Annotated in this window: 56 protein-coding genes and 1 tRNA gene (2 of these 57 only partly in view); 46 read left to right on the top strand and 11 right to left on the bottom strand. The window is 37.1% G+C overall.

Annotation, left to right across the window (positions count from 1 at the left end; all coding sequences use genetic code 11):
• From leuB to FIT79_RS03245, 25 genes are all read left to right on the top strand, one after another.
• Nucleotides 1-1,013, top strand: partial view of a 3-isopropylmalate dehydrogenase gene (gene leuB / locus FIT79_RS03125; protein WP_139874480.1) — the 3' portion only. 46 nt of this gene lie to the left of the window's left edge; the window shows 1,013 of its 1,059 coding nt (coding positions 47-1,059); the start codon falls outside the window, past its left edge; it ends in the stop codon at nucleotides 1,011-1,013.
• 19 nt (nucleotides 1,014-1,032) lie between these two features.
• Nucleotides 1,033-2,148: an aspartate-semialdehyde dehydrogenase gene (gene asd / locus FIT79_RS03130; RefSeq protein WP_139875577.1), complete on the top strand. Its 1,116-nt coding sequence runs from the start codon at nucleotides 1,033-1,035 to the stop codon at nucleotides 2,146-2,148.
• A 9-nt stretch (nucleotides 2,149-2,157) separates the two neighbouring features.
• On the top strand, nucleotides 2,158-3,786 hold the full coding sequence (locus FIT79_RS03135) for a type IV pilus assembly protein FimV (protein ID WP_139875578.1): 1,629 nt from the start codon (nucleotides 2,158-2,160) through the stop codon (nucleotides 3,784-3,786).
• Nucleotides 3,787-4,078: 292 nt separating this feature from the next.
• On the top strand, nucleotides 4,079-4,432 hold the full coding sequence (locus tag FIT79_RS03140; RefSeq protein WP_139875579.1) for a hypothetical protein: 354 nt from the start codon (nucleotides 4,079-4,081) through the stop codon (nucleotides 4,430-4,432).
• 6 nt (nucleotides 4,433-4,438) lie between these two features.
• A complete protein-coding gene (gene truA / locus FIT79_RS03145) occupies nucleotides 4,439-5,233 on the top strand; it encodes a tRNA pseudouridine(38-40) synthase TruA (protein WP_139875580.1) in 795 nt (264 codons plus the stop codon).
• 52 nt (nucleotides 5,234-5,285) lie between these two features.
• A complete protein-coding gene (locus FIT79_RS03150) occupies nucleotides 5,286-5,909 on the top strand; it encodes a phosphoribosylanthranilate isomerase (RefSeq protein ID WP_139875581.1) in 624 nt (207 codons plus the stop codon).
• Complete coding sequence (trpB, locus tag FIT79_RS03155; RefSeq protein WP_139875582.1) at nucleotides 5,896-7,098, top strand: tryptophan synthase subunit beta; 1,203 nt, start codon at nucleotides 5,896-5,898, stop codon at nucleotides 7,096-7,098. The genes FIT79_RS03150 and trpB overlap by 14 nt, the downstream gene beginning before the upstream one ends.
• Before the next feature lie 7 nt (nucleotides 7,099-7,105).
• Entirely contained in the window at nucleotides 7,106-7,900 is a 795-nt protein-coding gene (trpA, locus tag FIT79_RS03160; protein WP_139875583.1) for a tryptophan synthase subunit alpha, read from the top strand.
• Nucleotides 7,901-7,916: 16 nt separating this feature from the next.
• Nucleotides 7,917-8,774: an acetyl-CoA carboxylase, carboxyltransferase subunit beta gene (gene accD / locus FIT79_RS03165; RefSeq protein ID WP_139875584.1), complete on the top strand. Its 858-nt coding sequence runs from the start codon at nucleotides 7,917-7,919 to the stop codon at nucleotides 8,772-8,774.
• A gap of 34 nt (nucleotides 8,775-8,808) precedes the next feature.
• On the top strand, nucleotides 8,809-10,059 hold the full coding sequence (gene folC, locus FIT79_RS03170; protein WP_139875585.1) for a bifunctional tetrahydrofolate synthase/dihydrofolate synthase: 1,251 nt from the start codon (nucleotides 8,809-8,811) through the stop codon (nucleotides 10,057-10,059).
• A 3-nt stretch (nucleotides 10,060-10,062) separates the two neighbouring features.
• Nucleotides 10,063-10,617, top strand: coding sequence for an SPOR domain-containing protein (locus FIT79_RS03175; protein ID WP_139875586.1), 555 nt, complete (start codon nucleotides 10,063-10,065; stop codon nucleotides 10,615-10,617).
• Nucleotides 10,617-11,114 (top strand): CvpA family protein, encoded by a 498-nt coding sequence (locus FIT79_RS03180; protein ID WP_139875587.1) that lies wholly within the window; start codon nucleotides 10,617-10,619, stop codon nucleotides 11,112-11,114. The genes FIT79_RS03175 and FIT79_RS03180 overlap by 1 nt, the downstream gene beginning before the upstream one ends.
• A gap of 15 nt (nucleotides 11,115-11,129) precedes the next feature.
• A complete protein-coding gene (gene purF / locus FIT79_RS03185) occupies nucleotides 11,130-12,659 on the top strand; it encodes an amidophosphoribosyltransferase (protein ID WP_139875588.1) in 1,530 nt (509 codons plus the stop codon).
• A gap of 177 nt (nucleotides 12,660-12,836) precedes the next feature.
• The gene (locus FIT79_RS03190; RefSeq protein ID WP_139875589.1) at nucleotides 12,837-14,009 is read left to right on the top strand and encodes an O-succinylhomoserine sulfhydrylase; all 1,173 of its coding nucleotides are present in this window, start codon (nucleotides 12,837-12,839) and stop codon (nucleotides 14,007-14,009) included.
• An 86-nt stretch (nucleotides 14,010-14,095) separates the two neighbouring features.
• The gene (gene gyrA / locus FIT79_RS03195; protein WP_139875590.1) at nucleotides 14,096-16,645 is read left to right on the top strand and encodes a DNA gyrase subunit A; all 2,550 of its coding nucleotides are present in this window, start codon (nucleotides 14,096-14,098) and stop codon (nucleotides 16,643-16,645) included.
• Between the two features lie 13 nt (nucleotides 16,646-16,658).
• Nucleotides 16,659-17,735: a 3-phosphoserine/phosphohydroxythreonine transaminase gene (gene serC / locus FIT79_RS03200; RefSeq protein WP_139875591.1), complete on the top strand. Its 1,077-nt coding sequence runs from the start codon at nucleotides 16,659-16,661 to the stop codon at nucleotides 17,733-17,735.
• Between the two features lie 3 nt (nucleotides 17,736-17,738).
• On the top strand, nucleotides 17,739-18,809 hold the full coding sequence (pheA, locus tag FIT79_RS03205; protein ID WP_139875592.1) for a prephenate dehydratase: 1,071 nt from the start codon (nucleotides 17,739-17,741) through the stop codon (nucleotides 18,807-18,809).
• Between the two features lie 47 nt (nucleotides 18,810-18,856).
• On the top strand, nucleotides 18,857-19,951 hold the full coding sequence (gene hisC, locus FIT79_RS03210) for a histidinol-phosphate transaminase (protein WP_139875593.1): 1,095 nt from the start codon (nucleotides 18,857-18,859) through the stop codon (nucleotides 19,949-19,951).
• Between the two features lie 12 nt (nucleotides 19,952-19,963).
• Complete coding sequence (gene aroF / locus FIT79_RS03215; RefSeq protein WP_139870288.1) at nucleotides 19,964-20,983, top strand: 3-deoxy-7-phosphoheptulonate synthase; 1,020 nt, start codon at nucleotides 19,964-19,966, stop codon at nucleotides 20,981-20,983.
• A gap of 110 nt (nucleotides 20,984-21,093) precedes the next feature.
• Complete coding sequence (gene pqqB / locus FIT79_RS03220; RefSeq protein WP_139875594.1) at nucleotides 21,094-22,011, top strand: pyrroloquinoline quinone biosynthesis protein PqqB; 918 nt, start codon at nucleotides 21,094-21,096, stop codon at nucleotides 22,009-22,011.
• Nucleotides 22,012-22,026: 15 nt separating this feature from the next.
• Entirely contained in the window at nucleotides 22,027-22,761 is a 735-nt protein-coding gene (gene pqqC / locus FIT79_RS03225; RefSeq protein WP_139867601.1) for a pyrroloquinoline-quinone synthase PqqC, read from the top strand.
• A 2-nt stretch (nucleotides 22,762-22,763) separates the two neighbouring features.
• Nucleotides 22,764-23,042 (top strand): pyrroloquinoline quinone biosynthesis peptide chaperone PqqD, encoded by a 279-nt coding sequence (pqqD, locus tag FIT79_RS03230; protein WP_139867603.1) that lies wholly within the window; start codon nucleotides 22,764-22,766, stop codon nucleotides 23,040-23,042.
• Nucleotides 23,043-23,054: 12 nt separating this feature from the next.
• Complete coding sequence (gene pqqE / locus FIT79_RS03235) at nucleotides 23,055-24,239, top strand: pyrroloquinoline quinone biosynthesis protein PqqE (protein ID WP_139875595.1); 1,185 nt, start codon at nucleotides 23,055-23,057, stop codon at nucleotides 24,237-24,239.
• Between the two features lie 38 nt (nucleotides 24,240-24,277).
• Entirely contained in the window at nucleotides 24,278-25,453 is a 1,176-nt protein-coding gene (locus FIT79_RS03240) for a multidrug effflux MFS transporter (protein WP_223259653.1), read from the top strand.
• Nucleotides 25,454-25,530: 77 nt separating this feature from the next.
• Nucleotides 25,531-27,615 (top strand): TonB-dependent receptor family protein, encoded by a 2,085-nt coding sequence (locus FIT79_RS03245; protein WP_139875596.1) that lies wholly within the window; start codon nucleotides 25,531-25,533, stop codon nucleotides 27,613-27,615.
• A 49-nt stretch (nucleotides 27,616-27,664) separates the two neighbouring features.
• Here the strand turns inward: FIT79_RS03245 and fdxA are convergent, their stop codons facing one another.
• The 7 genes from fdxA to FIT79_RS03280 all read right to left on the bottom strand — a co-directional run bounded on the left by fdxA (nucleotide 27,665) and on the right by FIT79_RS03280 (nucleotide 34,018).
• Complete coding sequence (gene fdxA / locus FIT79_RS03250; protein ID WP_139875597.1) at nucleotides 27,665-27,988, bottom strand: ferredoxin FdxA; 324 nt, start codon at nucleotides 27,986-27,988, stop codon at nucleotides 27,665-27,667.
• A gap of 61 nt (nucleotides 27,989-28,049) precedes the next feature.
• Nucleotides 28,050-29,327: a sulfate adenylyltransferase subunit 1 gene (locus tag FIT79_RS03255; RefSeq protein WP_223259654.1), complete on the bottom strand. Its 1,278-nt coding sequence runs from the start codon at nucleotides 29,325-29,327 to the stop codon at nucleotides 28,050-28,052.
• Nucleotide 29,328: 1 nt separating this feature from the next.
• The gene (gene cysD / locus FIT79_RS03260) at nucleotides 29,329-30,237 is read right to left on the bottom strand and encodes a sulfate adenylyltransferase subunit CysD (RefSeq protein ID WP_139875598.1); all 909 of its coding nucleotides are present in this window, start codon (nucleotides 30,235-30,237) and stop codon (nucleotides 29,329-29,331) included.
• Nucleotide 30,238: 1 nt separating this feature from the next.
• Nucleotides 30,239-30,985, bottom strand: a complete 747-nt coding sequence (locus tag FIT79_RS03265) for a phosphoadenylyl-sulfate reductase (protein ID WP_139875599.1) — start codon at nucleotides 30,983-30,985, stop codon at nucleotides 30,239-30,241.
• The gene (locus FIT79_RS03270) at nucleotides 30,982-31,590 is read right to left on the bottom strand and encodes a DUF934 domain-containing protein (RefSeq protein WP_223259655.1); all 609 of its coding nucleotides are present in this window, start codon (nucleotides 31,588-31,590) and stop codon (nucleotides 30,982-30,984) included. Before FIT79_RS03270 ends, FIT79_RS03265 begins: the two co-directional genes overlap by 4 nt.
• The gene (locus FIT79_RS03275; protein ID WP_139875601.1) at nucleotides 31,583-33,232 is read right to left on the bottom strand and encodes a nitrite/sulfite reductase; all 1,650 of its coding nucleotides are present in this window, start codon (nucleotides 33,230-33,232) and stop codon (nucleotides 31,583-31,585) included. The genes FIT79_RS03270 and FIT79_RS03275 overlap by 8 nt, the downstream gene beginning before the upstream one ends.
• Nucleotides 33,233-33,247: 15 nt before the next feature.
• Nucleotides 33,248-34,018 (bottom strand): sulfite exporter TauE/SafE family protein, encoded by a 771-nt coding sequence (locus tag FIT79_RS03280; RefSeq protein ID WP_139875602.1) that lies wholly within the window; start codon nucleotides 34,016-34,018, stop codon nucleotides 33,248-33,250.
• Nucleotides 34,019-34,143: 125 nt separating this feature from the next.
• Between FIT79_RS03280 and FIT79_RS03285 the strand changes: the two genes are divergently transcribed.
• From FIT79_RS03285 to rlmB, 11 genes are all read left to right on the top strand, one after another.
• Complete coding sequence (locus FIT79_RS03285) at nucleotides 34,144-35,076, top strand: CysB family HTH-type transcriptional regulator (protein WP_139875603.1); 933 nt, start codon at nucleotides 34,144-34,146, stop codon at nucleotides 35,074-35,076.
• Nucleotides 35,077-35,087: 11 nt separating this feature from the next.
• The gene (locus tag FIT79_RS03290) at nucleotides 35,088-36,743 is read left to right on the top strand and encodes a formate--tetrahydrofolate ligase (protein WP_139875604.1); all 1,656 of its coding nucleotides are present in this window, start codon (nucleotides 35,088-35,090) and stop codon (nucleotides 36,741-36,743) included.
• Between the two features lie 4 nt (nucleotides 36,744-36,747).
• Complete coding sequence (locus FIT79_RS03295) at nucleotides 36,748-37,329, top strand: IMPACT family protein (protein ID WP_139875605.1); 582 nt, start codon at nucleotides 36,748-36,750, stop codon at nucleotides 37,327-37,329.
• Nucleotides 37,330-37,379: 50 nt separating this feature from the next.
• Nucleotides 37,380-38,555, top strand: a complete 1,176-nt coding sequence (locus tag FIT79_RS03300) for a DNA recombination protein RmuC (RefSeq protein WP_139875606.1) — start codon at nucleotides 37,380-37,382, stop codon at nucleotides 38,553-38,555.
• Nucleotides 38,545-38,802: a molybdopterin converting factor subunit 1 gene (moaD, locus tag FIT79_RS03305; protein ID WP_139875607.1), complete on the top strand. Its 258-nt coding sequence runs from the start codon at nucleotides 38,545-38,547 to the stop codon at nucleotides 38,800-38,802. Before FIT79_RS03300 ends, moaD begins: the two co-directional genes overlap by 11 nt.
• Complete coding sequence (locus tag FIT79_RS03310; protein WP_139875608.1) at nucleotides 38,803-39,264, top strand: molybdenum cofactor biosynthesis protein MoaE; 462 nt, start codon at nucleotides 38,803-38,805, stop codon at nucleotides 39,262-39,264.
• Between the two features lie 104 nt (nucleotides 39,265-39,368).
• On the top strand, nucleotides 39,369-40,385 hold the full coding sequence (locus FIT79_RS03315; RefSeq protein WP_223259656.1) for an MraY family glycosyltransferase: 1,017 nt from the start codon (nucleotides 39,369-39,371) through the stop codon (nucleotides 40,383-40,385).
• A gap of 7 nt (nucleotides 40,386-40,392) precedes the next feature.
• Nucleotides 40,393-41,259 carry a UTP--glucose-1-phosphate uridylyltransferase GalU gene (galU, locus tag FIT79_RS03320; protein ID WP_139875610.1) on the top strand — a complete coding sequence of 289 codons (867 nt, stop codon included), beginning with the start codon at nucleotides 40,393-40,395 and terminating at the stop codon, nucleotides 41,257-41,259.
• 1 nt (nucleotide 41,260) lies between these two features.
• A complete protein-coding gene (locus FIT79_RS03325; protein ID WP_139875611.1) occupies nucleotides 41,261-41,794 on the top strand; it encodes a hypoxanthine-guanine phosphoribosyltransferase in 534 nt (177 codons plus the stop codon).
• Between the two features lie 44 nt (nucleotides 41,795-41,838).
• Nucleotides 41,839-44,160 carry a ribonuclease R gene (gene rnr, locus FIT79_RS03330; RefSeq protein WP_139875612.1) on the top strand — a complete coding sequence of 774 codons (2,322 nt, stop codon included), beginning with the start codon at nucleotides 41,839-41,841 and terminating at the stop codon, nucleotides 44,158-44,160.
• 1 nt (nucleotide 44,161) lies between these two features.
• The gene (rlmB, locus tag FIT79_RS03335) at nucleotides 44,162-44,908 is read left to right on the top strand and encodes a 23S rRNA (guanosine(2251)-2'-O)-methyltransferase RlmB (protein WP_139875613.1); all 747 of its coding nucleotides are present in this window, start codon (nucleotides 44,162-44,164) and stop codon (nucleotides 44,906-44,908) included.
• Here rlmB and mqo read toward each other — a convergent pair.
• The gene (gene mqo / locus FIT79_RS03340; protein ID WP_139875614.1) at nucleotides 44,898-46,388 is read right to left on the bottom strand and encodes a malate dehydrogenase (quinone); all 1,491 of its coding nucleotides are present in this window, start codon (nucleotides 46,386-46,388) and stop codon (nucleotides 44,898-44,900) included. The two genes, rlmB and mqo, sit on opposite strands and share 11 nt — an antisense overlap.
• A 94-nt stretch (nucleotides 46,389-46,482) precedes the next feature.
• Here mqo and FIT79_RS03345 point away from each other — a divergent pair, with 94 nt between their 5' ends.
• From FIT79_RS03345 to FIT79_RS03370, 6 genes are read left to right on the top strand one after another with little or no spacing between them, the layout of a single operon-like run.
• A complete protein-coding gene (locus FIT79_RS03345; RefSeq protein WP_139875615.1) occupies nucleotides 46,483-47,352 on the top strand; it encodes a glycosyltransferase family protein in 870 nt (289 codons plus the stop codon).
• Complete coding sequence (locus FIT79_RS03350; protein ID WP_139875616.1) at nucleotides 47,345-48,568, top strand: O-antigen ligase family protein; 1,224 nt, start codon at nucleotides 47,345-47,347, stop codon at nucleotides 48,566-48,568. Before FIT79_RS03345 ends, FIT79_RS03350 begins: the two co-directional genes overlap by 8 nt.
• Entirely contained in the window at nucleotides 48,561-49,328 is a 768-nt protein-coding gene (locus tag FIT79_RS03355; RefSeq protein WP_223259657.1) for a glycosyltransferase family 2 protein, read from the top strand. Before FIT79_RS03350 ends, FIT79_RS03355 begins: the two co-directional genes overlap by 8 nt.
• Complete coding sequence (locus FIT79_RS03360) at nucleotides 49,328-50,254, top strand: glycosyltransferase family 2 protein (protein ID WP_139875618.1); 927 nt, start codon at nucleotides 49,328-49,330, stop codon at nucleotides 50,252-50,254. The genes FIT79_RS03355 and FIT79_RS03360 overlap by 1 nt, the downstream gene beginning before the upstream one ends.
• Nucleotides 50,254-51,279 (top strand): glycosyltransferase family 9 protein, encoded by a 1,026-nt coding sequence (locus FIT79_RS03365; protein ID WP_139875619.1) that lies wholly within the window; start codon nucleotides 50,254-50,256, stop codon nucleotides 51,277-51,279. Before FIT79_RS03360 ends, FIT79_RS03365 begins: the two co-directional genes overlap by 1 nt.
• 4 nt (nucleotides 51,280-51,283) lie before the next feature.
• Entirely contained in the window at nucleotides 51,284-52,123 is an 840-nt protein-coding gene (locus tag FIT79_RS03370; RefSeq protein ID WP_139875620.1) for a glycosyltransferase family 2 protein, read from the top strand.
• A gap of 47 nt (nucleotides 52,124-52,170) precedes the next feature.
• Here the strand turns inward: FIT79_RS03370 and FIT79_RS03375 are convergent.
• The 3 genes from FIT79_RS03375 to FIT79_RS03385 all read right to left on the bottom strand — a co-directional run bounded on the left by FIT79_RS03375 (nucleotide 52,171) and on the right by FIT79_RS03385 (nucleotide 54,636).
• Nucleotides 52,171-52,246, bottom strand: a tRNA-Asn gene (locus tag FIT79_RS03375).
• Nucleotides 52,247-52,328: 82 nt separating this feature from the next.
• Nucleotides 52,329-53,534, bottom strand: a complete 1,206-nt coding sequence (locus tag FIT79_RS03380) for a pyridoxal phosphate-dependent aminotransferase (protein ID WP_139875621.1) — start codon at nucleotides 53,532-53,534, stop codon at nucleotides 52,329-52,331.
• Nucleotides 53,535-53,607: 73 nt separating this feature from the next.
• Nucleotides 53,608-54,636, bottom strand: a complete 1,029-nt coding sequence (locus tag FIT79_RS03385; RefSeq protein ID WP_139875622.1) for a trypsin-like peptidase domain-containing protein — start codon at nucleotides 54,634-54,636, stop codon at nucleotides 53,608-53,610.
• 118 nt (nucleotides 54,637-54,754) lie between these two features.
• On the opposite strand from FIT79_RS03385, the gene uvrB reads away from it, so the two are divergent.
• From uvrB to rpsR, 4 genes are all read left to right on the top strand, one after another.
• On the top strand, nucleotides 54,755-56,794 hold the full coding sequence (gene uvrB / locus FIT79_RS03390) for an excinuclease ABC subunit UvrB (protein WP_139870310.1): 2,040 nt from the start codon (nucleotides 54,755-54,757) through the stop codon (nucleotides 56,792-56,794).
• Between the two features lie 103 nt (nucleotides 56,795-56,897).
• Nucleotides 56,898-57,275, top strand: a complete 378-nt coding sequence (gene rpsF, locus FIT79_RS03395; RefSeq protein ID WP_046487989.1) for a 30S ribosomal protein S6 — start codon at nucleotides 56,898-56,900, stop codon at nucleotides 57,273-57,275.
• 42 nt (nucleotides 57,276-57,317) lie between these two features.
• Nucleotides 57,318-57,566, top strand: coding sequence for a primosomal replication protein N (locus FIT79_RS03400; RefSeq protein ID WP_420886484.1), 249 nt, complete (start codon nucleotides 57,318-57,320; stop codon nucleotides 57,564-57,566).
• A 9-nt stretch (nucleotides 57,567-57,575) separates the two neighbouring features.
• Nucleotides 57,576-57,671: the start of a 30S ribosomal protein S18 gene (gene rpsR / locus FIT79_RS03405; protein WP_046487999.1), read on the top strand. The gene runs 132 nt beyond the window's last position; the window shows 96 of its 228 coding nt (coding positions 1-96); its start codon is at nucleotides 57,576-57,578; its stop codon lies beyond the right edge, outside the window.

Below are 57,671 nucleotides of genomic sequence, written 5' to 3' on the forward strand. Positions count from 1 at the left end.
CAAAACAAGCAGTCGATGTTTTAAAAGCGCTTAATCTAGGTGCAGAATTATTAGAGGCAGAAATTGGGGGGGCTGGTTATGATAAGTTCGGCGATCCACTTCCAGACTCAACACTTGATCTAGCCGTCAAATCTGATGCTATTCTTCTTGGTGCAGTAGGTGATTGGAAATATGACGCACTTCCAAGGGATAAGAGACCCGAGCGTGGATTGCTTCGCATTAGAAAAGAACTGAATCTATTTGCTAATTTAAGACCTGCTATTTTATATCCTGAGCTTGTTGGAGCCTCTTCACTTAAAGCTGAAATTGTATCTAACCTCGATATTATGATTGTGAGAGAACTCACAGGTGATATTTACTTTGGTCAGCCTCGCGGTATTCATGTGAATGAAAAAGGTGAGCGTGAAGGTATCAACACAATGCGATATTCAGAATCTGAAATTAAACGCATTGCTCATGTCGCATTTAAGATCGCAATGAAGCGATCGAAAAAATTATGCTCTGTAGATAAAGCTAATGTTTTAGAAGCAACAGAGTTATGGCGTCAAATTATGATCGACATTTCAAAAGAATATCCCGAGGTTGAATTGACTCATATGTATGTTGATAATGCCGCGATGCAACTCATAAAAAATCCAAAACAATTTGACGTATTAGTTACAGGAAATATCTTTGGAGACATTTTATCGGATGAGGCCTCTATGTTAACTGGCTCTATCGGTATGCTCCCATCCGCATCTCTCGATAGCAATAATAAAGGCATGTATGAGCCTAGTCATGGTTCAGCGCCTGATATTGCTGGAAAAAATATTGCAAATCCGCTTGCCACAATTTTATCTTTGGCCATGATGTTTAGATACACATTCAATGATGAAAAAAATGCGAATAAAATTGAATCTGCTGTAAAAAAAGCATTAAGCCGCGGTTTCCGAACAGCAGATATTTATTCTGCTGGTGATAAAAAAGTAAGCTGTAGTGAAATGGGTGAAGCGGTAATTGCATCACTTAACTAATTAAAGAACAGGAAATTTAATGAATCGAGTTGGTTTTGTCGGTTGGAGAGGTATGGTAGGTTCAGTTCTCATGCAACGCATGCAAGAGGAACATGACTTTAAGGAATTTGACTCAACCTTTTTTTCTACTTCTCAAACAGGAAACGTAGCGCCATCTTTCTCTGGAAGTAAAAGTGCTGTGAAAGATGCACATGACATTAAAGAACTAGCAGCCATGAATATTATTCTTTCATGTCAGGGCGGAGACTATACATCTGACGTATACCCTAAATTAAGAGATTCGGGGTGGCAGGGACATTGGATTGATGCGGCTTCTTCATTGAGAATGGAAAAAGACGCAGTAATTATTTTAGATCCCCTAAATAGTGACCTCATTCAAGAAGCATATAAAAAAGGCAATAAAAATTGGATTGGTGGAAATTGTACTGTATCCCTAATGCTTTTAGCGCTTGATGGCTTGTTCAAGAAAGATCTTGTTGAATGGATTTCATCAATGACCTATCAGGCAGCAAGTGGAGCTGGGGCTCAAAATATGAGAGAGCTTATTTCTCAAATGGGAGATGTTTACAACCATGCAAAAGATTTAATCAATGATCCCAAGACATCTATTTTAGATATAGACCGAAATGTTTCGTCTACACTTAAATCTCGAGATTTTCCAATTGATAATTTTGGTGTCCCTTTAGCGGGAAGCTTAATTCCTTGGATTGATAAAGATTTAAATAATGGTCAAAGTAAGGAAGAGTGGAAAGGTTCGGCTGAAACCAACAAAATTCTCGGAAGAGAAAACAATCCAATCGTCATTGAGGGATTGTGTGTGCGCATTGGCGCTATGCGATGCCATAGTCAAGCCCTAACAATTAAATTAAAAAAGAGTATTTCTTTGGAAGAAATTAATCAAACCATAAGTAACGCTAATCCATGGGTGAAGTTAATTCCAAATGAGAGAGAAATTTCAATGAAAGAGTTAAGTCCTGCTGCAGTCTCAGGCAAGCTTTCTATTCCTATAGGCAGAATTCGAAAACTTAATATGGGGCCTGAATATATTTCAGCTTTTACAGTGGGTGATCAATTGCTATGGGGTGCTGCAGAGCCTCTTAGACGTATTTTAAGAATACTTATTAAATCTATTTAAAAGAAATTTATGAGCCAAAAAATTAAAAACTTATTTTTATTTTGCTTACTTTTGCTACCGCTTGTTGGCAATGCGTTGCAGCTGGGTAAAATCGTTGTGACATCATCTCAAGGGCAGCCCCTAAATGCTGAAATTGAAATGATGTTAACGCCAGGTGAAGATTTATCGAAACTTAAGACATCACTGGCAACGAAAGAGAGTTATGAGTCGCAAGGTATAGAGCGTCTTGCTATCCACAATAATATTTCTGTTGAACTACAAAAAAATGAAAAAGGTCAGACCATCCTAAAGCTGAAAAGCACTCAGCCTGTGCCGGATCCATTTTTAGATTTGCTCATTCAAGTCGATTCAGCAAAAGGAAGAAATTACCGTGAATATACCGTACTTCTCGACCCACCAGAGACACCTATTATTCAGCAGGAGAAAATTGTAGCTATTGATAAAGCAGAGCCATTGCCGATGAATGATAAAAAAGAGGTAAAGGAAAGCGTTGATAAAAATAAGATTACTTTTGAAAAAGAAAATAAAAATAATCTTAAACCTTTAGAGAAAAATAAGCCTGCTGATCTATCCTCAAAATCAATAACGGTTAAACCTGCAGATACTATATATAAAATTGCAAGGGAAAATAAAATACCTGGCATTACTACCGAACAAATGGTTGTTGGTATTTTTAATCTTAATGAGCTTGCTTTTACGAATAAAAATATTAACGGTTTAGAAGTTGGACAGAAGATTGCCTTGCCAACAAAAGATGATTTTATGAATTTAACCCATGCAAAAGCTATGGCTGAAATTAAAATTCAATCTTCGCAATGGAATAAATATAGTACAAAAACTGCTGAGGCTGTTGCAAATAGCCCCAAAGTAATTTCGACTACGCCTGAAGTGCCTTTAACGCCTGCAACCATTATTCAAAATCAGCCAGCTTCTTCTGCGCCGCGCATTAAATTAACAGGTGATACGTTAACTAATACTAAAAATAGTAAAGAAATTATTCAAAAAGAAATTAATCAAATTAATGATGATAAGACGGCCTTAGAAAAAAATATCAAAGATGCCGAACAAAAAATTATTCTTTTGGAAAAAGAACTCGCTGATGCAAAAAAAATATTAACCATATCTAATCAAGCCTTATTCGATCTTCAAGAGAAATCAAAGCAAGTTAATCAAACTAAAGATTCAACTACCAAAGCACCCATAGTTGAATCTAAGCCAGAACTTACCTCGCTCATCAGTCAGGCAAGTGAAGCAGATGCGAATAAAAATGATATAGCCGTCCCTGCAGACACATCTTTTAAATCTTCTATTTCTGATACCCCTAGTGAAGAAAAAGCAAATGCACAATTGGCATCTGATAAGGAAGCTTCAAGCGTATCATCGTCTAGTGGCCTATTTATTTTCTTAGGTGTTCTATTGGCTATCTTAATTATGCTTTTTGTTATCAAAATTAAAAGACAGAAAGAGCAAAAAGAACTTATTGATTCAATGAGTGTTGATAAAGATAAATTTTATTCTGAAATAGCTGGTTCTGAAGCGCCACCAATCAAAGAACAAAGCACTATAGAAGATAACGATTTGTCAGGCACTACAAGCAATTTATCGGATAAAGATCAGAAGCCAACTCATTTTGATTAGGCCATTGAACGATTAAACTATCGTGCATGCATTAGTTAAATTGGTAGGTATTTTATGTGCTTTATTGTTAATCAATAAATATAATTTTAGTTTTAATCTTTTTTTGCTTTTTTTTATTTTAGTTTTTTCTTTTTTTATAAAGTTTTCAATACCTAAACTTATTATTAGGTTGAAATTTTTTCTTATCATCACCTTTTTGCTCTATGTTTTTAATACGCCGGGTGAATATGTGTTTCTTTGGCCCTACCTATCCCCATCATACGAAGGTCTTTTATTAGGTTCAACTCAAATTATGCGTCTTATTAATTCAGTTGCTATTATTACGATGATGATTTCATTAATGACTTATCAAACCTTAATCGAGACTTTTTATTTAATTTTTAAGCCATTAAAACGATTTGGTATTGATGCAAAACGCTTTGCCGTTCGTCTTTATTTAACAATGGAATATGTGAAGACTTTTCAATCAAAACGTAAACTTCGTTTTACCCTTAACGATTTGTCTTCGTTACTTCTATATTCAAGCAATAACAATCATATGAATCTTTCACATATTCAAATTAAAGAAGAAAGAGTTAATGGCCCATCTTTACTTTTAATTATCTCAATGATCTTCACTACTCTATTTTTAATTTTTTACTTATAAACTGCTATGAAAATCGCATTGTGTATTGAATATGATGGATCTAATTTCTCTGGATGGCAGAAGCAAAACGATGTGGATTCTATTCAAGGTGAAATTGAAAAAGCACTTGAAAGTATTGCGCTAGAAAAATTGGATACTTACGCTTCGGGTCGAACCGATACTGGTGTTCATGCGCTCGTTCAAATGGTTCATTTCGAAACTAAAATTCTAAGACCTATCACTGCTTGGGTAAGGGGTGTTAATGCCTTTTTACCATCATCTATTCGAGTGTTATGGGCGCAAGAAGTTGATGATACTTTCCATGCGCGGTATTCAGCCTCACAACGTCATTATGAGTATTTAGTTTATAACGCTTCTTTTCCGTCTGCTTTGTGGGCTAATAAGGCAGGATGGATTCATGATGAGCTTGATTTTAAAAAGATGAAAGAAGCCATTCAGTATTTTGAGGGTGAGCATGATTTTAGTGCGTTTCGATCTTCAGAGTGCCAAGCCAAAAGCCCCATAAGAACAATGTCCCGAATATCTCTTATAAACTACCATCCTTTTTATCTATTTAAGTTTTCGGCGAATGGTTTCCTTCACCATCAAATTAGAAACATGATGGGAGCTATTTTGTATATTGGTAAAGGAAATTACCCAAGCGATTATATTGAAGAATTGTTGTTATCTAAAGACAGGACAAAGTCACCCCCTACATTTTCACCTGACGGTCTTTATTTGTCTGGTGTGGATTATGACGTGAGATACGCATTTCCTTTTATGCGCAGAACTGTCAATATTTTTGACAATAATCATTTATGACAAGATCGTTAATCCTTATAATGAATATCTTTCATCTTGAATTGATTTTACATTGAGAACACGCACTAAAATTTGCGGCATTACTCGCTTGGAGGATGCAAAAGCTTCCATCCTTGCAGGTTGTGATGCGCTTGGCTTCGTTTTTTATAAAGAAAGCCCACGTTACATTGCTTTAGATGCTTTTAAAGTTATTGCTAGAGAGTTACCTCCATTTGTGACTAAAGTTGGCCTTTTTGTGAATGCTGATCCTGCTGAAATAGAAGAGGCGATTCGATCTGGATTAATGAATGTTTTACAGTTTCATGGCGATGAAACACCTGATTTTTGCAGACAATTTAAATTTCCTTATATCAAAGCAGTTGCAGTCTCCTCTTCGGTAGATTTGTTACAATATGCCAAGGATTTTTATGATGCAGAAGCTTTATTACTTGATGCGTCTCATGAGCACCTTAAGGGCGGCACAGGCCAAACATTTGATTGGAATTTAATTCCCCATTCGCTCTCTAAACCAATTGTATTGGCGGGCGGACTTAATGTGGACAATGTGAAAGAAGCTATAAACCAAGTGAAACCTTATGCAGTTGATATCAGTGGTGGCGTTGAAGATTCAAAAGGTATTAAAAATTCTCTTAAAATTCAAGCATTTATAAAGGAAACTCAAGATGCAACCGTATGATATGCCAGATGAAAAAGGCCATTTTGGTCAATTTGGCGGCGTATTTGTCGCAGAAACTTTAATTGAAGCGCTTGATGAATTAAGAACGATGTATGAAAAATATCGTCACGATCCTGATTTTCTTGCTGAACTTCAATACGACTTAAAGCATTTTGTAGGTCGTCCAAGCCCAATCTACCATGCTAAAAGGTGGTCTGATCGAGTGGGTGGTGCGCAAATTTACTTGAAGCGGGAAGACTTAAATCATACAGGCGCTCACAAAGTTAACAATACTGTAGGTCAAGCTTTACTCGCGAAACGTATGGGCAAGCCACGCATCATAGCCGAGACGGGGGCAGGGCAGCATGGGGTTGCAACAGCGACTATCTCAGCACGTTTAGGTCTTGAGTGTGTAGTTTATATGGGAGCTGAAGATGTAAAAAGACAGGCGCCTAATGTATACCGCATGAAACTTCTTGGCGCTACGGTTGTTCCTGTAGAAAGCGGGTCTAAAACTCTAAAAGATGCGCTTAATGAAGCGATGAGAGATTGGGTGACTAACATCTCTACTACCTTTTATATCATTGGTACTGTGGCAGGACCTCACCCTTACCCTATGATGGTTCGTGATTTTAATTCTGTCGTAGGTGTTGAATGTAAATTGCAAATGAATGAAATGATTGGTCGGCAACCAGATGCAGTGGTCGCTTGCGTGGGCGGCGGTTCAAATGCGATGGGTATTTTTTATCCCTATATAGATTTGCGCGAAGTTCGATTAATTGGCGTTGAAGCTGCAGGGCATGGTATCGAAACAGGCAAACACGCAGCACCTTTAACTGCCAATAGCCCTATAGGTGTATTGCATGGCAATCGAACATACTTAATGCAGAATGAAGAAGGTCAAATTATTGAAACACATTCAATTTCAGCAGGTCTTGATTATCCAGGTGTTGGCCCTGAACATGCTTGGTTAAAAGATATAAAGCGCGCTGAATATGTTGCTGTTACAGATACAGAGGCTTTAGATGCGTTCCATAGTTTATGTCTTACCGAAGGTATTATTCCAGCGCTTGAAACTAGCCATGCTCTCGCATATGCAGAGAAGCTTGCGAAAACGATGAAGCCTGACCAAGTCATTCTTGTTAATTTATCCGGCCGAGGTGACAAGGATATTAATACTGTGGCTAAAATTTCAAATATCAATCTATAAAGTTTTTATGTCGAGAATTACAAATACATTTAAAACGCTTAAAGAAAAAAATAAAAAAGCTTTAATTCCTTATATTACAGCGGGCGATCCTCATCCTGATCTCACCGTATCAATGATGCATGCTTTGGTAGATTCGGGTGCTGACATGATTGAATTAGGTATTCCTTTTTCAGACCCAATGGCAGATGGTCCCACTATTCAAAGAGCAAGCGAAAGAGCTTTAGCCCATCATGTAGGTTTATCTCATGTATTTAAAATGGTTAAAACTTTTAGAGAAAACGACGATAAAACACCCATCATCTTAATGGGTTATGCAAATCCTATTGAAGCGATTGGTGCTGGGACTTTTGTGGAAAGAGCAAAATCTTCTGATGTGGATGGAATTATTACTGTAGATTACCCTCCTGAAGAGTGCATGGAATTTACAAAACTTCTAAAAGAAAAAAACATTGATAGTATTTTTTTATTGTCGCCAACCTCAGAATTAGACAGAGTAAAATTAATTATCGAGCAAGCTTCTGGATTTTTATATTACGTCTCCTTAAAGGGCGTTACAGGCGCTGCTAATATTGATATTGAGCAGGTGAAGTCTAAAGTTGGTATGATTCGGGAATTAACGAATCTTCCTATTGGCGTGGGTTTTGGAGTAAAAGATGCAGCAACAGCGAAAGAAGTTGCTAAGATTTCCGATGCAGTTGTCGTTGGCAGTCGCATGGTTCAGGAAATTGAGAGTTCAAATAAAGAAAATTTAATTCAAAACATTTCGAAGTTAATGAAAGAATTAAGAGAAGCAGTTAATTAATGAGTCGAGTACAACTATGAGCTGGTTAAAAAATGTTATACCTCCAAAAATAAAACGTATTGTTGGAAGTGTATCTAAAAAAAATATTCCCGAAGGTTTATGGTGTAAATGCCCTTCATGTCAGGCTGTGCTCTATCGAACAGACCTTGAGCAAAATATGGAGGTTTGTCCAAAATGTTCTTTTCATAATCGAATTTCAGCTCGCTCACGTATAGATACCTTGTTAGATAAAGACAAAAGAAAAGAAATTGGCGCGCTCATCCAGCCTTTAGATTCTTTAAAGTTTAACGATACGCAAAGTTATGCTGATCGTATTAAGTCATCACAAAAAGATCTGAACGAAAAAGATGCAATGATTGTGATGCAGGGTTTAATGGAAGGCAAACCTGTTGTGATAGCCGCTTTTGAATTTAAGTTCATGGGCGGGTCGATGGGCTCAGTAGTGGGTGAAAAATTTGTACGTGGTATTCAAGCTGCTATTAAAGCGAAAGCCACATTCATATGTGTCTCGGCAAGCGGTGGCGCCAGAATGCAAGAAGGATTACTTTCACTCATGCAGATGGCAAAAACGAGTGCTGCTTTAACTAAACTAAGCGAAGCTAAATTACCTTATTTTTCAGTTCTCACCGACCCAACTATGGGTGGTGTATCTGCTAGTTTTGCAATGCTAGGCGATGTAATTATTGCTGAACCTAAAGCATTAATAGGTTTTGCAGGTCCTCGTGTGATCGAACAAACCGTGAGAGAAAAATTACCTGAAGGATTCCAGCGCTCTGAATTTCTTCTCACACATGGTGCCATTGATATGATTGTAGATCGCCGTGACATGAAGAAAAAGCTTACTAATTTAATATCTAAATTATCTAAAAATTAATTTAACCCCCTCCAAGTTCTCGCACAATCGCCCTATGAATCTTACCGACTGGCTAGGGTATATCGAATCAACACATTCTTCCACGATTGATCTCACGCTAGAACGTATCAGGATTGTTCTTGAACGTTTAAATTTAAATGTTTCCTTCCCTATCATTTCTGTTGGCGGCACTAATGGTAAAGGCTCAACTTGCAGCATACTAGAATCAATTTATAAAGAAGCTGGTTATAAAGTTGCTTGTTACACCTCGCCACATTTTTTACATTTTAATGAGCGTATTAAAATTCAAGGCGTTGCTGTTTCAGATGAGCTTATTTGTGAGGCTTTTTCAAAAATTGAATCGGCAAGAGAAGAGGTAACACTTACCTACTTTGAATACGGAACAATTGCCGCCATGATTATTTTTTCAGAAGCCGACGTTGATGTTGCTGTTCTCGAGGTAGGCTTAGGGGGAAGGTTAGACGCCGTAAATGTTTTTGATGCCGACTGTGCCGTTGTCACAACTGTTGATCTTGATCATATGGATTATTTAGGGCACACAAGGGAAGCTATTGGATTTGAGAAAGCTGGCATTTACCGTGCTGAAAAAACTGCAATTTTTGGCGACCTCGATCCCCCACAATCTCTAATAAAACATTGTGAATCAATTAATGCTAATTTAAAAATTATAGGCAAGGATTTTGGTTATAAAACCCATCATGATTCTTTTGATTTTTTAATTGAATCGTCATTCGTAATGAATGTACCTATGCCTAAGTTACAAGGTGATTTTCAGTTAGCTAATGCAACAAATGCGCTTATGGCAATTACAGCAATGGAAGATAAATTACCTTTAACTGAACTTTCAATTCAAAAAGGTATTTCATTGGCATTATTACCAGGGAGATTTCAGGAGGTTAAAAAAATGCCTTCTTTGATTTTTGATGTGGCTCATAACCCACAAGCTGCAAGATCTTTAAGCCACAATCTAAAGGCGCATGCCATTTCCGGTAAAACTATTGCAGTGTTTTCTATACTTAAGGACAAAGATATTTTAGGTGTAATTACAGCATTAAATTTCGATATTAACGATTGGTTTATTGCAGAAATTCAAAACGAGAGGGCGGCAAGTATTGAAACTATTTCTAATGCTATCCAAAAAATTAATCCATCTGCTCATATCAAGTCTTTTAAAAATATACAAGAAGCATATCAATTTGCGTCCAATGAGGTCACGAGAAATGATAGAATAATTGTATTCGGATCTTTCTTTACCGTTGCCGATATTATGAAACTCATTTCCTAGGTTATGAACGAAGACAATTCAATACACCCTCAAGAAGATAAACTGATTAGTCAGGCCAAAAAGAGGCTTCTTGGCGCAAGTGTCATTTTATTTATTCTTCTTATATCAGCGCCGTTTGTTTTAAAAAATCGTAATGATGAGGGCCCTACTGAACCCATTAAAATTTCAATGGAAAGTACACCTGAAAATGTTGATGTTAATGTTGAAAGCATTAAACCGCCAGAGACTAAACAGGAAATTACAGAGTCATCGATCTCTCCGATTAAAAAAGAAGCACTGCCACCTAGTGATGTAAAAACAAAATCTGAAGTAGTAACGACTTCTAACTCTGGTATTTATATTCAATTGGGTATTTTTTCAGATAATGAAAAAATTAAATCTCTTCAGCAAAAATTAAATCAATTAAATATCCAAACTAAAAGTGAAACAATTAAAGTTAATGGCGCTGATAAGATAAGATTGATTACGGACGAATTTAAAACAGAAGCTTCGGCCAAAGAAGTATTAATCAAAATTAAAAATGCAGGGATCACCGGCATTATCAAGAAGACTAGTTAATGACTTTTGTTGATTATGGTTTTTTTATGACCATCATCATCTCTTCTCTTCTCGGTTGTTATCGTGGCTTTGTGCGCGAACTTCTTTCCATCATTGCTTGGTTTTTTGCTTTCTACTTAGCGCAATCTTTTTCTCCTGCTCTTGCTTCCAAATTGTATTGGATTGATACAGAGTCGGTCCGTGACTTAGTTGCTTATTTTCTGATTTTTATAGCTGTTCTTATTTTATCCATGGGTGTGATTGCTATTTTGAATAAATTTATTAAATACACCGGACTCACCTTTCCTAATATTTTATTAGGTGGATTATTTGGCATCGTTCGAGCTCTTCTTATTGCGCTTGTCTGTCATTTTGTTATTCAGTCAACCTCATTTGAAAAGAGTGCTCCATGGCAGGACGCCCTGATTAAACCTTATTTCGAATCTTTTACAGCTATAGCAGGTGTTTATTTGCCACTTGATATCCTTAAGCATGTAAAATATTCCCAACGAACATAATTTTAAGGCGCTGAAATGTGTGGAATCCTTGGAATAGTCGGTAAAAACCCGGTTAATCAGCTACTTTACGATGGCTTGTTAGTTCTCCAGCATCGGGGTCAAGATGCCGCTGGTATTGTTACTTGCGACGGCAATACTTTCTTCATGCATAAAAATAATGGTCTTGTGAAAGATGTGTTTCATACGCGCCATATGCGAAATCTTATTGGCAATGCAGGTATTGCTCACGTCCGCTACCCGACAGCAGGTTCATCTTCAGCTGCAGAGGCTCAACCATTTTATGTAAATTCGCCTTTTGGAATTGTCTTAGGCCATAACGGTAATTTAACTAATGCTGAAAAGCTTAAAGAAGATATTTTTAGACAAGACCTTCGTCATATAAATACCACATCAGATTCAGAAGTTTTACTTAACGTGTTAGCGCACGAAATAGAAGAATCTGCAAAGAGTACCGTGCTTAATAGTGATGTTGTTTTTGATGCTGTCACTTCAGTTCATAAGCGATGCAAAGGCGCTTATGCTGTTGTTTCAATGATTGCCAATTTTGGCCTTCTTGCGTTTAGAGACCCCCACGGCATTCGCCCGCTTGTGATTGGTAAACACGAAGGTCCTCAAGGTGTTGAATATATGGTGGCATCTGAAAGTGTAGCCATTGATGTACTAGGATTTAAGTTGGTAAGAGATGTAGAGCCTGGCGAAGCAGTCTTTATTGATATGAATGGTAATTTTTATTCTAAACAATGCGCTAAACCTAATCATCATCCTTGTATATTTGAGTATGTCTATCTTGCAAGGCCTGACTCCGTGATCGATGGTATTTCTGTTTATCAAACACGACTTAATATGGGTAAGACATTAGCGCAGAAAATTAAAAAAGCTTGGGCCCATCTCGATATTGATGTTGTGATTCCTATTCCTGATACGAGTAGGCCTAGCGCTTTACAACTCGCACTCGAATTAGGTCTTGATTATCGCGAAGGTTTTATTAAAAATCGTTATATTGGCCGTACGTTTATCATGCCGGGTCAAGCATTAAGGAAAAAATCAGTACGACAAAAACTTAATCCGATTAAAATTGAATTTCAAGACAAGAATGTTTTACTCGTAGATGATTCGATTGTACGAGGCACAACATCAAAAGAAATTGTTCAAATGGCCAGAGAGGCGGGTGCTAAAAAAGTTTACCTAGTTTCAGCGGCGCCTCCTGTAAGATTTCCTAATGTTTATGGTATTGACATGCCTTCGCGCACTGAATTACTAGCGCCTAATAAAACGGACGAAGAAATTCGAAAAGAAATTGGCGCAGACGAATTGATTTATCAAGATCTTGATGCGCTTATTGAAAATATTGCATCTATTAATCCAAAACTTAAAAAATTTGATGCCTCTTGTTTTGATGGCAAATACATCACAGGTGACATTGATGAGTATTATTTAAAAAATATTGAAACACTTCGTGCTGACTCTAATATGTCTGACAAGCCTTCAAATGCCAGCACACAAATGGATTTAAATTTAAGTAAAAACGAAGAGGAAGCGGCTTAATAATAAGCGTTTCTTGACGTATTTTTTTTATCGTGCATAATTTCAAGTGCGCTGATTTGAGTGATAAAGTTATTTCTCAGCTTGCGGGCGCGTTAAAAATACAGCTAAAGCGAGGTCTGTCCCGTTTTAGCTTTTTGTGAAACGGGTTTTTTTATGCCCAAAAAAAGGTAACAGATTATGAATAACGATCCATGGAAATTTGACACACAAGCAATTCGAGCTGGCTCATTACAATCTGAGTTCGGTGAGAATTCTGAAGCTATCTTTTTAACTTCAAGCTATGTGTTTGATTCATCTGCGCAGGCTGCCGCAAGATTTGCAGGTAATGAGCCTGGCAATATCTATTCTCGTTTTACGAATCCTACAGTGACTATGTTTCAGGATCGCCTTGCAGCTTTAGAGGGCAGTGAGGCATGTGTCGCGACTTCAAGTGGTATGTCAGCTATTTTAGCAACGATTATGGGCCTATGTTCTGCTGGAGAACATATCGTGGCGTCTAGAAGCATTTTTGGTACAACCGTGCAACTCTTTAGCAATATTTTAAAGCGTTGGGGTTTAGAGGTTACTTTTGTATCACTCACTAATCTTAATGAGTGGGAAGATGCTATTCAAAAAAATACAAAACTTTTTTTTGTAGAGACTCCATCTAATCCTTTAACTGAAGTCGCTGATATCCAAGCACTTTCAAAAATTGCACATCAAAAAGATATTAAATTAATAGTAGATAATTGTTTTTGTTCGCCTGCACTTCAAAAGCCTTTGTTATTGGGTGCTGACATTATTATTCATTCTGCTACTAAGTATCTTGATGGACAGGGGCGTTGTTTAGGTGGTGCAGTGTTAGCAGATAAAAAAACGATAGAGCCGGTTTATCAATTCCTGAGGTCAGCAGGACCTACGATGAGCGCATTTAATGCCTGGGTCTTTTTAAAGGGTTTAGAAACACTTCCTATTCGAATGGATGCTCATTCTAAGAATGCACTTCATTTAGCAAGTTGGCTTGAGTCTCAACCTCAGGTCGATCGTGTTTACTATCCTGGATTAGCCTCTCATCCGCAGCATAAACTCGCTTTAACACAGCAAAAAACGGGTGGAGCTATTGTATCTTTTGAGGTGAAAGGTGGCCAAAAAGAGGCATGGAGCTTAATTGATTCCACTCGATTGATCTCTATTACGGCTAATTTAGGTGATGTTAAATCTACGATTACACATCCTTCTACGACGACTCATTCAAGAGTCAGCCCTGAAGAGCGTCAAAAAGCTGGTATCAAGGACAACCTTGTCAGAATCGCTGTAGGCCTTGAGGATATAGAAGACCTAAAAGCCGATTTGTCTAGTCTTTCGCGCTAAAAAATACCTTTAGCAGGGTAAAAATACAGCCCTGCTACATGCTAAAATTTGGGTAGTTTTCTACTTAAATTATCGATCTAAATCCTATGAATCAATTTGCTAAAGAAACCATCCCAATAAGCCTTGAAGATGAGATGAAACGCTCTTACCTCGACTACGCTATGAGCGTTATTGTCGGACGAGCGCTTCCAGATGTCAGAGACGGATTAAAGCCTGTTCATCGTCGTGTGCTTTTTGCGATGCATGAACTTAATAACGACTTTAATAAACCTTATAAAAAATCAGCACGTATTGTCGGTGATGTAATTGGTAAATACCATCCTCATGGTGATACAGCTGTGTACGATACGATCGTTCGTATGGCGCAGGATTTTAGCTTGCGATATATGTTAGTAGATGGTCAGGGAAATTTTGGCTCAGTGGATGGTGATAATGCTGCTGCGATGCGTTATACGGAAATCCGTATGTCTAAAATTGCACATGAGCTTTTAGAAGATATTGATAAAGAGACGGTGGATTTTGGCCCTAATTATGATGGCTCCGAACAAGAACCTCTTATTATGCCGGCGCGTATTCCTAATCTTCTTATTAATGGAAGTTCTGGTATTGCTGTAGGTATGGCAACCAATATTCCGCCTCACAATTTAAATGAAGTTGTTGATGCGTGTTTATTACTTCTAGAAAAACCTGAGTCATCGATTGATGCATTAATTAAATTAATACCAGCACCAGATTTCCCAACAGCCGGAATTATTCATGGCACTACAGGCGTTAAAGAAGGCTATAGGACCGGTCGAGGCCGCGTTGTTATGCGTGGAAGAACGCACGTTGAAAAACTCGATAAGGGTAATCGTGAAGCCTTGATCGTTGACGAACTTCCATACCAAGTTAATAAAAAAACATTTATCGAGAAAATTGCAGAGCTTGTTAACGATAAAAAGATTGAAGGCATTTCAGATTTAAGAGATGAGTCAGATAAATCAGGTATGCGTGTTGTGATCGAATTAAAGCGCGGTGAGAATCCTGATGTTATTTTAAATAATCTTTACAAACAAACACAGCTTCAAGATAGTTTTGGTATGAACATGGTAGCGCTCATTGATGGGCAGCCAAAACTTCTTAACTTAAAACAAATTTTAGATGCTTTTTTAAGGCACCGTCGTGAAGTTACTACAAGAAAAACCGTATTTGAATTAAGAAAAGCACGCGAGCGTGGCCACATGTTAGAAGGTTTAGCAGTTGCATTAGCTAATGTCGATGAGATGATTAAAATCATCAAAGCTGCACCAACACCACCTGACGCCAAGAAAGAATTGATGGTGCGCACATGGAAATCTTCTGTGGTTGAAGCTATGTTAAATGGTGCTGCGATGGAATTTTCTAGACCTGAAGGGCTGTCGAAAGAATTTGGATTGACTGAATCAGGCTATAAGTTATCAGATGTTCAAGCACAAGAAATTCTCCAATTAAGATTACAACGCTTAACAGGCTTAGAACAAGAAAAAATCGTTAATGAATATAAAGAGATTATGAATGTCATCACAGATCTCCTAGATATTTTAGCAACCCCTGCAAGAGTCACGGCGATTATTGTCGATGAACTTAAGGCGATTAAAGACCAATATGGCGACAAACGTCGAAGCGAAATTGTCGAGAATGCATTAGATTTATCTACAGAAGATTTAATTACACCTGAGGATGTTGTGGTCACGCTCTCCCATACAGGCTATATCAAATCACAAGTGTTAGATGAATATCGTGCCCAAAAACGAGGTGGTAGGGGTAAGCAAGCAGCGACTACCAAAGACGATGACTTTATCGACAAAATGTTTGTAGCAAATACTCACGATAATATTTTATGTTTTTCAAGTCGTGGTCAGGTGTATTGGTTAAAAGCTTACGAAGTACCACAAGGAAGTCGCACAAGTCGAGGTAAACCTATTGTTAATTTATTCCCACTTCAAGAGGGTGAAAAAATTAATGCGATTCTTCCTATTAAAGAATTTGATGATAAGCATTATATTTTTATGGCCACTGCATTAGGCACAGTTAAAAAAACACCGCTTACAGATTTTTCTAATCCACGTAAGTCAGGCATCATTGCAATTAATCTTGATGATAATGACTTCTTAATTGGCGCTGAAATTACTGACGGCTCAAATGATATTGTTTTAGTTTCAAATGGTGGCAAAGCCGTGTGGTTTGACGAAGAGGACGTCAGAAGTATGGGTAGGAATACCCGAGGTGTTCGTGGTATGAAATTACAAGAAGACCAACAAGTGCTATCTCTTCTTATTGCCAGTGATGATCAACAGTCTATGTTAGTTGCTACTGAAAATGGCTATGGAAAACGAACTGTTTTATCTGACTTTAGACATTCTGGACGAGCCACGCAAGGCGTCAAAGCGATACAAGTGAGCGAACGTAATGGACTTGTTGTTGCTGCAAAACTTGTAAACGATGAAGATGAAATTATGTTGATTACAACAGGTGGTGTGCTTATCCGAACACGTGTCAGTGAGATTCGCGAATTAGGCCGTGCGACACAAGGTGTGACATTAATTAATTTAGGTGAGAATGAAAAATTATCAGGCCTCGAGAAGATTGTAGAAGCTGATGATGATTTAGAGGAATAGCTTTTAATTCATCATGAAATGTACTTATAACTTTTCAGCGGGTCCTGCCGTATTACCCAAGTCAGTGATGCTTCGGGCTCAAGCCGAGATGATTGATTGGCATGACTCAGGAATGTCTGTGATGGAAATGTCTCATCGTGGCAAGCACTACATGTCGATCATTGAGAAAGTGGAAAGTGATTTTAGATCACTCTTTAATGTGCCTAAAAATTATAAGGTACTCTTTCTTCAAGGCGGTGCGATTGCTCAAAATTCAATGGTGCCCTTGAATCTTCTTAATGGTAAAAAAGCTAATTATGTTGTAAGTGGATACTGGTCTAAGCGCTCATATCAAGACGCACTTCCTTTTGGCGATATGTCTATTGCCGCTTCATCCGAGTCTATTGGTTATACGAAAGCTCCTGATCTACAAGAGTGGAAGATAGATTCTTCAGCTTCATATATTCACTTCTGTTCTAATGAGACTATCCATGGCGTTGAATATTTTGATTTGCCTTCCGTTAAAACTATTCCAGTAGTTGCCGATATGTCGTCCCATATTCTTTCAAGACCAGTCGATATTAGTCAATTTGGGGTTATCTATGCCGGTGCGCAAAAAAATATTGGCCCAGCAGGTTTAACAATTGTGATCGTGAGAGACGATTTGTTAGAAGTGGCTTCGCCATTGACACCTTCCGTTTTCAATTGGAAGACGCAAACTGAGAATCAATCTATGATTAATACGCCAACGACTTATAGTATCTATATGGCAGGACTTGTATTTGAATGGTTGATCGAGCTTGGCGGCCTCGCGGCGATTGAAAAACAAAATATTAAAAAAGCTGAATTGCTATATAACTACATCGACTCTTCAGATTTTTACTCAAACCCTATTGATATCAAAAATCGCTCGCGTATGAATGTCCCTTTTAGAATTCAAAATGAAGATTTACATGCTTCTTTTGTAACAGGTGCTGAAAATTTAGGTATGATCGGTTTAAAAGGTCATCGACTTGTAGGGGGTATTAGAGCCTCAATCTACAATGCTATGCCGATTGAAGGTGTTCAAGCCCTAGTTGATTACATGAAAGACTTTGAAAAGTCACATTAATATATGACAGATGAATTAAAAAAATTAAGAGATGAGATTGATAAAATCGATAACGAACTTTTGGATCTTATTTCTAAAAGAGCAACGTTAGCATCGAACATTGGAAGTCTTAAAACAGATGGTGTGATTTATCGTCCAGAGCGTGAAGCTCAAGTCTTACGTCGTTTGGTTGAGCAAAACCAAGGACCGCTTTCTAACGAAAGTATCGAAAGTATTTACAAGAGCATTATGTCTAATTGCAGAGCGCTTGAGAAACAAATCACCGTTGCATTTTTAGGTCCACTTGGTACGTTCAGTGAAGAAGCCTCCATGAAGCAGTTTGGAGAATCGATTGTGTCTATGCAAACATCGAGCATCGATGAAGTGTTTCATCTTGTGGAATCACATAAAGCGCATTATGGTGTTGTGCCTGTTGAGAATTCGACTGAAGGTGCAATTAACCGCACACTTGATTTACTCCTCACATCTAACACAATGATCTGTGCCGAGATTATTTTGCCTGTGCATCATAATTTAATTAGCAATGAAAAAGATGTCTCGAGCATTAAAAAAATATATTCACACACGCAATCTTTATCTCAATGTCATCAGTGGTTACTTAACCATACACCGGGCATTGAATTACAATCTGTTTCTAGCAATGCTGAAGCTGTGAAAATTGCATCAAAAGAAAAGGGTGCAGCTGCTGTTGCAAGTGTCCGAGCTGCAGCGTTATTTAATGTTCCTCTATTGGCTGAAAATATTGAGGATGATCCTAAGAATTCAACTCGATTCCTGGTGATTTCGAATCACGAGGTTAAACCTTCCGGATTAGATAAAACGTCGATTATTGTTGCTGCAAAAAATCAGCCCGGTGCGATTGCATCTATGATTGAACCTTTTGCAAAAAACAAGGTAAGTATGACTAAGCTTGAATCTCGTCCTTCAAAAACAGGCCTTTGGGAATACGTTTTCTTTATTGATGTCGAAGGTCATATGACTGACTCAAAAGTAGCAGACTCGCTTAAAGAAATTGAATCTAAAGCGTCATTTTTAAAAGTCTTAGGATCTTATCCGCAGTCTAATTTGACTTAATGGATTTATGTTTTAGCATGCCATTTAAGATTTTTTAATATTTTATTATGTCGATTCAATCATTAATCCCAAAATATATTTGTGATATTGCGCCTTATCAAGGTGGCAAACCAATCGCCGAGCTTGCGCGCGAATATCAACTCGAAGAGTCTTCAATTGTGAAGTTGGCTTCCAACGAAAATCCATTGGGCATGAGCCCTAAAGCTCGTGAGGTGATTTTAAAATCCATTGATGAGATTTATCGTTATCCCGATGGCAATGCCTTTCAGCTTAAAAAAGCTGTCAGTTTTAAGTTTAATTTACATCCAGATAGTTTAATTTTTGGAAATGGATCAAATGATATTTTAGAATTGTCAGCGCGCACATTCTTAAAAGTCGGTGATGAAGCTATATTTTCTCAGCATGCTTTTGCTGTGTACAGTCTTGTGACTCAATCCATGGGTGCTATTGGGGTCAAAGTGCCCGCCAAAGATTTTGCGCATGACCTTGCCAAAATGTTCGCGGTAATCACTTCAAAAACCAAAATGATTTTCATCGCTAATCCGAACAATCCAACCGGAACACTTATTGCCAAGGATGAACTGAAAGCCTTTTTAATGAAGATTCCTCCACATATTATTGTGGTCTTGGATGAGGCTTACGATGAATATTTGGATACCGAATATAAGTCCGTGAGTTTTTCCTGGCTTACTCAATTTCCCAATTTGATTATTTCAAGAACTTTCTCAAAAGCTTATGGTTTGGCTGGGCTAAGAGTAGGTTTTGGAGCGTCAAATCCAGAAATTATTCAATTTATGAATCGTGTGAGACAGCCTTTTAATGTAAACAGCCTTGCTCAAGATGCTGCAGTGGCAGCATTAATGGATGACGCATTTGTCAGTGAGAGTAAAATACTGAATAATAATGGAAAAAAACAATTAGAATCAGCACTTCAAAGGTTAAAGTTAAGTTTTATTCCTACTTTTGGTAACTTTATAAGTTTTAAAGTAGATAAAGCATTGCAAGTCTACGAAGCCTTACTGAAGGCAGGTATCATTGTGCGTCCAGTTGCTAATTATGAGATGCCTGATTATTTGAGGGTGAGCATTGGTCTTAAAGAAGAAAATGAAAGATTTATTCAAGCACTAGAAGCGATTATTTAAATAGGATCTAGCATGATTATTGTAATGAGCAACGCAGCAACCGAAGAGCAAATTGAATCGGTTATTAAGCGTATCGAAGAAAAGGGGCTGGAAGCTAATGTTTCCCGTGGCACCGAAAGAACCGTTATCGGCGCGATTGGAGATGAGCGAAGTCTTGACCCTGAGCTTCTAGAATCTCTTCCTGGTGTTGAGCAAGCGCTTCACATTGTTAAGCCTTATAAAATTGTTGCGCGTGAGTGGCATAAAGAAGATACCGTTATCGATATTCAAGGTAATCTCATGGGCGGTAAGCAGATCCAAATTATTTCAGGCCCATGTTCCGTTGAAACACCCGAACAGATGGAAAAATCTGCGAAAGCAGTTAAAGCCGCTGGTGTAAGACTTATGCGTGGCGGTGCGTTTAAACCGCGAACAAGTCCTTATACATTCCAGGGTACAGGTGTTGAAGGCTTGGAAATGTTTAGAAAGGCTGCAGATAAAGAAGGCTTGCCTATTGTGACTGAGCTTATGGATGCAAGACAGCTCGACACCTTTATGAAATATAAAGTGGATGTGATTCAAATTGGTACCCGCAGCATGCAAAATTTTGAGCTTCTAAAAGAAGTTGGCAAGGTCAATGTACCAGTCATTTTAAAACGCGGGATGTCAGCAACGATTTCAGAATGGTTAATGGCTGCAGAATATATAGCAGCAGGTGGCAATCATAATATTATTTTCTGCGAGCGCGGTATTCGAACTTTTGAAACTTATTATAGAAATGTATTAGATGTCACAGCGATCCCGGTGCTTAAGAAAGAAACGCATCTTCCTGTTATCGTTGACCCTTCTCATGCAGGCGGAAAAGCATGGATGGTGGCAGCATTATCTAGAGCGGCAATTGCAGCAGGTGCAGATGGTCTTTTGGTTGAAATGCATCCTAACCCATGTGAGGCATGGTGTGATGCAGATCAAGCTATCAATCCGCAAGAACTTATTTCACTCATGGGTGAGTTAAGAGGTATTGCTAAAGTGATTGGCCGCGAAATTCTTTAAGGAACTCATGGATTTCATGAGTTCTATTTAGCTAATTTCCACTATGAGATTAGGTGCTTTTCCCGCAGTATCATTTCATTATTAAATATTAGTCTCATTGACAGGGTTCTATGCATATTCATGTCTTAGGTGCAGGTGCGGGTGGTGGATTTCCTCAGTGGAATTGTAATTGTCAAAATTGCGATGGTCTCCGTAAAGGGACTATTAAAGCTACAAAACGCACACAGTCATCTATCTGTGTAAGTTCTGACGGCGTTCATTGGGTGCTATTTAATACATCGCCTGATGTGTTGCAACAAATTCAAGATTTTCCCCCTTTACAACCGGGTCGTGCTATTCGTGATAGTGGCATTTCAGCCATTGTTCTTATTGATGCACAAATTGATCACACGACAGGATTGTTAATGCTTCGTGAGGGCACACAAAAACGTGAACTCTATTGCACGGATATGGTATATCAAGATCTCACAACAGGTAATCCACTCCTAAAAATTTTAGATCACTACTGTGGTATTAATCATCACGAAATTCCAACTGATGGCAAAACTTCATTTGAAATACCTAAGATAGAAAATCTTACATTCACTCCTGTTGCATTAAAGAGTGCCGCACCACCATACTCACCGCATCGAAATAATCCCCATCCAGGTGACACGATTGGTATGTTGATTGAAGATAAAAAAACACAGAAGCGATTATTTTACGCACCAGGCTTAGGTGAAATTGAACCTCACCTACCACCTTTATTTGAAAAAGCAGACTGTATTATGGTCGATGGTACTTTCTGGACGAATACAGAAATGATGGATATGGGTTTAATGACAAAGAAAGCTCGAGACATTGGCCATAATCCTCAGTCAGGTGAGGGCGGTATGATTGAAGTGTTAGATCGTTATCCCAACGCTAAAAAAGTGCTTATACACATTAACAATACAAACCCAATTTTGCGAGAAGATTCAAAAGAGCGTCAGATTTTAACTGACCATGGCATTGAAGTGGCATATGACGGTATGGATATTGTTTTATAAAAGGATTCGTTAGACATGGATAAAATTTGGACAAGAGAAGAATTTGAAGAGAAGCTTCGCGAGAAGGGTCGTGGTTATCATATCTATCATCCTTTCCATGTGATGATGTACGAAGGAAAGCTCACCAAAGAACAACTCCAGAGCTGGGTGCTAAATCGCTTTTATTATCAAATTGGTATTCCTCAAAAAGATGCAGCCATCCTTTCTAATTGCCCTGACGTTGAAGTCAGAAAACAGTGGATCGTTCGTATCACAGATCATGATGGTGTGGATGATGCGGTAGGTGGAATCGAAGCTTGGATTAAATTAGGTGAAGCGGTTGGCTTAACGAGAGAAGATGTCACTTCCTTAAAGCACGTGAGCCCAGGTGTTCGTTTCGCAGTGGATGCTTATATTAATTTTGCAAAACAAAGACCTTGGCAAGAATCAGTATGTTCATCGCTCACTGAGTTGTTTGCGCCACACATTCATCAGCAGCGCATAAGCTCATGGCCTGAAGTCTACCCATGGATCAATGAATCTGGACTCTCATATTTCAAAAAACGCTTAACAGAAGCAAGGCGCGATGTTGAACAAGGCTTATCCGTGACGCTAGATTATTTTAGTCAATCTCGTGCGATGCAAGAGCGCGCATTGGACATTCTTCAATTTAAACTCAATGTGCTATGGGTGATTGCAGATTCCATTATGCTCGCATCTTCAAATATTAAAGTTGAAGATCGCGATTACCTAAGACAGCCTGTATTTTAATCATGACGATCGAACGCCAAGATATTTTAAAGATTGCAGCACATCACAGATTCCAGTGGGAAGAAGCGCAGCAGTCTCATGTCATTTTATTTCCAGAAGGCATGGTCAAATTAAATGGAAGTGCGGGTGAAGTTTTAAGTTTGGTTGATGGAAAAAACTCAGTCGATCAAATTGTCAGCGCCTTAAAAGAAAAATTTAAAGATGTCGAAGGTATCGAAAAAGATATTTTATCTATGATTCAATTCGCTTTAGACAAAGCCTGGATTGAGAAAGCTAATTAAGGGGAAATAACGATGGCAATACAAAATAATGGTGTAGCAGCATCCGTCACACATACACAACCTTTATGGCTATTAGCTGAAATCACATATCGATGCCCACTTCATTGTGCATTTTGTTATAACCCTACTGATTATGACAAGCATACACAGAATGAATTATCGACAGAGCAATGGATTAATGTTTTACGTGATGCAAGAAAATTAGGCGCACTTCAATTAGGAATTTCAGGTGGCGAACCGCTGCTTCGCGATGACATTGAAGAGATTGTGGTAGAAGCAAAAAACTTAGGCTATTACAGCAATCTTATTACTTCAGGTGTAGGCTTAACCGAAAAAAGAATTCAAGCATTCAAAGAAGGCGGATTGGATCATATTCAGCTATCAATGCATGACATAACTGAAGAAATTAACAACTTCATTACAAATACCAAAACTTTTGAATTAAAGAAAAAAGTCGCAGCGATGATCAAGAACCATGGCTATCCTATGGTACTCAACGTTGTAATCCATCGCTATAACATTGGCCATATTAAAGAAATTTTAGAGATGGCTGAAGCTTTAGGTGCTGACTATGTGGAACTTGCTAATACGCAGTATTACGGATGGTCACTAGTGAATCGTAATCAATTAATGCCCACCAAAGAGCAAATTGATCACGCAGAAAAAGTTACCAATGAATTTAGAGAAAAAGTTGGTAACAAAATGAAGGTTTTCTTTGTGGTACCTGATTATTTCTCAGATCGCCCTAAGAAATGTATGAATGGATGGGGTGAAGTCTTTATGATTGTCACTGCAAATGGCGATGTACTCCCTTGTCATTCAGCACGCGTATTGCCTAATATGGAATTCCCAAATGTGCGAGATAAAGGCCTTATGTGGGCATGGCAAGATTCTCCAGCATTCAATCGATATCGAGGTGATAGCTGGATGAAAGAACCTTGCCGAACCTGCCCTGAAAAAGAAAATGATCTAGGCGGTTGCCGTTGCCAAGCATTCCTTTTATCAGGTGATGCAGAGAGTGCTGACCCAGTATGTAGTTTGTCGCCTAATCATCACATCATCGAAAAAGCGATTAAAGATGCTAAAAATCCTGTTCTTCAAGCGCAACCGATTCTTTTTAGAAATGATAAAAATTCTAAGAAAATTCTCTCCGGCGAAGCGAATGATTTAATTAAAGATTTTCACGCAACACCTTAAAATCTTTTAGCTTCATCTTTCCTCTATAATCTAAAATTATGAACTCATCTCATATGGTGCGTGTATTTGTATTGGCTAGCTTGGCTGCATTAGCGCCTTTTGCTATTGATACCTATTTGCCTGCATTTCATGTGATGACCAATGATTTAGAGACAAACCCTCACGCAATTCAGCAAAGTCTTACCTTTTATTTATTTCCTTATGCATTGATGACTTTATTTCATGGTGCTATTTCAGATGCGATTGGTCGCATTGATACAATCAAAATTGGCTTAGGTATTTTTATAGTAGGTTCTCTCTGTGCTGCATTTGCAACGAGTGTAGAAATATTATGGCTGGGTCGAATTTTGCAAGGCATAGGTGGGGGAGCAGGTAATGTGGTTGCACGGGCTATGGTGCGTGATTTATTTGAGGGTCCAGAAGCGCAACGTGTCATGGCGACTATACAAATGTTATTTGGTATTGCACCTGCAGTAGCGCCTATGATTGGCGGTCTTTTGTTAGGTATTCATTGGCATAGTATTTTTACATTCTTGGCAATCTATGCGACCATTTCTTTAATTGCTGCAATTAAATATCTTCCTGAAACAATGCCTCAATCGAAACGCGTTTCCTTTTCTTTCTCAGCAGTCACACATCGATATAAAACTATTTTTTCAGATAAAGAATTTTTGCTGCTTGTCATTGCACTAGGCGCAAATTTTTCAGGATTCTTTTTGTATGTTTTATCAAGCCCGATATTTATCGTCGACCATTTAGGACTTAATTCAACACAATTTGGTTATCTTTTTATACCTACTGTATCAGGTATGATTTTTGGCTCTTACTTATCAAAAAAAGCTGCCGGAAATTTATCTCATAAAAAAACAATTCAAAGTGCCTACATATGGATGGGTCTTATAGCTTCTCTTAATCTACTTTTTTGTACCTTCTTTGAAACGAACCTATTAATTAACATAGGTTTCGTGGCTCTTTATAACATAGGCATGTCACTGGCTATGCCTGTTCTTTCTATTGCAGCGCTTGATCGTTTTGAAAAAATACGAGGCACTGCGTCATCAGGACAAGCTTTTATTCAGATGTTACTTTCAACAATATCGGCAGGTTTAGTAGTACCTTTTTTATGGTTTTCGCCCCTTGGATTATCCTTAGGTATGTTGGGATATTTCATTCTGAGTATCTTGATAATTTCACAAACAAAATCATTAGGTTAATGATTTTACTTAGACTTAAAATAGTCTTTTTACTGTAATATTTCGCCTTTAATTAATAATCTGCTCTAAAAACTTATATGAAAAATTACTTGCTTATATTTTCTTTACTCTCTTCATCTTATGTTTTTGCGGCTGATATAACTACTCTTTCACCCACTGTTGTTACCGCAACAAAGACGGAAGCTAAGAGTTTTGATCTGCCTGTCTCAATAGATGTCGTCGGTAAAGATGTGCTTCAAGACAGTAAGGTTGGAGCTAGCATTTCAGAAGTCTCCCAAAGAATACCAGGGGTTGTTATCAACAACAGAAATAATTATGCGCAAGAGCTAGCTATATCATCCAGAGGCTTTGGTGCCAGATCGGCTTTCGGTGTTAAGGGCGTTCGTCTCTATATTGATGGAATCCCTTTAAATACTGCGGATGGGCAAGGAGCTTCAGGCTCTATCACCTTTGATAGCCTCGATAGAATTGAGTTTATGCGAGGCCCATTTTCGGCATTATACGGCAACTCATCAGGTGGTGTAGTTCAAGCATTCACTCGTGACGGGGCTAAAGATCCAACATTATCAGGTAGTTTTTCTTACGGAAAATGGGATACTTTTAGGGAGGCTTCAACATTTGAAGGTCAAGCAGGGAATTTAAATTATATAGTTTCTGCTTCAGAAATTACTTCTGACGGATATCGAGATTTTAGTAAGTTTAAAAAAGATAATTTAAACAGTAAATTCACTTATCAGATAAGTACTGACACGAAAGCAACTGTTCTATTAAATTACAATAATCAACCTTACACATTAGATCCACAATCTTTAAGCCCAGCTTCATATTTAGCAAACCCAAAGCAAGCTAATTCAACTTCCTATGGCCCACAAACTCGCTTATATAGACAGCAAACATATACAGGTTTTATTTTAGATCATAATTTATCTGAAAAACAAAGTCTTAAACTTACTTCATTTTATGGCGTTAGAGACAATCTTCAGTATTTAACTACATCCGCATCCGAAATCAATAGGAACTATGGAGGACTGGATTTTAGGTGGAATCTTAACGATACACTATTTTCTAGGCCCTTTAATTTAACTGCCGGATTGAACTATGAAGAGATGGAAGATAAACGAAAAAGATATTGTACGAATTCATCCTGCGATAACTCTAACGGAAATAAATATAGTTATTCTAGAAATGAACTGCAAAAAGCCTACAATTTTGATCAGTACGTGCAAGCATCTTTTGAGCCAACAGATAAATTGCTTTTAATTGCAGGAGTTAGGCATTCAAAAGTAACTTTCAATACACAAGATCTTTATTACGCGACCGGTAATGGCGGCACTAATGATAGCGGTATTCAAGTTTTTACAAATACAAGCCCTGTCTTTGGAGCGACATTTAAAATCACACCCAAATTAAATATTTATGCTAATTATGGAAGAGGCTTCGAGACTCCAACATTCTCAGAAATGATTTATAGCGATGTTTCGAGCGGTGCTGGCCCTAATTTATCAATGACGCCAAGTAGAAGTAAAAATTACGAAATCGGAACTAAAGCCTTTCTTACAGATAACACAAGAGTTAATGTGGCTATATTTAAAGTCGACAGTAAAAATGAAATTGTTGCATACGATTATAATGATAATTCCAAAATTACACAGTATGCTAGTGTTGCTAATACCGAGAGGAAGGGTATTGAAATTTCATTAGACAGTAGACTGCCTCATAATTTTAATTTTTATGGCGCTTATTCAATGATGGATGCTGAATTTAGAAATATGTTTAAGGAGGAAAATAATAATTCAACACCGGTTACAGTTTTGCCTGGTATGAATATTCCTGCAACATATAAAAATACTGGGTTTGCAGAGCTTTCATGGAAGTACCCATCTTTTGGATTTTCAACAGCTACAGAAGTGGTATATTTTAGCGATACTTATGCTTATGATAAAAATAGTGCTGGCTTTAGGCCTGGAGCATATACGATCGCTAATTTGCGTGGCAGCTTGGAGCAAAAATTTGATAAGTGGACTGTTAGAGAATTTATTAGAATTGATAATATCTTTGATCGAACATATGTGGCTAACGTTAAAGTTAATACAAATACGCCATTTGAGCCGGGCTTGGACAGGAATTACACATTGGGATTAAGTGCAAGTTATAAGTTTTAATTAAATAAAAAAGCCTGCGTTAGCAGGCTTTTTTATTGTAGCAATTTTCTTATTTTTCTATTTCCGCACGCTTACCTTTTCTTCCATTGTTCGCATCAGCATCGGGCATAGGTTCTTTGCGAGAAGAAATTACAGGCCAAACCTTAGACATTTCAGCGTTGATTTGGATAAAATCCTGCTGATCAGCAGGAACGTCATCTTCAGCAAAAATAGCTTCCGCTGGACATTCAGCCACACATAATGTGCAGTCAATACATTCATCAGGGTTAATCGCTAAGAAATTTGGACCTTCAACGAAACAATCGACAGGGCAAACATCTACACAGTCGGTATATTTACATTTAATACAGTTTTCGGTTACTACGTAAGTCATATCAGTCCTTTTATTTCTTCAATATAGTTATTTTAATCTATTTTTTTTCTTGATCCAATTATTATGCAATCATGCCGGCACCTACCGTATGGTAAGTGGATTCATCAATAATGATAAAAGCCCCTGTAGATCTGTTATTTTGGTAGGGGTCGGCCATAATAGGTTGCGCCAATTTAAATGTCACTTGAGCAATGTCATTCATACTTAAATTTGAAATAGCTTCATGAGCCAGTGTTTCGATATTCACTTTAAAATCGATTTTATCTAATTTGGCTTTAGATTCTCGAGAGGTATGGCGAATTAAATAAGTTCTCGATGAAGCCATAGGTGTCTCAGATAGCCAACACACCATCGCATTAATATTTTTTGTAGGCTCTATAGCATCATCTGACTTGATAATCATGTCACCACGTGAAATATCAATTTCATCTTCCAGAAGAATGGTCACAGATTGTTCGGAGATAGCTTTATTAATCTCTATATAACCTAATTGAATTGATTTTATTTTTGATTTGTATTGAGAAGGTAAGACTGTAATTTCATCCCCAACAGCAATGGATCCAGATTCAACTCGACCCATAAATCCTCTAAAGTCGTGGAGGTTATGATCATCGGAAGCATGAGGACGGCAAACGAATTGTACGGGGAATCTAAAGTTTTTATCTTTGCCTGCATAATCTGCGGATGTTTTTTCTAAAATATCGAGAAGTGTAGGGCCTTGATACCAATTTATGGATTCGCCGCGATCTACAATCATGTCTCCATTAAGAGCTGACATAGGGACAAATTCAATAGTACGATTTTCTGATAGTTTAATTTCCTTTGCAAAAGCTTTATAACTTTCGCAAATAGCTTTGTACTTACTTTCGTCGTAATCGATTAAATCCATTTTATTAATTGCGACAACAATATGAGGAATGCCAACTAGTTTTGCTAAAAATGAGTGACGTCTTGTCTGAGTGAGCACGCCTTTTCTTGCATCAATGAGGATAATAGCTAAATGCGCGGTCGAAGCTGCAGTCACCATATTACGTGTGTATTGTTCATGGCCTGGAGCATCTGCAATAATATATTTACGTGTACCTGTACTAAAGTATCTATACGCAACATCGATCGTGATACCTTGCTCACGTTCTGCTTGAAGTCCGTCAGTAATCAAAGATAAATCAACGGCTGTCATACCTCTTTTTTTAGAAGTTTTTTCAATTTGAGTAAGTGTATCTGTAAGAATGGTTTTAGTATCAAAAAGAAGACGACCGATGAGTGTACTCTTGCCATCATCAACACTTCCGCATGTCATAAAACGCAATAAGCTGTCTTGAATATTTTCTTGTGACATTTTAGAAGTAACCTTCTTTTTTACGTTGTTCCATAGACGCGTCTGATGTTTGATCATCTAATCTTGTCGCACCACGTTCTGTGATAGTTGTACTCGCGGTTTCAATAATAATTTTTTCCACACTGTCAGCTACACTTTCAACTGGGGCTGTGCAAGTGATATCCCCGACTGTTCTATAGCGCACCATAATTTCTTCAACGACTTCATTATCTTTTTTGGGTGTAAGCGGTGTAATGGGAACAATGGCGCCGCTACGTCTCACAATGGGACGTTTATGCGCGAAGTAGATGCTAGGCAAACCTAATTTTTCTCGTTCAATATATTGCCAAACATCCATTTCAGTCCAATTGGAAATAGGGAAGGCGCGAATATTTTCACCCTTATGAACTCTTGCGTTATAGAGATTCCATAACTCAGGCCTTTGGTTTTTTGGATCCCATTGACCAAACCCATCTCTAAAGCTCATGATCCTTTCTTTAGCGCGTGCTTTTTCTTCATCACGTCTTGCTCCACCAATACAACAATCAAATTCAAATTCTGCAATAGCTTCTAAAAGTGTGACTGATTGATGTTTATTACGTGGCTCATCTGCTGTTTTTAAAACAACAGTTCCGCGCTTCATCGAATCTTCGAGAGAGCGCACAATTAATCTTTCATTAAGTTCTTTGGCACGAAGATCTCTAAATTGAATCACTTCATCATAATTGTGACCTGTATCAATATGAAGCAGAGGAAAAGGAAAGCGCCCTGGTCTGAATGCTTTTTCTGCTAACCTTAAGAGACAAAGTGAGTCTTTGCCGCCTGAGAAAAGAAGTACTGGATTGCTGCATTGACCAGCAACTTCTCTTAAGATATGAATAGCTTCAGACTCAAGCCAATCAAGATGCGTTAAATTTGAAAGTGTTGTCATATTATTTTACGTGTAGTCCACATTCTTTATTTTGAGGATCTTCCCACCACCAGCGTCCAGCTCTTACATCTTCTCCTTCAGAGACAGGCCTCGTGCATGGTGCGCAACCGATGCTTGGATAAAAATAATCATGAAGTGCGTTATAAGGCACTTCATAGTGTTTAATATAAGCCCAAACCTCTAGCTCACTCCAAGCGCTTAATGGATTCAGTTTTTGAGACTGATGCGCCTCATCAAATTCTTCTTCTTGAAGCGTTTGTCTTGTTTGAGATTGCTCTTGTCTCATGCCTGTGATCCAAGCTTTTTTATCCTTTAAAGCGCGACTTAAGGGTTCAACTTTTCGAATACCACAACACGATTTCCTTAAGTCTAACGAATTATAAAAAGCATTGATGCCATTTGTATTGACATAGTTTTCTACTTTTTCTTGGTTAGGGAAATAAAGTTTAATTTTGAATTGATACTTGTCTTCTACCATTTGAATTAAATTATACGTTTCAGATGGCAGCCTTCCTGTGTCAATAGAAAATATCTCAACATTAAGTTTATTTTTTTGGATGAGATCAACAAGCACCATGTCTTCAGCCCCCAAACTATTTGCAAAGGTGACAGAGTTATGTTTTTCAATATTCTTTTGAATAAGTGAAATGACTTTTTCTGATTTTTCTTTAATCGTTTTAATAAGTGCATCATTAATATCGATTTTATCGATATGTTTTTTCTGGAGCTTTATAGGTTGGATACTCACGAACGCACCTTCCTTTTCCAGATAGGCTCTTTAATATCGACAGCGCCCTGATATGGATCACTAAATGACTGAAGGGCTTTTAATGCCTCATTGGCATCTTTGCCTATTTTAATGAGGTAGCTATCGAATCCTGAACGTTTTAGGTAAAACAATTGATCTTGTAGGACATCACCAAAAGCTCTTAATATATTTTTAAACTGGTAACGTGAGCGCAGTAAATTGCCCAATGTAAATATGCGCCCATCTTGAAATCGTTCCACAAATACAGCAATGAGTGGAAATACATTAATGTCTTTTTCTAGAACTAATAATGCATCTAAGGTTTCATGTGTCGCTATCCACAATGCAATTTCTTTATTTTTAAGTCTTACCTGCAATGCATCACGATTTTTTAGATATACACTTAATGGCAAAATAATTTTTCCATTTTGCGGGATGAGCGTTTCATTGATTTGTAAGTCAGTAGGTAGTGATTCACCAGTTAATTTAAATAACACTACTTTACCCGCTTGTTTTTTCACTTCTTCATTACCACTTGGCAAGCTTACAAATGTCCATTCATCTTCTACAATGGACTGATTGAGAATAAGCTGAGAATTAAGCATAAACATGCTCTTTAAAAGGATTCACACCTAAGCGTCTTACAGTGTCTATAAATCTTTCTTCAGGGTTGCGATGTTTAATATAAACATCAATAAGTTTTTTAACGACACCAGGCATTTCTTCGGCAGCAAAAGAAGGGCCTATCACAGAACCTAAGCTTGCATCATTGCCTTGTTTGCCTCCAATAGTGACCTGGTACCATTCAGAACCGTCTTTATCAACCCCTAATACGCCGATATGGCCAATATGATGATGTCCGCATGCATTCATACAGCCTGAGATATTAAGTTCCAACTCTCCAATATCATGAAGGTAGTCAAGATTATCAAAAGCTTCTTGAATAGAAGTTGCAATTGGAATACTTTTCGCATTAGCAAGCGAACAGAAGTCCCCACCAGGGCAACAGATAATATCTGTTAATAAACCTATATTAGGCGTAGCTAATTGATGTGCTTTTGCTTTTTCCCAAACCTTAAAAATATCTTGTAATTTAACATCCGCCAAAATGAGGTTTTGTTCGTGCGATACACGAAGCTCACCAAAGCTATATTGCTCTGCAAGTTCAGCCACAATTCTCATTTGGTCTGACGTCGCATCACCTGGAGCTAAGCCGTGCGGTTTTAGGGACAAGGTAATAGCTCGATAACCTTTTTGTTTGTGAAGATGAACGGATCTTTTCGCCCATGATGCAAAAGCTTTATTATTTTGAATAGCTTCATCATAAGTATCATCTTGATCATTTAATTTTTCATAAGGCATTGCTGTAAAAAATTTTGCAATGCGATTTAATTCAGATTCATCAATGGTATTTGGTGAATTTTTTAAATGGTGCCATTCTGCTTCCACTTGTATTTTAAATTCTTCAATACCTAAAGCCTTCGCTAAAATTTTAATGCGTGCTTTATAGATATTATCGCGACGTCCATGAAGGTTATAGACACGAATAATAGCTTCGCAATAAGTGAGCACATGCTCCCATTCAAGATGTTCACGGATAATAGATCCAAGAATAGGTGTTCTACCTAAGCCTCCACCCACCCATACACGAATGGCCATCTTTTGATCTTTATCATAATAAAATTCAAGCCCAATATCGTGAGCTTGCACAATCGCACGATCTTGTTTACTGCCTGACACTGCAATTTTAAATTTACGCGGTAATAATGAAAATTCTGGATGGAAGGTACTCCATTGTCTTAAGATTTCAGCAATTGCTCTTGGATCAATAATTTCGTCAGGTGCCACACCTGCAAATTGGTCAGTAGTGATGTTGCGAATACAATTTCCTGATGTTTGAATAGCATGCATTTCAACTTTAGAAAGCTCTTCTAAAATATCAGGCGTTTCTTCTAATTTGGGCCAATTGAGCTGAAGATTTTGTCTGGTACTAAAATGACCGTAACCTCGATCAAACCGATCTGATATGTCTGCCAATTTACGTAATTGCTTTGAAGATAAAAGACCGTAAGGAACTGCAATACGAAGCATAGGTGCGTGACGTTGAATGTATAGACCATTCTGTAGACGAAGCGGTCTAAATTCATCATCGGTAAGCTTACCGCTTAAATAACGTGATGTTTGATCGCGGAATTGCGCAACGCGTTCATTGACTATGGTTTGATCGATATTATCGTACTGATACATAATTTTTTTTAATGCTTAATGAAAAATAAGTTTCTGGCCAACATAAATTAAGATCAAAGCCAATACATAGCGAACAGATTGCTCGCTGACTTTAGAACTTAAATGACTGCCTATATAAATGCCTGGAATTGAACCAATTAAAAGGACGCCTAGAAGTGAGTAATCGACGGTGCCTAAACTTGCATGGCCTATCCCAGCAACAAGGGTCAATGGTACCGCATGTGCAATGTCGGTTCCAACAATTTTTGTAATGCCAATTTTAGGGTAGATAAGCAATAAAGCTGTGACACCAAGTGCACCTGCGCCGACCGAAGTTAAAGTTACTAAGCCACCTAAGATTAATCCTAGAAGAATGGTTGCTATCGCGATGGCACTATCCGTTTTCAAAAGAGTGACTTTTGATTTTTCAATGAGATAAGGCCTAAAGATCACAGCAATTGAAGTAAGTAATAGCGCAATACCTAAATAAAATTTGATGATATCGACAGCCCCTGTAGATGCCACATCAATTTGTCTTAGATAATATGTCGTGAGAATGGAAGCGGGGATGCTACCTACCATAAGTCTTTTGACAATTTTCCAGTCAATATTACCCAGTTTTCCATGCGCAAAAATACCAACAGATTTAGTCACTGATGCATAAAGAAGATCAGTGCCTACAGCAAGCGCTGGTTTGATGTGGAAAAATAACACGAGGATAGGGGTCATGAGGGATCCGCCGCCTACGCCTGTAAGACCCACTAATAGACCAACTATAAATCCAGAAAATATAAACCCAATATCCATTATTGCCCTTGTTAAAACATTAACTTTTTGGTGTTAAAGTGGACGTCACTATAGCAAGTTTTGATATTATAAAATAATAATATAATATTGTACCTTTATATCTTTTAGTTATATTGGATTAAGGAATGAAACTCCAACAGTTGCGCTGTATTCATGAGGTGGTCAAAAATGGTTTTAGCATTTCTAAAGCCGCCGAGGCATTACACACATCTCAACCAGGGGTCAGCAAACAAATCCAGCTTTTAGAAGAAGAGGTTGGCCTTCATATTTTCACAAGACATGGAAAACGTTTAGTAGGGCTTAGCGAACCTGGACAACATGTTTATCAGCGTATCAATGAAGTCATACGAGAAATCAAAAGCATTAAACAAGTCAGCGAAGAATTCAGTCAATCAAGCCTCGGTGTGTTGACTATAGCAACGACGCATACGCAAGCGCGATATAAGCTTCCAAGTGTTGTACAGGCTTTTATGAGTAAATATCCTGATGTAAAACTTAATATTCACCAAGGAAACCCGACACAAGTGACTGATCAGGTTGTGAAAGGCGAGGCTGATATTGGCATTGCGACTGAGTCCATAAGCCATAATGATAAATTATTTTGTTTGCCTTGTTACACATGGAATCGTTGTTTAGTGATGCCAGCAAAACACCCGCTTGCCAAAGAAAAAACAGTTACGCTCGCTAAACTTGCCACTTACCCTATCATTACTTATGACTATGCATTTACAGGAAGCACGATTGTGTCAAAAGTTTTCCATGATGCAGGCTTAAAGCCCAACATTGTCCTAACAGCGATTGATGCTGACGTTATTAAAACATATGTAAACCTGGGTTTAGGTATAGGATTAATTGCACAAATGGCTTACGACTCTAAAAGAGACCATGGTCTAGTCAGTATTGATGTGAGTCATTTATTTCCTACAAGTACAACCTATCTAGGTATTAGACGTGATGTATTTTTAAGAGGTTTTATGTATGATTTTATTGAAATGTTTATACCGGAGTATCCAAAACAAGTTGTTAAGAAACTTATGTTAGAACAGGAAAATATTTAATTTAAGCCCTTATGAACTCTGATGTAGAAATTAATCAAGCAGCACAATTAAAATCGATCGATGAGATAGTCAAATCACTTGATATCAAAATAGACGACTTATTTTTCTATGGCCCGTATCAGGCGAAATTAAAGCCTTCTTTCACAAGCTCTTTAAAAGAGCACAAGACATCTAAATTAATTTTAGTGACGGCAATGAGTCCCACACCTGCAGGCGAAGGAAAAACAACCACAACGATTGGCTTGGCTGATGCACTTTTTTCAATCGGTAAAAAATCAGCTGCATGTCTTCGTGAACCTTCTCTAGGCCCGATCTTTGGGATGAAGGGGGGCGCCACGGGCGGCGGTTATGCGCAAGTAGCCCCTATGGATAAAATTAATTTACATTTCACAGGTGATTTTCATGCCATTACATCTGCTAATAATCTTTTGGCAGCTCTGATTGATAATCATATTCATCACGGCAATGAACTCAATATTGATATCAATCAAATTTCTTTTAAGCGATGTCTTGATATGAATGATCGCGCTCTAAGACATGTCGAATTAAAGCTTGGTCAAAATCATCGAGATACAGGTTTCAATATTACAGTCGCAAGCGAAGTCATGGCCATTTTTTGTTTAGCAGAATCATTGGAGGACCTTCAAAATCGATTGGGAGAAATTGAAGTAGCCAAAAGATTAGATGCAACATCCGTTTATGCTAAAGATTTAAAAGCGCAAGGGGCTATGACAGCACTTTTAAAAGATGCATTTCAACCCAATCTGGTTCAGACATTGCATGGAGCACCCGCTTTTATTCATGGTGGCCCATTTGCTAATATTGCACATGGATGTAACTCAGTCATCGCCACAAAAACGGCATTGAAGTTAGCTGATTACGTGGTTACAGAAGCGGGCTTTGGTGCAGACTTAGGCGCTGAAAAATTCATAGATATCAAATGTAGGCAGTCGGGTATTAAGCCCGATATTATTGTTTTAGTGGCTACCATTCGTGCACTTAAATTTCATGGAGGCATAGCTGTTTCTGAATTAAATCAAGAAAATCTAAAAGCACTCGAACTTGGTTTTAATAACTTAAAGCGTCACATTGAAAATTGCTCAGAACATTTTGGACTAGATGTCATTGTTTCAATCAATCAATTTAGTTCTGATACAGAAAAAGAAATGACATGGCTTCAAAGCGCAGTAGATAAGTTGGGATTTAAAGCAATCCTTTGTTCGCATTGGTCGGACGGCGCTAAAGGTGCTAAGGATTTAGCTAACGCCGTTTTAGAAAAATTAATAAAACCTAAGTCTTGTAAATTTTTATATGAAGATCATCTAAGTTTAAAAGAAAAAATTACGACGATCGCTTTAAAAATATATCGTGCAAAAGAAGTTGAGTTTTCAGAAAGCGCCTTACAAAAACTTTTATTGCTTGAAAAAAACTATGCAAGTTTACCCGTTTGTATTGCTAAAACGCCTTATTCATTTTCAAGCGACCCTAAAGCACATGGGGCCCCTGAAAATCATACGCTCATGATAAGAGAATTAAGGTTAGCAAGAGGCGCTGGTTTTGTAGTTGCAATCTGCGGTGATCTTATGACAATGCCAGGACTTCCTAAAGTCCCTGCGAGTGAAAAAATGAGTGTAAACGCTCAAGGCCTTCTCGAAGGATTGAATTGAGGGGATGAATTATTTTAAAAGTATTTCAACACAAGAACAAACGATTCAAAAATCTAGGTTTATTGGATATACCTTCACAGGCGAAACAAAACAGGATATTTTGCGCACCCTACAATCTATCGCTAAAGAACATCCGCACGGAAGTCATTTAGCTTTCGCTTACCAACTCAAAACAGATCATGGATTTGAGCCTTATTATTCTGATGCGGGTGAGCCCTCAGGTACAGCTGGTAAGCCTCTATTGCAATTGATCGACTCTCACCAAATTGTGGGCGGTGGAATTGGCGTTATTCGTTATTATGGTGGCATTAATTTAGGCACAGGTGGCCTCACAAGGGCTTATGGCGGTACAGGAAAACTTGCTTTAGCCCATTCCGTCATCGAGCCTTATGTTGAATATATTAATATAAAATTAACTATAAATTACAATGAGTTAGATATCTATACTCATGTAATACATTCAATGAATGGAAGTATTTTAGATAAAGTTTTTAATGAAAAAGTAAATCTTTCGATCAGGCTTCCCGAAGGAGAGTTCGGTAAATTAAAAGCGCGCTTTCCTATGGTTGATATCAACCACTTTTAATATGTTTAATCATATAAAAACCTTAAAAAAACATCCGTTATAATCAATGTATGCTTAATTTCATTCTTATTCTTCTCGTTCTCTTGTGCGCGCTAGCTGCCTATTTGTTATGGCGCTTTCAAAACCAATCCCCTGAAGCAGGAACATTAAAAGCGTTGGAAGAAAAACATCGTGAAATGATTGTAGGTTTGAACGATAGTTTAAATAAGTTGACCGATCGTCTTAACGTGACACTTTCAGAGCAAGGCAAGATACAAGGTGAAATTATTCGTGACACGATGGATAGCGCCACCAACCAATTGAAAAATTTGCTTAACATGAGGTTGCAAGATATTGATAGCAAAGTTAAAGAAAGCTTGGAAGAGGGTTTTAAAAAAACCAACGATACATTTGATCGCGTGATGAAACAACTCTCTACGATTGATGAGGCGCAAAAAAAGATCGATGGCCTCACCAGTAATATTGTCAGCTTTCAGGAGCTACTAGGCGATAAAAAATCTAGAGGGGCATTTGGTGAAGTGCAGCTTGAAGGTCTTGTTCGCAATGCGTTACCACCCGACGCATTTGCAATGCAACATACATTATCGAATGGTAATCGAGCGGATTGCGTTCTATTTTTACCAGAACCAACAGGCAGTGTTGCAATTGATTCTAAATTTCCATTGGAAAGTTATAGAAAAATGTTGGATACCAGCTTACCGCCGGATGAAATTAAAAATGCGCAAAAGCAGTTTAAGCTTGATATCAAAAAACATATTCATGATATTGCGAGTAAGTACATTATCTCTAATGAGACATCCGATGGCGCAGTCATGTTTATTCCTGCCGAAGCCGTTTTTGCAGAAATCCATGCTTACCATTCCGATCTAATAGAAGAAGCCATGAGTCAAAGGGTATGGCTCGTATCCCCAACCACACTAATGGCTGTTCTTAATACAGCAAGAGCTGTCTTAAAAGACGTTGAAACACGAAAACAAGTTCATATTATTAAAGCAGAGCTTGGAAGACTTGGACAAGAGTTTGAGCGCTTTGATGTGCGTATGAAAAAATTAGCTGACAATATAAGACAAGCGCATGAGCACGCTCAAGACGTGCATGTGACAAGCCAAAAAATATCAAGACGTTTTTCTCAGATTGAACGTGTGGAATTGAAAGATGATCCAAATGCTTTATTAGAATTTGAAGAAGAGGTATACGTGAAGCAGCAGGAGCAAGATGAAAGTTAAAATCCTCTATTTCGCTAAAATTAAAGAATTGGTCGGTTTAGATAATGAAATAATTGAGCTGCCAGCAAGCGTGCTTACTTTAGAAGAGCTTAAAAATTATTTAATTTTACGAGGTGCCCCTTGGTCTGAAATATTTTTATCTAACAGTGCAACGAGATGTGCTTTGAATCAAAATTTAATGCACTCTAACTTCAATATAGAGGCGGGATCCGAAATAGCGTTTTTCCCACCTATTACAGGGGGTTAAATGGCAGCAAGAGTCCAACTTGAAAGCTTCGATTTAAACCATATTCTTTATGAAATGAAAAAAAACAATGCTTCCGTAGGCGCAGCAGTTTCATTCATAGGATTTGTAAGAGACATTCAAGGAAGCTATGAGTCAGAGCACTTAACTTCTTTGTACCTTGAGCATTACCCAGGCATGACAGAAAAATCACTTTTTGAAATTGAAAATAAGGCCCGTGAAAAATGGAATCTTGAAGACGTGTTTATTGTGCATAGAGTTGGAGAATTAAAATTACACGATCCAATAGTAGGCCTAATAGTTTTAAGTGCACATCGCAAGGATGCTTTTGAAGCTTGTGCCTTTATGATGGATTATATAAAGACAGAAGTGCCTTTTTGGAAAAAGGAGAGTACTAAAGAAGGATCCAGATGGGTTGAGGCTAAAGAAAGTGATAATGAGATGAAATTTCGCTGGAACAGCTAATTTATAATACACCTTAAAAATATTCTATATTATTCATGACTACCCTAATTATTTCATTTCTTATCTCATTTATTTTTTCCCTATTGATATTGAGGTATTCACATTTGCATGGGCATATATCTTTCGATCATGATAAAAAAGGTGTGCAAAAATTTCATTCGTTTGATACTCCAAGAATTGGCGGATTGGCGATTTTCATCGGTATCGCTTTTTCTATAGCCATTCAATTTTTTCAAGAACTATCTTTTGCAAATATCGGGTTAATTCTGGTCTTATCTTCCTTGCCAGTATTTATTTTGGGACTTTTAGAAGATGTTACAAAAAAAATTAGTGCGTCTTATCGATTATTAGCCGCATTTATTTCAGCTTTTTTGGCTTGTTATTTTTTAAATACTTGGCTAACAAATATACAATTTATGAGCATAGATCTACTGTTAAAGATTGCTCCCATTTCAATTCTTTTTACTTGTTTTGCAGTTGCAGGCGTGACACATAGTGTCAATTTAATTGATGGTTTTCATGGCATAGCAAGCATGATCGGTATATTCATATTATCAGCCATTGTTTATGTAGCTTTCAAAGTATCCGATGTAACTATTCTCATGTTAGGTATTTCAGTGATTGGAGCAATTCTAGGTTTTTTTGTTTTAAATTACCCTAAAGGCTTTATCTTTTTGGGCGACTCAGGTGCCTACCTTATTGGATTTTGGATTGCTCTATTATCTTTGCTTTTGGTAAGCAGACATGAAGAGGTTTCAAATTGGTTTCCTTTTTTATTGTGTTTTTATCCCATATTTGAAACTTTGTTTACAGTCTTTCGTAGATATTTCATCAAAAAAACTAGTCCAGGCTTACCAGACTCATTTCATTTACACCAATTAATTTATAAGAGAGTGTTGCGTTGGATTGTGGTTGATAAAAATGATAAAAATAAAAAAAATTCAATGACAGCGCCGTATCTTTGGGCTTTGTCTTTAGTTTCTATTATTCCTGCTATTCTTTTCTGGAAGAGCCATCAAATTTTAAAAATTTTCGCTTTTATGTTTGTCTTGTGTTATCTCTGGCTTTACGGAAGCATTGTTCGCTTTAAGACGCCTAAATTTATGATAAAGAGGAAGTGAGATTTTGATGACTATAATTAAAAAAGCTGTTTTCCCCGTTGCTGGTCTTGGAACTAGATTTTTACCAGCGACCAAAGCCAACCCAAAAGAGATGCTCCCTATTGTTGATAAGCCCTTAATTCAATACGCCGTTGAAGAGGCTGTTAAGTCAGGTATTACAGAATTAATTTTTGTGACAGGCAGAAATAAACGATCTATTGAAGATCATTTTGACAAAAATATAGAGCTAGAGGCGAGCTTAAATAATTCGCACAAAACAGAATTATTGAAATTAATTAATTCAATTATTCCGCCCCATGTTTCATGTATTTATATCAGACAATCCGAGCCGCTTGGTTTGGGACATGCTGTCCTTCAAGCTAAGCCAGTGCTTAATAATGAGCCATTTGCTGTGATATTAGCTGATGACCTCACTGACAGTTACGAACCCGTCTTGGCGCAACTAATTAATCAATTTACTAAAAAAAATGCTTCTATTGTTGCAATCGAAAATATCCCAAAAGAAAAAACCTTTCAATACGGAATTGTTGATGGGAAATCCATAGATGGTAAATTGGTTCAGATTGATACGATTATAGAAAAACCTAAACCTGAAGATGCGCCATCAACAATGGGCGTTATAGGTAGATACGTTTTTTCTCCATTAATTATTGAACTGCTTGAAAAGGTTAATCCTGGTAAGTCAGGCGAGATTCAATTAACCGATGCTATTCATTTGCTATTAAATCATGAGCCTGTCTATGCCTATAATTTTGAAGGCATTAGATATGATTGTGGGGATAAATTAGGTTTTATGAAGGCAAATATTGAGTTTTCAAAAAAACATCCAGAAATAGGCCCAGAATTTATTCAGTATCTAAAATCTTTAACCTAACATGGATTTTTTTCAGTCTATTTTAAAAGAATCATCAGTTTTATATTCCAATCAAGAAATTCATCTTGCAATTAAAAGCATTGCTAAAGAAATTAATCGGGATATTCAGAGTGATGACCTCTTTGTCTTAACTGTGATGAATGGAGGATTATTTTTTTCAGCGCACTTAATTCCACTCCTAAAACATAATATTTATCATGACTATATCCATGCAACTCGCTATGGCAATGAAGCGCATGGCGGATTTCTTCATTGGATAAAAGAGCCTGAGGAGATTATAAAAGGAAAAAATATATTAATAGTTGATGATATTCTTGATGAGGGTATAACACTTTCAGAAATTATCTCAAAATGTAAAAAAATGGGCGCTATCAATATTTTTTATACAGTACTTTTTAATAAATTAATTGATAAAGAGAAAAGCATTTTTCCTGTCTATCATGCCCTAAATGTTCCCAATAAATTTGTTTTTGGTTTCGGCTTGGATTACAAAGGCTTTGGAAGAGCCCTTGCTGATTTGCATATGATAAATTAGACATGAAATCATTTAATTACCCTATTTAATGGCACAATGCTGCAATGACTAAATCTAAAAAAAATTCCCTACGTCTTAGTGACCCACAAAAAGATCGTGAAGCTATGTTTTATGATCATCCCTTGCCAAGCAGAGAATTAATATTAAATATTATGACGGAGCAAGGTGTTCCCTTATCTATTGAGCAGTTAGTCCATTTACTTGAAATTAATGAGTCTGAGATTGAGGCTTTCAATAAGCGCATTAGGGCTATGGAGCGTCAAGGCCAAATTATGCGAAATCGTAAAGACGATTTTTGTATATCCGAAAAATTAAACCTTATTCCAGGGCGCATACAAGGCCACGCAGACGGATTTGGCTTCCTTATTCCAGACCAAGGAGGAGATGATATTTTCTTGTCTTCTAGAGAAATGATGCAAGTTCTTCATAACGATCGGGTGATGGTTCAGACCATAGGGCAGGACAGGAAAGGCCGTCCCGAAGGTAAAGTGATTGAGATTCTTGAAAGAAAGAATGAAACTTTAGTAGGTAGGGTGGTTCAAGGGCAGGGCGTTACTATTGTTGCTGCTGAGGACAAGAGAATTAATCAAGACTTTCTCATTCCATATCATCTTGATATGGGAGCTAAGCCTGGCCAAATTGTTGTCATCGAAATTACCGCTCAACCTTCATTTAAATCAAGACCTATGGGTAAAGTGGTTCAAATTCTTGGCAATTATGCAGACAGCGGTATGGAAATAGAGATTGCCTTAAGAAAACATCAGCTTCCTTACAATTTCTCAGAAGAGACCATTCGCATTGCAGAATCATTTTCTAAAAAAGTATCAGAAAACGATTTTAAGGGTAGAGTGGATTTGCGTGACTTACCTCTTATTACTATTGATGGAGAAACTGCAAGAGATTTTGATGATGCAGTTTATGCGGAAAGTATCGATAAAAATTGGCGTTTAATTGTAGCTATTGCTGATGTGAGTTTTTATGTGCAACCCGATAATGCTTTAGACAAAGAAGCTTTTGATAGGGGCAATTCAGTTTATTTCCCAAGAAGAGTCATTCCAATGTTGCCCGAAGCTTTATCAAACGGCCTATGCTCTCTTAATCCTCATGTCGATCGATTATGTATGGTTTGTGACATGATCATTGATGAGCATGGAAAAGTCATTTCTTACAAATTTTATCCGTCCGTTATGGAGTCAAAAGCACGTATGACTTATACGGACGTAAGTGCAATATTGAAAGAGACATCGCCTGATTTGACTGAAAAATATAAATCTATTATTCCGCACATTAAAAATCTTGAGTCGGTATATAGAATCCTTACCAAGCAAAGGCATGTAAGAGGGGCTATTGAATTTGATTCCTCTGAAACCATTATGATTTTTAATGATCAGGGAAAAATTGATCGTATTGAACCTGTGATTCGAAATGAAGCACATCGTCTTATTGAAGAGTGTATGTTAGCTGCCAATGTATGTGCAGCTAATTTCTTAATTGAACATGAACATCCAGCGCTTTATAGAACTCATGAAGGTCCAACCGAAGAGCGCTTAGAAAATTTACAAATATTTTTGGCTGAATTTGGATTTATGTTAACTGGTGGGGATAAGCCAACTATTAAGGATTACGCTGCTTTAATTGAAAAAATTAAAGGTCGGCCAGATGAGCATTTATTGCAAACAGTTTTATTGAGGTCGATGCAACAGGCTGTATATAGCCCCGATAATACTGGCCACTTTGGGTTAGCTTACGAGGCATATGCACATTTCACTTCGCCGATACGTCGATATCCTGACCTTTTAATTCATCGTGCCATTAAAGCTACTTTACAAAAGAAGACAATGCCTGCTTCAAATTGGCATGCTTTTGGGCAGCATTGTTCAATGACAGAAAGAAGGGCTGATGATGCTACACGCGATGTTTCATCATGGCTTAAGTGTTATTACATGCAAGATAAAATTGGCGAGATATATGAAGGTACTGTTGCAGGGGTAACAAGTTTTGGTTTATTTGTTTCTATTGATGGGATTTATATTGAAGGTTTGTTGCATGTGACAGAATTAGGAAATGACTATTTTACTTATGACAAAGCAAGGCATGCCATGGTTGGGGAAAGATCTCATGTCATTTATCGCTTGGGTGACCGCTTAAAAGTTAAATTAGTGCGTGTTGATCTAGAGCTTAGTAAAATAGATTTTAGCCTTGAGAGTCATCAGGAAGTGCAAAAATCCCCATTGAAGGATAGAAAACCAAAAAGTTTCTTTAAAGATAAGCAGGCGCATAAAAGCAAAACACGTGCAACAAAACATAAAAGTCCCACCAAGCCATCGAGATCACCTAAAAGTAAAAAGAAAATAAGAGCAAAATAATATGTCTCAAAGCCAGATCATTTTTGGATTTCATCCAATTATCAGCCGCCTTAGGCAATCCTCCCATAGCATTGATGAAATAATAATCGATAAAGATCGAAATGATCCTAGGAGCAAAGAAATTATTAATCTCGCTAAAGAATATAATATTCGCGTCTTAGCTGTAGATCGATCAAGATTAGATGGCTTAGCTTCAAATAAGAATCATCAAGGCGTTGTTGCAATGGTTAAACAAATTAAAATTCCATTTCTAACAATTGAAGATATTTTAGAGGGTGATTTATCTGAACCAGTTTTTTTTCTTATTTTAGATGGCGTTGAAGACCCTCATAATTTAGGCGCTTGTCTTCGTGTTGCAGACTGTATGGGAGTGGATGCCGTTATTGTTCCCAAGGATAGGGCCGTAGGACTTAATGCAACAGTTCGAAAAGTTGCTTCAGGCGCTGCAGAATCTGTGCCCTTGATTGTTGTGACGAATTTAGCTAGAACTATTCGGGCGCTTAAAGAGGCTAATGTTCTTATTATTGGAACATCCGAGAACGGCGAGCATTCTTTGTATGATTCTAACCTTAAAGGTCCTATAGCAATCGTTTTAGGATCTGAGGGAGTTGGGCTCAGAAGGCTCACAAAAGAAGTGTGTGATACTTTAATTAAAATACCAATGCTAGGTGTAGTTGAAAGTTTAAATGTAAGTGTGGCAGCAGGTATTTGTTTATCTGAAGTGCGACGTCAGAGAATTAATCTTTAAGCCCAAGAGTTTTATGTGATGAAAGCCTAATCCTTTCAAGCAATTTTTTGTTTGTGATTAGATTCTGGCCATAAGAAGGAATCATTTCTTTGATTTTCTTTTTAAATTCACTATTTAAAAGTTTTTCAGAAAAACATTGTTCTATAACTTTAATCATGGAGTCTACGGCGACTGAAGCTCCTGGTGAAGCCCCAAGAAGGGCAGCTAATTTTTTATTTTTTGAAATGATTACCTCAGTCCCAAATTCTAATTTTCCGCTTATTAATGAATTTGGTTTAATGATCTGCACTCGTTGGCCAGCTATTTTAATAGACCAATCTTTTTCTTTTGCTTCCGGATAAAAGGTTTTTAATAAGTTTATTCGATCATGTTTTGACTGAAAAGACTCACGAATTAAATAATGAAACAATTTCCAGTTGTGTAATAAGACATAAATCATTGGAAAAAAATTCTTAAGTTTTAAAGATTTAATTAAATCCAGGTAAGAACCTGTTTTTAAAAATTTAAATGTAAATCCTGCATAAGGTCCAAATAGTAATGTTTTCTTCCCTTTGATAATTCTTAAATCGAAATGAGGGACTGACATTGGGGGCGAGCCTGAAGGGGCCATTCCATATACTTTTGCATTATGTTGGCTGACAATATTTTGATTTGAACAAACCAACCATTGACCGCTTACGGGAAATCCGCCATACCCCTTTTGTTCTTGAATTCCAGTTTTTTGAAGCAATCTAATAGCTTGACCTCCTGCGCCGATGAAAATGAATTTGGCAAAAGTTTTTTTCATTTCACGGGAAATATTATTTCTGACAGATACTTCCCATAAATTATTTTTACTTTCTTTGATCTTTACGATTTCATCATTAAGATGAATTTCAAAATCTTTTTTATGTTTCAAAGTTTTTAAAAGAGCATTTGTGGCAGCACCAAAATCAATATCTGCTCCTTCCTTGACTATTGTGGCCGCAACTTTCTGATGGGAGCCTCTTCCTATCATTGTTAAGTTAGCCCACTTTGAAATTTCTTTTCTGTTTTGAGAAAATATAATCGATTTAAATAGATGGTGTTTTTTTAGTAGTAAATATCTTTTTTTTAAGAAGCGAATATTATCATCACCAAATACAAGGCTTATATGCGGTGTACGATGAATAAAATTTTTTGGATCAAATGATTTATACTTGTTGCTTAAGTAGCTCCAATATTGAAGCGTAATTTCATATTTCGAGTTAATTTCAAGGGCTTTTTTGATATTAATTTTTCCATCTTTGCCCATTGGAGTGTAATTAAGTTCGCAATATCCAGCATGACCCGTGCCTGCATTATTTAAAGCCTCGGAACTTTCAAGCCCTACACCTTGTAACTTCTCATACAAATCAACTTTGATAGAAGAATTACATTCTTTAATGAGGGAGGCTAAGGTGAGGCCCATAATACCTCCACCTATAATTAAACAATCTGTTTCGTTAGTTGATCCGTGCATATTGTCTTTATTTCTAGCGTATGTTTTTTATTTTTTAAACTGTATTAAAGCTTTTGATTGATATAATTAAGTTTTTAAGGATTTATATTTTCTTATGAAAATTAGTGGCTTCACATTTATTCGCAATGGAACTATTCTGGGTTATCCATTTATTGAAAGTATAAATTCTATCTTACCAATTTGTGACGAATTCATTATAGCAGTTGGTCCCAGCGAAGATGACACCCTAACGCTCCTTAAGAAAATAAAAAGCAAAAAAATAAAGATTATCCAAACGCAATGGAATGAGAACATGAAGGACAGGGGGTTTGTGTACGCGCAACAAAAAATGATTGCACAATTTAACTGTTCCGGCGATTGGGCTTTTTATCTTGAGGGCGATGAGGTAGTTCATCAAGATGATTTAAAAATAATCAAAAAAGCGATGAAAAATTCTCTAAATAACTTTAAGATTGAGTCATTAGTTTTTGATTATATTCATTTTTTTGGAAATAAAGATTGGATTGCAACAAGCCCGGCCTGGTACCGAAAAGAAGCAAGAATTATTCGAAATAATCTTCGCGTATGGTCTCCTGACGCGCTTTATTTTGTCAATATGGATAAAAATAAAAATGGTAGGTATCCGAACGCAATTTCAATAGGCGCACCAATTTATCATTACGGTCATATACGAAGTAAAGCGTCCATGAATGATAAATTGAAAAGAGTTGGCAAGTATTGGAATAAGAAGATACCTAATTTCGTTTCCTACGAAATTGATCCAAAGGCAATTAAGCCATTCTTAGGTAAGCACCCAGCTATTATGAAAAACTGGCTAAAAGAAAAGGCTGAGCAAACATTTAATCCTGATCCAAATTATCAGATCACGCGGAGAGAAAAGAGACATCGTTGGCTTGCTTTTTTCGAAAAATTTCTAAACAAAGATTTAACCAAGAAACATTTTAAATTTATTATTAATGACTAAAGCTTACCAAGACTTTATGCAAAAATTAATTAACGCTGTCATTATTTTTGCCTGCTTTAGCTTGGCTATGCCTACCGCCTGGGTAAGTATAGCTTCTGCAATTCTTTTGTTTTCATGGATAATTTCAGGAAAATATTCTGAGAAATTTAAGCTTATTTATAAAAACCCAGCCGCTATATCTGTTCTGATTCTTTTCAGCTTTTATTGTATTGGTGCGGTCTACTCTTCGGGCACAATTAAAGAAAGCGGAACGTTTTTATTAAAATATACAAAACTTTTAATTATTCCCATGGTTATCAGCGTAGTTACCACAAAAAAAATACGTCATTACGGTATGAATGCATTTTTGTTTGGCGCCTTAATCTTACTCGGCATTTCTTATTTTAAATGGTTAGGTATAATCCCTATGAATTTAGGCTTGCATGATATGCCAGACAATAGCCAAGGTTTTCTCGCCTTTAAAAATCGCATTGCACATAATATTTTGATGTCTTTTTTAATGTTTGTATTCTTCTGTAAGGCTCATTTAGAAAAGACTCTTTGGCGTTGGGTGTGGTTTTTCATTGCCTTGCTTTCCCTTATTGATCTTATGTATCTCGTAGGAGGGCGGTCTGGGCAGATTATTGCTTTATGTTTTGTCTTATTTTTACCTTTATATTTTTATGGCAAGGAAGCTTTCAAGTATTTCGTGATTGCTGTGATATCAATATTTTTGCTTCATAAGCAATTAGAGCCTTTAATGCCTGGCAGATTAATAAAAACAGGCCAGGAAGTCTCAGAGCATAAATCAGACGAGCATCTTACTTCGGCCGGTATTAGATTAGAGATGTATAAAAATACTCTACTCTTAATTAAGGAATCACCTTTGATTGGTTATGGTACAGGTGCACTTAGGTCTGAATATAATAAATTAGCTAACACCCAAGATACTTTATTAAAAGACGTACCAAATCCGCATAATCAATACTTATTAACTTTTTTTGAGCTTGGTATTGTAGGGCTTGCAGCATTCCTTTTCATGTTTTATCGTTTTTGGCAGCATTCTAACGTCATAGGAAGATCAGACAAACATGCAGGAATGTTCTTAAAGGGAGTTGTCCTTACTATCGCTATAGGATCTATGTTTAATTCCTTATTGCTTGATGCAACCGAGGGTAAGTTCTTCTGTGTTTTAACTGGCTTATTATTGAGTGCCTACACCAAAAAAAATGGCTAAACTATCAGTAGTAATTGTTGCAAAAAATGAATCTGCAAATATTTACGATTGCGTTAAAAGCGCTGCTTTTGCTGACGAAATTTTAGTCATAGATTCAGGAAGTACTGATCAAACTATTCGTCTTGCAAAAAATGCAGGCGCGCGAATCCTTAAGAAAAAATGGATCGGTTATGGCCCGCAACAAAATATAGCAATCAATGCGTCTAAAGGTGATTGGGTTTTTTCATTAGATGCAGACGAAAGAATTTCATCAAAACTTGCAAAAGAAATAATTAAATCTATTAAAGAAGAAGAATTTTATGTCTACAACGTACCAAGAAAATCTTTATTTGTATCAAGATTTATGGGTCATTCTGGATGGCGACCAGACTATACCAAACGTTTATTCAAAAAAGGCTTTGCTAAGTTTACTGAGCATGAGGTTCATGCGCACTTATCTACAAAATATAAAATTGGAAAATTAGCAAACCCCATAATCCACTTTAGCTACAGAGATCTTGAATCTGTTATTTATAAAATGAATCTTTATTCTACTGGTGGTGCTAGAGATAATTTAAAATCAGGTAAAAAAGGCTCCCTGAGAAAAGCGATATTTCATGGCCTATGGGCTTTTTTTCGAACTTATTTTATTAGGGCGGGATTCTTGGATGGTAGGGAGGGAGTAATGCTTGCAATTGCAAACGCAGAGGTAACCTATTATCGTTATTTAAAGCTTTATTACATTTCTCAAAAAAACTTAAAATCAAAAATTAATTTTTAATGATTAGACATTCTAATTTTATTCAAAAAACACCCGAAATTACTTTCTTTAAAAGTAAGAAGCATAAGAAACCAATTTTTTCAATTTTGATACCAACTTGGAATAATCTTAATTTCTTGAAATTATGTATTAATAGCCTTGAAAAAAATTCACGCTATCAGCACCAAATTATTTTACATATTAATGATGGCACTGATGGAACAATTGACTGGGTTAAGAAAAATGGATTTGATTTTTCTCATTCAAAGGAAAATATAGGCATTTGTTTAGCTTTAAATGCGTCAAGCACGCTAGCTAATACTGATTATATTGTTTATTTTAATGATGATATGTACGCCTGCCCTGATTGGGATTATTGGCTTCTTAGAGAGGTTAAGCGTCAGCCTTCAGATTATTTTTTTCTGTCATCGACTATGATTGAACCAAGGGATAGCAATAATTCGTGTGTGATTGCACCATATGATTTTGGTGATCATCCAAACCAATTTAAAGAAAAAGAGCTTCTGAACAGCTTTAAGCAATTTAAAAAGAATGATTGGACAGGAGCTACATGGCCACCTAATTTGGTCCCTAAAAAGCTTTGGGATCTTGTAGGTGGATATAGCACTGAATTTTCTCCTGGAATGTATTCTGACCCAGATTTTTCGATGAAGCTATGGAATGTTGGGGTGAGAAACTTTAAAGGGGTGAGCAAAAGTCGCATTTACCATTTTATGTCTAAATCAACTAAAAAAATAAATTTTAAGAAATTTGACGGGAGAAGTGTTTTTTTTAGGAAATGGGGTATTAGTTCAAACGTATTTACAACTTACTATCTTAAAAGAGGTAGCAATTGGTCTGGGTCTTTAGGTGAGCCAATTATCAATCTCCGTATTCGGCTTAAGATTTTTTTAACTCGCATGAAATTACTCTTTCAGCAATTATAATGACTCAAAAAAATGAAAAGATATTGGCAATACAATTTCAATATCTAGGCGATATAATTTTTTTGCTTCCCGCTCTCAAAGCTTTAAAAATTAAATTTCCCAAAGCTGAGCTACATGTTTTAGTTGCAAAAGAAATGAAAGACTTGCTAAATCATGTTAGCTTCATTGATAGGCTTTGGATGGTTTCCAGGGTTAGAGGAAAAATAAATTTTTTTACAAATTTACCTTTAATTTTACGACTTAGAAGAGAGTCTTTTACTAGATCTGTTGATTTTGGCGGTAATGATCGTGGAGCAATTTATAGCTTCCTAAGCGGTGCTAAGATTCGTTTGGGCATGATTAATAAGCCTAATCATATCCTTCATAATTTATGCTACAACCAAAAAATTGCTGCTTCTAATTTATCAAAAGTATATATTCAAAAAAATCTAGATTTATTAAACCTATGGGATATTGACGCGCCATCTAAATCTGTCCCGAAAATTGATTTTGATAAGTCCCATTTGGCGGAAGCTAAAAAACTATTAAAAGGGACGGTGATTCTCTGTCATATAGGAACCTCACAGCTAAAAAAAGAATGGCCTATTTATCGATGGTTAGAATTAAATAAATTGTTTAAGCGTGCAGGACTTAAGGTTGTTTATACTTCAGGTTTAAGCTTAAGAGAGCGTTCCTTACTTGATCAGCTAAAAAGTAAAGATAAATTGATTCACACTCTAGAGCCCACTAAGAATTTAAATGTCTTTTTAGCGGTTTTAAGTCTCACAAAGATTGTGGTATCTGGTGATACGGGACCTTTACATTTTGCTAATGCTTTAGGTACTAAAATTGTTGGGCTTTATGCTGTGGAAGGTTCTGTTGTTCATGCTGCCCCTAATTATAAAAGTAATCAAAAAATTATTGGTAGCAAATGCACGTGCACAAAATCACTTCAGCATTATGAAACGTGCCAGAGTTCTGTATCTTGTATGTCATCTATTCAGCCAGTAAATGTTTTCAAAAGAGTGAAATTTTTATTGAGTTAAATTTATGAAATTAATTAATCAAATTACACCAATTGTAGTTACATATAATAGTGCTGATCTTTATAACAGGCTTTTTGAAACTTTAAGTATTTTTGAGAGCTTTGTTATTGTCGATAATGATTCAGAAAAATCTGATGAACTTATTATGAATTTAAAAAGATCCTTTCCTAACCAAACTTACATTGCATCAAAAAATATTGGCTATGGGCCAGGTAATAACCTTGGTATTTCTTTTGCTAAAACAGAATTTGCTCTGATATTAAATCCAGATGTAAAGATCGACAGAGATGCAGTTATTTCTATGCTTAATTGCGCAGAAAAATTCCCCAACGCCTTGGCGATAGGTGCTCAGGTGTTTGATGAGCAGCAAAATAAAAAAGTCGTTTCTTATAATTGGTCCTGGCCTGCGCATCCTGTTGACATCAATCCAGAAGGCGATTTGTCAGCAAAATTTTTACCCGGATGCTGTTTGCTACTTAGAATTCCTCTTTTTTTAAAAGTTGGCGGATTTGATAAGGACCTCTTCATGTATTACGAAGAATACGACCTTTGTCATCGGGCTATAAAAGCGGGCTATGATTGTGTTTTAGCTCATGAAGCTGTTTGTTCTCATTTTCCTCATTCATCATCTAAGCCTTCTATTCGATCTGAATATCTAAAAAGTCGCCATTGGTACAGATCTAAGCGAATTTTTACTAGCAAAAATGGATTTTATAAAATAAGTTATTTAGATAGGTTAGGAATGGCTATTGCTAATTTTTTATTGGCGATTCTAATGCTATGTCTTTTTCAAAAAAGTCGTATGGTTAAATATTTGGCTAGATGTCATGGCGCCATAAATTAAAGTTTTCTTTGAAATTGAAAAGCCCATAGATTTTATGGGCTTAAATTTGGCTCCTCGACCTGGGCTCGAACCAGGGACACACGGATTAACAGTCCGTTGCTCTACCAGCTGAGCTATCGAGGAATTGAGAACGTGATCATAAAACAGTTATTGCTGTATGGTCAACTTAAACAGGCAATAAATTATACTTGAAATGAGCTTGCATTTAAACAGAAAGGGCGCGTTTGATGCGCTTCATTGCCTCAATAAGATTTTCCATGGAAGTTGCAAATGAAATTCTGAAATAACCATCTGAACCAAATGCTGATCCTGGCACTACTGCAACACCTTCTTTTTCTAGTAAGTAGTCAGCTAAAGCGAGATCTGTCTTTTCTTTCAAAACCTTTTGATCAAACAAATGTTCGATCGCTTTTCTTGCGTCAGGGAAAGCATAGAATGCGCCTTCAGCTTCAATGCAAGATAAACCAGGAATTTCATTAAAGCTTTTTACAACATAAGCATGTCTTTCTCTAAAGGCTTTAATCATAGGATCCATACAGGTCTGATCTCCTGAAAGTGCAGCTTCAGCTGCAACTTGGGAAATTGAGGTAGGATTAGAAGTCGATTGTGATTGAAGTATTTCCATGGCCTTAATAATATAACTTGGCCCTGCTGCATAACCTATTCGCCATCCAGTCATCGAATATGCTTTAGATACACCATTCATAACCACACATCGATCTTTTAATGCTGCGTTTACATTTAGAATATTATAAAAGGGCATATCTTTTAATTTGACATGCTCATACATATCATCAGTGCCAATTAAAATATTAGGGTGTTTAAAAAGAACGTCAGCAAGTGATGTCAATTCTTCTTTTGAATAAACAGCACCTGTTGGATTTGAAGGTGAATTTAAAATTACCAATTTTGTTTTCGGTGTAATTGCTTTTTCAAGTTGTGAAGCGGTCATTTTAAATTTTTGTTCAATGCCACATTCAACAATGATCGGTTTAGCATCAGAAACTAAAGCAATATCAGCATAAGATACCCAGTAAGGTGCTGGAATAATAACTTCATCACCTGAATTTAAAACCGCAAGACAAAAATTAAAAACACATTGCTTACCACCCACGCCAATAATTACTTCATTAAGGGTGTATTCGAGGTTATTGTCACGTTTAAATTTTTCAATAATTGCTTTTTTTAAAGAAGGAATGCCTGAAACTGGGGTGTATTTGGTGAAACCATTGTCGATTGCTTTTTTTGCTGCGTCTTTAATATGTTGGGGTGTATCAAAATCAGGTTCACCAGCGGCAAGCCCAATAATATCCCTGCCTTCTGATTTATAGCGCGCAGCTTTTGCCGTAATAGCAAGCGTTGGAGATTCTTTGATACGTCCGACACATTCAGATAACTTGATAGCTGACAATTTTAATCCAGGGGTGATTAATGAATGCCCTTATTTTACGCAAAAAGAACTTGAGTTGAAATAGACTTTTAATCTATTCGCACGTCTTAGAGCATCCAACGAGCTTATAATAATCCTCAAGAAGCTCAGGATTAATTTTAGAAATTTTTTCTTGAATTGCCTTAATTTCCTTCTTATCGTCTTTAGATTTAGCAATAAATCCTAACCTCAAAAGCGCATCTGTATTTTGGTCATCTAACATGATGGATCGGCGATATGCTGCTTCAGCTGCAGCAAGATCCCTAAGACGTTCATTTGCTAAACCAAGTTCAAACCAGGCTTCAGCATTATTATTTTCTTTTTTTGTCCATTCTAAAGAGATATCAAGTAGTCTTTTCCAGTCTTCTTTAATGGTTGGAATTGCTATTTGAAGGAAGAGTGGTTTTTTATCCTCTTCTTCTTCCCATAAAGCTTTTCCGACAACTGGAAAAGTAGTTTCATTGGGTTTGTTCTTGAGTGCATTGAGCCATTCAATCGGCAGGGCATAGTAAAAAGAGTTTCGTCCAGAAGTTTTAAAGGTGTTGATGCCGATTAGCCTTCCTTCGGTATCAAATAACCCACTTCCAGAAGCGCCCATTCTGAATTGCGCTGTGCTTAAAATAATTTTACCTTGATCAAGATCGTAGGTCGATTTCACAACGCCTGCTGAAGTTAAGGGCGCAGGAGCGCCATTAGAATGTCCGATAGCTATGACTCCTTGACCTTTTTTTAGGTCAGTACTTTTACCTATTAGGACGGGTTTAGTTGCCATGCCAAAAGTTGTAACTAAACATAAATCATGCCAATGATCAGCTTTTACGGCTGTCACTGAATACGTCTCTTCACCTTGAGATACCCAGGGCTGTTTTGTTTTTCTTAAAACATGACAGTTGGTTATCACTTGATTGTCGCCTACAACAACACCGGATCCATAAGCCAGACCTCCTGCATCGTTATATCCTCTAATCATAACAACACTAAAAAACGAACTCATTAATTGATCTTTATTTAATGACCATGCATTTCCGGAGTAAAGAAAGATACTTACGAGTGCAAGGGGTATAAATTTAAATAATGGGTTCATAAGATAAAGTTTCTAAAAAGTATGATATTTACTTGACTGGGTGCTCCATTAAAAGTTCTTATTAGTTTTGCACATATTTTCTTTTCTAAATCTTTTTTAAAAGTAGAATATCACTATCTTGTTACTTTCATTTCCAAATAGCCCGTATCAGTTATTTCAACCATTCTCCCCTGCGGGCGATCAGCCTCAAGCCATTGATCTTTTAACAAAAGGCATTGTAGATGGAAAGAAATTTCAAACGCTTTTAGGTGTTACAGGCTCAGGTAAAACATTTACGATTGCAAATGTCATTGCAAGAATAGGTAAGCCTGCCATTGTCATGGCCCCTAATAAAACTTTAGCAGCACAACTTTACTCAGAATTTAGAGAGTTTTTCCCACAAAATGCAGTGGAATATTTTGTATCTTATTACGATTATTACCAACCAGAAGCTTATGTCCCTGCACGAGATCTTTTTATTGAAAAAGACTCGAGTATTAACGAACATATCGAGCAGATGCGGCTATCCGCGACTAAAGCACTTCTTGAGCGTGACGACAGTATTATTGTAGCTACAGTTTCGGCAATCTATGGCATTGGGGATCCTGTCGATTACCAGGGTATGGTCATGCAACTGGTACAGGGCGAAAAATTGTTACAACGTAATATTATTTTACGGTTAGTTTCCATGCAATATGATCGCAATGATTTTGATTTTTCACGCGGAGCTTTTAGGGTTAGAGGCGATACGATTGATATATTCCCCGCTGAAAACTCAGAAACTGCAATTAGAGTCACTTTGTTTGATGACCTCATTGAATCTATTACGCTATTTGATCCTCTAACAGGACAAATGTATAAAAAGGTAAGTCATTTTACTGTGTATCCATCAAGTCATTATGTTACCCCTCGAGACACGGTAGTTAGAGCTATCGAAAAAATCAAAAATGAATTGAGAGAGCGCTCTGATTACTTTGTTAAGGCAAATAAATTAGTTGAGGCACAAAGGATTGAACAGCGGACTCGTTTTGATATTGAGATGTTAAATGAAATAGGTTTTTGCAAGGGCATTGAAAATTATTCGAGACATTTGTCAGGAAGAAATCCAGGCGACCCACCCCCAACTTTAATTGAGTATTTACCTAAAGATGCTTTAATGATTATTGATGAAAGCCATGTCACTGTCCCTCAGGTGGGCGGCATGTATAAAGGAGATCGCGCAAGAAAAGAAAATTTAGTGGAGTATGGTTTTAGATTGCCTTCAGCCTTGGATAATCGACCTTTAAAGTTTGAAGAGTTTGAAAAAACAATGCGGCAATGTATTTTTGTATCTGCAACACCAGCCGATTATGAGGCCGCCCATACAGAGCAAATTGTAGAACAGGTCGCAAGGCCTACTGGACTTATTGACCCGGAAATTACTGTGAAACCGGCAGATACCCAAGTGGATGATTTGTTGAGTGAGATTAATCTTCGTGTTGCTAAAAATGAAAGAGTATTAGCGACTACTTTAACTAAACGTATGGCTGAAGATTTGACTGATTATTTATCTGAACACCAAATAAAAGTACGTTATCTACATTCCGATATTGATACCGTTGAACGTGTTGAAATTATCCGCGACTTAAGATTGGGTAAGTTTGATGTTGTCGTAGGTATTAATTTATTAAGAGAGGGCTTAGATATTCCTGAAGTTTCATTAGTTGCTGTTTTAGATGCTGACAAAGAAGGATTTTTAAGATCCGAACGTTCGCTTATACAAACAGCTGGGAGAGCAGCTCGGAATCTCAATGGACAAGTGATTTTTTATGCTAATAAGATCACGCGAAGCATGAAGATTGCAATCGATGAGACTAATCGAAGACGCACTAAGCAAATTGCATTTAACCTCGAGAATGGCATTACGCCAGTGGGGGTGATTAAAAAAATTAAAGACATTATTGAAGGTACTTTTGATAAAGAAGAAGTGGACTTTAATCGAGCCCTCAAGAAAGAAGAGGCTCGCTATGACCATCTTAATGAAAAGCAGATGGCCAAAGAAATCCAAAAAATTGAAAAGGGCATGCAAACGGCGGCTCGTAATTTGGAGTTCGAAAAAGCGGCTCAACTTCGAGATGAGGCCAAATTCCTTAAAGAAAGGCTTTATGGGGCCGGGCTTAAGGACCGAATTGACCTTTAAAAATCATTGATTTAATTCAAAAAACACCTATAATACTCGATCTTTCTACCTTGCTTTACAGTGAGTTGCATCACTGAAAGCTTTTAACCATAAGGGGATTTATATGCGACATTATGAAGTAGTATTTATCGTACATCCTGATCAAAGCGAACAAGTGCCTGGCATGATTGAACGCTACAGATCTCTAGTAACATCCAAAGGTGGAAAACTCCACCGCCTCGAAGATTGGGGTCGCAAACAGCTTGCTTACATGATTGAAAAAATTCATAAAGCGCATTATGTGCTTATGAATATCGAATGTGACATTGAAACACTTGCAGAATTAGAGCATGCATTTAAGTTTAATGATGCCGTGTTACGTCATTTGATTATGAGCACAAAAACAGCCGTGACTGCACCATCGATTATGATGAAAGAAGAAAAATCAAAATCAGTGCTTGATAAAGATGAGCGTGCTGCACCTGAGGTTGCTGTAGCTTAATCTAGATTGAATTGCTTAGAGATTTCTGGGGAAGTGTGCCATGTGGACCCGGTACGTTATACCCCCGCAGGAATACCAGCACTTAATCTTATTTTAAAACATAGCTCAGAGCAGATTGAGGCAAATTTAAAGCGAACAATCAATTGTGAGTTAAGCGCAAAAATTATGGGTAATGATGCATTGATACCTTTAAAAATTGGCGACAGAATTAAAACAAAAGGGTTTATTGGAAATAAAAGCGCAAAAAGTAATCAGCTAATTTTCCATATTAATTTTATAGAATATCTATAGGAGTTTACGATGGCAAGAGAAATGTACAAAAGAAGACGTTACTGCAGATTTAGTGCTGAAGGCATTAAAGAAGTGGATTACAAAGATGTTGATTTATTAAAAGAC

It is taken from the genome of Candidatus Methylopumilus universalis (genome assembly GCF_006365315.1).
Taxonomy (GTDB): Bacteria; Pseudomonadota; Gammaproteobacteria; order Burkholderiales; family Methylophilaceae; genus Methylopumilus; species Methylopumilus universalis.

Coding starts and splice junctions, on each gene's coding strand:
- hisC (WP_139875593.1), top strand. CDS start 18,857: ATGTCGATTCAATCATTAATCCCAAAATATATTTGTGATATTGCGCCT.
- moaD (WP_139875607.1), top strand. CDS start 38,545: ATGAAAGTTAAAATCCTCTATTTCGCTAAAATTAAAGAATTGGTCGGT.
- accD (WP_139875584.1), top strand. CDS start 7,917: ATGAGCTGGTTAAAAAATGTTATACCTCCAAAAATAAAACGTATTGTT.
- FIT79_RS03135 (WP_139875578.1), top strand. CDS start 2,158: ATGAGCCAAAAAATTAAAAACTTATTTTTATTTTGCTTACTTTTGCTA.
- FIT79_RS03385 (WP_139875622.1), bottom strand. CDS start 54,636: ATGAACCCATTATTTAAATTTATACCCCTTGCACTCGTAAGTATCTTT.
- rnr (WP_139875612.1), top strand. CDS start 41,839: ATGACTAAATCTAAAAAAAATTCCCTACGTCTTAGTGACCCACAAAAA.
- pqqD (WP_139867603.1), top strand. CDS start 22,764: ATGACGATCGAACGCCAAGATATTTTAAAGATTGCAGCACATCACAGA.
- fdxA (WP_139875597.1), bottom strand. CDS start 27,988: ATGACTTACGTAGTAACCGAAAACTGTATTAAATGTAAATATACCGAC.
- rpsF (WP_046487989.1), top strand. CDS start 56,898: ATGCGACATTATGAAGTAGTATTTATCGTACATCCTGATCAAAGCGAA.
- cysD (WP_139875598.1), bottom strand. CDS start 30,237: ATGACAACACTTTCAAATTTAACGCATCTTGATTGGCTTGAGTCTGAA.
- FIT79_RS03240 (WP_223259653.1), top strand. CDS start 24,278: ATGAACTCATCTCATATGGTGCGTGTATTTGTATTGGCTAGCTTGGCT.
- pqqC (WP_139867601.1), top strand. CDS start 22,027: ATGGATAAAATTTGGACAAGAGAAGAATTTGAAGAGAAGCTTCGCGAG.
- FIT79_RS03370 (WP_139875620.1), top strand. CDS start 51,284: ATGAAATTAATTAATCAAATTACACCAATTGTAGTTACATATAATAGT.
- trpA (WP_139875583.1), top strand. CDS start 7,106: ATGTCGAGAATTACAAATACATTTAAAACGCTTAAAGAAAAAAATAAA.
- FIT79_RS03175 (WP_139875586.1), top strand. CDS start 10,063: ATGAACGAAGACAATTCAATACACCCTCAAGAAGATAAACTGATTAGT.
- FIT79_RS03140 (WP_139875579.1), top strand. CDS start 4,079: ATGCGTCTTATTAATTCAGTTGCTATTATTACGATGATGATTTCATTA.
- FIT79_RS03355 (WP_223259657.1), top strand. CDS start 48,561: ATGGCTAAACTATCAGTAGTAATTGTTGCAAAAAATGAATCTGCAAAT.
- rlmB (WP_139875613.1), top strand. CDS start 44,162: ATGTCTCAAAGCCAGATCATTTTTGGATTTCATCCAATTATCAGCCGC.
- mqo (WP_139875614.1), bottom strand. CDS start 46,388: ATGCACGGATCAACTAACGAAACAGATTGTTTAATTATAGGTGGAGGT.
- FIT79_RS03300 (WP_139875606.1), top strand. CDS start 37,380: ATGCTTAATTTCATTCTTATTCTTCTCGTTCTCTTGTGCGCGCTAGCT.
- folC (WP_139875585.1), top strand. CDS start 8,809: ATGAATCTTACCGACTGGCTAGGGTATATCGAATCAACACATTCTTCC.
- FIT79_RS03275 (WP_139875601.1), bottom strand. CDS start 33,232: ATGTATCAGTACGATAATATCGATCAAACCATAGTCAATGAACGCGTT.
- gyrA (WP_139875590.1), top strand. CDS start 14,096: ATGAATCAATTTGCTAAAGAAACCATCCCAATAAGCCTTGAAGATGAG.
- FIT79_RS03325 (WP_139875611.1), top strand. CDS start 41,261: ATGGATTTTTTTCAGTCTATTTTAAAAGAATCATCAGTTTTATATTCC.
- truA (WP_139875580.1), top strand. CDS start 4,439: ATGAAAATCGCATTGTGTATTGAATATGATGGATCTAATTTCTCTGGA.
- FIT79_RS03245 (WP_139875596.1), top strand. CDS start 25,531: ATGAAAAATTACTTGCTTATATTTTCTTTACTCTCTTCATCTTATGTT.
- FIT79_RS03255 (WP_223259654.1), bottom strand. CDS start 29,327: ATGTCACAAGAAAATATTCAAGACAGCTTATTGCGTTTTATGACATGC.
- pqqB (WP_139875594.1), top strand. CDS start 21,094: ATGCATATTCATGTCTTAGGTGCAGGTGCGGGTGGTGGATTTCCTCAG.
- pheA (WP_139875592.1), top strand. CDS start 17,739: ATGACAGATGAATTAAAAAAATTAAGAGATGAGATTGATAAAATCGAT.
- FIT79_RS03190 (WP_139875589.1), top strand. CDS start 12,837: ATGAATAACGATCCATGGAAATTTGACACACAAGCAATTCGAGCTGGC.
- FIT79_RS03270 (WP_223259655.1), bottom strand. CDS start 31,590: ATGCTTAATTCTCAGCTTATTCTCAATCAGTCCATTGTAGAAGATGAA.
- FIT79_RS03180 (WP_139875587.1), top strand. CDS start 10,617: ATGACTTTTGTTGATTATGGTTTTTTTATGACCATCATCATCTCTTCT.
- galU (WP_139875610.1), top strand. CDS start 40,393: ATGACTATAATTAAAAAAGCTGTTTTCCCCGTTGCTGGTCTTGGAACT.
- purF (WP_139875588.1), top strand. CDS start 11,130: ATGTGTGGAATCCTTGGAATAGTCGGTAAAAACCCGGTTAATCAGCTA.
- pqqE (WP_139875595.1), top strand. CDS start 23,055: ATGGCAATACAAAATAATGGTGTAGCAGCATCCGTCACACATACACAA.
- FIT79_RS03295 (WP_139875605.1), top strand. CDS start 36,748: ATGAATTATTTTAAAAGTATTTCAACACAAGAACAAACGATTCAAAAA.
- FIT79_RS03290 (WP_139875604.1), top strand. CDS start 35,088: ATGAACTCTGATGTAGAAATTAATCAAGCAGCACAATTAAAATCGATC.
- FIT79_RS03365 (WP_139875619.1), top strand. CDS start 50,254: ATGACTCAAAAAAATGAAAAGATATTGGCAATACAATTTCAATATCTA.
- FIT79_RS03310 (WP_139875608.1), top strand. CDS start 38,803: ATGGCAGCAAGAGTCCAACTTGAAAGCTTCGATTTAAACCATATTCTT.
- trpB (WP_139875582.1), top strand. CDS start 5,896: ATGCAACCGTATGATATGCCAGATGAAAAAGGCCATTTTGGTCAATTT.
- FIT79_RS03285 (WP_139875603.1), top strand. CDS start 34,144: ATGAAACTCCAACAGTTGCGCTGTATTCATGAGGTGGTCAAAAATGGT.
- FIT79_RS03360 (WP_139875618.1), top strand. CDS start 49,328: ATGATTAGACATTCTAATTTTATTCAAAAAACACCCGAAATTACTTTC.
- asd (WP_139875577.1), top strand. CDS start 1,033: ATGAATCGAGTTGGTTTTGTCGGTTGGAGAGGTATGGTAGGTTCAGTT.
- aroF (WP_139870288.1), top strand. CDS start 19,964: ATGATTATTGTAATGAGCAACGCAGCAACCGAAGAGCAAATTGAATCG.
- FIT79_RS03280 (WP_139875602.1), bottom strand. CDS start 34,018: ATGGATATTGGGTTTATATTTTCTGGATTTATAGTTGGTCTATTAGTG.
- FIT79_RS03350 (WP_139875616.1), top strand. CDS start 47,345: ATGACTAAAGCTTACCAAGACTTTATGCAAAAATTAATTAACGCTGTC.
- FIT79_RS03345 (WP_139875615.1), top strand. CDS start 46,483: ATGAAAATTAGTGGCTTCACATTTATTCGCAATGGAACTATTCTGGGT.
- serC (WP_139875591.1), top strand. CDS start 16,659: ATGAAATGTACTTATAACTTTTCAGCGGGTCCTGCCGTATTACCCAAG.